Origin of the sequence: Streptomyces sp. NPDC048504, from assembly GCF_043200035.1 — a bacterium.
GTDB lineage: Bacteria > Actinomycetota > Actinomycetes > Streptomycetales > Streptomycetaceae > Streptomyces.
In genome coordinates, this window is the sequence record NZ_JBICXA010000016.1 from 228530 (window position 1) to 285585 (window position 57056).

The following is a 57056-nucleotide window of genomic DNA, read 5'->3' on the forward strand; positions in this document are numbered from 1 at the left end:
GGGGTGCCGGCGTCGAGGCGGTGGGAGTAGAAGATGTCCACGTAGTCGAGGCCCGTGCGCTTCAGCGACTGGTCGAGCGAGGCCAGGACGTACTTGCGGGAGCCGCCGCCCTGACCGTAGGGGCCCGGCCACATGTCCCAGCCGGCCTTCGTGGAGACGACCAGCTCGTCCCGGTACGGCGCGAGGTCCTGCTTCAGCAGCCGGCCGAAGTTGATCTCGGCGGCGCCGTAGGGCGGGCCGTAGTTGTTCGCCAGGTCGTGGTGGGTGATGCCGAGGTCGAAGGCGCGCAGCGCGATCTCGCGCTGCGTCTCGAACGGCCGGTCGTCACCGAAGTTGTGCCAGTAGCCCAGCGACAGCAGGGGCAGGTCGAGCCCCGAGCGGCCGGTGCGGCGGTAGCGCATGGTGCCGTTGTAGCGCTCAGGATCTGCGACGTGGGTCATCGGGGGGTCTCCGCGAGGTGCATGAGGGGCTGGTGTGGTCGGGCTGATCGACACGTCTACTGTGCCCCCGCGCGATTCCCGCGTCCAACCGTTCCTCGCCATGGGATTCAGCGATGCCGTCGTTGAATCCGGAGTACGGGACCAGGGGAGTGCGGCACGTGTGAGGAACGTCGGAGTGTGACGGAGGGATCACTTCCGGATTGCATTCCGGAAGGTGACCTTGGGCAGTGATGCGGGCGTTTGTGGTTGCCCGTCCATGAGGAGATCAGTTGAGCGCCCCCGCCACCTCATCCGCCGACGCCCCCGCTCCCACCCCCGCCCCGACCGCTCCCGGCGACCGGCCGCTGATCGGACACGGTCACCGGCTGGCCCGTGACCCGCTGCGGTTCATCACCTCGCTGCGCGAGCACGGCGGCGTCGTCCGCATACGCATCGGCCCCACCCCCGCCTACGTGGTCACCGACCCCGCCCTGACCCGTCGGGTCCTGGTGACCGACGCCGCGGACTTCACCAAGGGCGGGAAGATCATCGACGCGCTGCGGGTCTTCTTCGGCGACGGGCTGGCCACCGTCGCCGACGGGGACACGCATCTGCGCAACCGGCGCCTGATGCAGCCGATGTTCAACAAGGCGCACATCGCCGAACGCGGCGACGCCATGATCGACCGGGTGCGGGGGCTCGTCGCCGCCTGGCCCGCGGGACAGCCCCGCGATGTGTACGCGGACATGAACGCGATCACCCTGGCCGCGTTCCTGGTGGCCCTGTTCGGCACCGATGTGCCGGGGCAACTGGCGGGCGAGTTCACAGCACTGATGCCGGCCATCATGGAAGGAACGATTCGGCAGACCATCCTCCCGGCTTGGGTGACCCGCCTGCCGCTGCCCATGAACCGCGCCCACGCCGAGCGGGTCGCCCGGCTGCGCACGCTGATCGACCAGGCCATCGACCACCACGGCACCGGAGACGCGGCGCCCGCCGAGGCGACGGGCTGCCCGCACGCGGGTATCGCCCGGGACGAGGAGAGGTCCGGCCTCTTCGACACCCTGCTCGCGGCGGAGGACTCGCTGGGCCGCCAGCAACTCCAGGACGAGGCCATCACCCTGCTGACCGGGGCGATCGAGACCACCGGCACCACGCTGGCCTGGACGCTGTACGAAATTACCCGGAACCCCGGTATCGAGCGACGGCTCCGCGAGGAACTGGAGGCGGTGTGCGGCGACCGGCCCCTGCGCCACGAAGACCTCGACCAACTCCCGTACTCCCGAAGGGTTTTGCAGGAGGCCATCCGAAAATACGGGCCGGCCTGGATGGTCACCAGAACCGCCGCCCGTGACGTCGACCTGGGCGGCCACCGCATCCCCCGAGGCGCCGACGTGATCTGGAGCCCCTACCTGCACCAGCACGACCCGGACCACTTCCCCGACCCCGACACCTTCGACCCGGACCGCTGGACACCCGAGCGCGCCCCGGCCACGCGCGGTTCCTTCCTCGCCTTCGGCGACGGCCGTCGCAAGTGCATCGGCGAGAACTTCGCCTGGGCCGAGCTCCAGATCATCCTCGCGACCGTCCTGCGGACCTGGCCCCGCCTCGAACTCACCTCACGCCCGCCCCGCGCCCAGGCCGTCGTCACCGTCAAGCCCGACACGATGACCATGGCGTTCCTGCCGGCGACCGCCCGGTCGTAGTCACGCCCGGGACCGGGGCGCCCGCGGCATTCCGGGGCACGGGCACCCGCGCCGGCTTCCGGCCGTACGGCGCGGGCGGATCGCTCAGCGGACCGCGGACGTTCGGCGGCCCCTCACCCGTCCTTAGGGTCGTCGCCATGAGCGTTCACCGCGACAGCGACACGGACGAGGGCCCGCTGCGGATCGGCGTGCGCGTCCCGCCCTGCGACCGGGCGGACCGGGTGGCCCGGACCGGGCGCCGGGCCGAGGAGCTCGGCTTCGACCAAGTGTGGTTCCCCGACTCGCAGTTGCTGTGGCGGGACGTGTTCACCACGCTCACCGCGGCCGCCTTCGCCACCGAGTACATCGGTCTCGGCACCGCCGTCACCAACCTCGCCACCCGCCACCCGTCCGTCGTCGCGTCGGCCGCGCGCAGTGTCGCAGAACTCGCGCCGGGCAGGTTCACCCTCGGGCTCGGCGTGGGCAACAGCTCCGTCGTAGGCGATCGTTCTCTGCGCGTCCGCGACGACGACGGCGTCGGTCACCGGGAGGGCGCCGGTACCGTCGATGAGGCGGGCGTTCGTGCTGCCGGTGAACCTGACGACGCGGGGCAAGGGCGTCGCGGCGGACGCGGAGGGGTTGTTGGCGGATCTGCGGGCGGGGCACTGACCCTGGAGATCGAGCGGCGCGGCATCGACGCGTTCGCCGAGGCGGTGGAGCGGCAGCGGAGCGGGGAAGCGATCGGCAAGGTGGTGCTGGACCTGGGCTGAAGGGCCTCAACTGTGCGAGGGACTCAACTTCCTTTGACGGCACGGCCTTTGGTGTGGCCTGCGGTGAACCAGACGGCGGCATCGGGCGTCTCTCCCTTCGCCCCTGCCCCACAGCAATCACCGAAGGTGCGGCTCGCGCCGCCGACAGGAGAGTTCGCCGTGATCGACCGTGACCACGAGCAGTCCGATGACCGGCCCCACCCCGCTGCCCCCTGGTGGTGGGGACTCGGGCCGATCGGAGCCGTCGGTCTCGTCGTCCTCGGGATCGCCGCGGTCGTCTGGTCCTTCCTCCGCCTGCCCGGTACCTCCGAGAATCAGGCAACTGACTACTACCAGGCGAGCAAGGTAGTCGCCATCGGCCTGGTCGTGGCGGGCACCGTGCTCCTGGGCCGCATCCGCGCCCGCGCCTCCGACAAGGAGACGACGCGGGAACACGAAGCCGCCTGACGACGAGCGGCCCGTTCGATCCTGGTTCCCACCCCAGGACGACCGCCGCACGCCCCCGGCAGCACACCACCGCACTGGAACCGCAGCGCTCGATCAGATCCAAGGTGATCTCACCGCCAACTGCGTCTACAGAGCGCACGGTTCCGGTCACCACCAGCCGGTCACCCACGCAGGCCGGCGCCCGATTCCGCCACCCCACCTCCCGAACCTGCCCACCCACGCCCACGAATTCCGCCGCCGCACGGTTAACAGGCAGCCGTGCAGCTGAGCCATGACGACCGGTCCCGCCAGCCCCTCCGACCGGGCGAACTCGGTGTCGTAGTGGATGAGATGGGTGTTGCGGGTGACGCCGTCATGGCCGACAACCGCATCGAGGTCGTCGACCTCATCCTCGGCTGCGCCTGGCTGGGAGCGGTGCTGATCCCGCTCAACACCGGTCTGCGGGGCGGCGGACTTCGTCAGGTGCTGCGGGCGGCGGAACCGCAATTCCTGCTGGTGGAGCAGGAGTTGGCGCAACGGGTCGTAGTGGCCGGATGCCAGGGGGAGTTGTGGATCGTCGGCGGGGACGGCGTACCGGCGCCGGGCATGGCCCCGGCTCTACCGTCGGCCCAAGTGCGCCCGGACGACACCGCCTTCGTGCTGTTCACCTCTGGCACCACGGGTGCGGCGCGCGGTGTGCGCTGCCCACACGCGCAGACCGTCTGGTGGGGCCGTAACGTCTCCGGCTCGCTCCGACTCACCGCCGACGACGTGCTCTACACTGTCTGCCGCTGTTCCACACCAACGCGCTGAACACCCTCGCCCACGCCATGGCCGTGGGCGCGAGCTGTGTGATCGGTGAGCGGTTCTCCGCGACGCGGTACTGGGAGCGGGTGGCGGAGGCCGGGGCGACCGTCGTCTATCTGCTGGGCGCGATGGTGCCGATGCTGCTGGCTCAGCCGCCGAGCACCGCCGACCGTGCGCATCGGGCCTGGCGCGGGCTTTCCCCCGCCACCCCCGGCTCGGCGTGGGAGCCGTTTGGGGAGCGGTTCGGGGTCACGTTGGTCGACGGGTTCGGGTCGACGGAGACGAACCTCGTCATCGGGGCCACGCCCGAGGACCAGCGGCCCGGTCATATCGGTACCGTGCGCGACGGGTTCTCCGCGCGTGTGGTCGACGACCTCCTCAGACCCGTGGCGGATGGTGTCCCCGGTGAGCTGGTGGTCCGTAGCGCACATGAATTCGCCTTCTGCACCGGCCACTTGGGGGAGCCGGTCCCCGGTCCCACCGCTTGGCGGCGCACCGGGGACCGGGTGGTCCGTGACGCCGACGGGTGGTTCCGGTTCGTCGACCGGATCAAGGACGTGATCCGGCGGCGCGGCGAGAACGTGTCCTCGCAGGAGGTGGAGTCCGTCGTCCGCTCGCACCGGGCGGTCGCCGACGCTGCCGCTTTCCCGGTGCCCTCGGAGCTGGCCGAGGACGAGGTCATGGTCGCGGTGGTCCCCGGGCCGGGGCAGGTGCTGGACCCGCTGGACCTCGTACGGCACTGTGCGGAGGAGCTGCCGCCGTTCGCGGTGCCCCGGTACATCGACAACGTGGGTGAGCTCCCGCTCACCGAGACCGGCAAGGTTCTCAAGGGCGTACTGCGCGAACGTGGGGTCACCGCCACCACGTGGGACCGGTCCACACCGTCCACCCCGGCACGACATCAAACTTGAACCGTTTGTTTTCTTGAATCACTCGTGTTTATGGCTGTAGGTTGAGCGGCATGACCGCATCCCAGCCACCGACCACCGCCGAGGAGCTGCGCGGTGCCGGCCTGCGGGTGACGGCAGCCCGCGTCGCGCTGCTGGAGACCGTCCGGCACGGCGACCACCTCGATGTCGAGGCGGTCGCGTCCGGGGTCCGTGACCGCGTAGGACACATATCGCTCCAGGCCGTGTACGACGCCCTCCACGCGCTGACCTCGGCCGGACTCATACGCCGTATCGAACCGGCAGGCAGTCCCGCCCGCTTCGAAGGACGCGTCGGCGACAACCACCACCACCTCATGTGCAGGTCGTGCGGTGTCGTCGCCGATGTCGACTGCGCGGTCGGCGAGGCCCCCTGCCTGACCGCCGCCGACGACCAAGGCTTCTCGATCGACGAGGCCGAGGTCATCTACTGGGGTCTGTGCCCCGCCTGTACCGCGGTCCCCAGTTCCTGAGCCACGTGTTCCACCCCGTTTTGGAAGGATTCCCATGTCTGAGAACCACGACGCAATCGTCACGGACGCGAAGTCGGAGGATGCCGGGGGCTGCCCCGTCGCGCACGGGCGCGCCGCGCACCCGACGCAGGGCGGTGGCAACCGTCAGTGGTGGCCGGAGCGGCTCAACCTGAAGATCCTCGCCAAGGACCCGGTCGTCGCGAACCCGCTCGGCGCGGACTTCGACTACGCCGAGGCGTTCGGTGCCCTGGACCTCGCGGCCGTCAAACAGGACATCGCCGAGGTACTGACCACCTCGCAGGACTGGTGGCCGGCGGACTTCGGCAACTACGGCCCGCTGATGATCCGCATGGCCTGGCACAGCGCCGGCACCTACCGCATCAGCGACGGCCGCGGCGGTGGCGGCCGCGGTCAGCAGCGCTTCGCCCCGCTGAACAGCTGGCCGGACAACGGCAACCTCGACAAGGCCCGCCGTCTGCTGTGGCCGGTCAAGAAGAAGTACGGCCAGTCCATCTCCTGGGCCGACCTCATGATCCTCACCGGCAACGTGGCGCTGGAGACCATGGGCTTTGAGACCTTCGGCTTCGGCGGCGGCCGCGCCGACGTCTGGGAGGCCGACGAGGACGTGTACTGGGGTCCCGAGACCACCTGGCTCGACGACCAGCGCTACACCGGCGACCGCGAGCTGGAGAACCCGCTCGGCGCCGTCCAGATGGGCCTCATCTACGTCAACCCCGAGGGCCCGAACGGCAACCCGGACCCGCTGGCCGCGGCCCGCGACATCCGTGAGACCTTCCGCCGGATGGCGATGAACGACGAGGAGACCGTCGCCCTCATCGCCGGCGGCCACACCTTCGGCAAGACCCACGGCGCGGGCCCGGCCGAGTCGGTCGGCAACGACCCCGAGGCCTCCCCGCTGGAGCAGCAGGGCCTGGGCTGGAAGTCCACCTACGGCACCGGCAAGGGCGGCGACGCCATCACCTCGGGCCTTGAGGTCACCTGGACCACCAAGCCCACCCAGTGGAGCAACGACTTCTTCGACATCCTCTTCGGCTACGAGTGGGAGCTGACGCAGAGCCCCGCCGGCGCCAACCAGTGGGTGGCCAAGGACGCCGAGGCGATCATCCCCGACGCGCACGACGCGTCGAAGAAGAAGCTCCCGACGATGCTCACCACCGACCTCTCGCTGCGCTTCGACCCGATCTACGGCGAGATCTCGAAGCGCTTCCACGAGAACCCGGCGCAGTTCGCGGACGCCTTCTCCCGCGCCTGGTTCAAGCTGACCCACCGTGACCTGGGCCCGAAGTCCCTGTACCTCGGCCCGGAGGTCCCCTCCGAGACCCTGCTGTGGCAGGACCCGCTGCCGCAGGCCGAGGGCGAGGCCATCGACGCCGCCGACGTCACCGCCCTCAAGGCGAAGATCCTCGCCTCGGGCCTGACCGTCTCGCAGCTCGTGTCCACCGCATGGGCGTCCGCCTCCACCTTCCGGGGCAGCGACAAGCGCGGCGGTGCCAACGGCGCCCGTATCCGCCTTGAGCCGCAGCGCGGCTGGGAGGCCAACGACCCCGACCAGCTCGCTCAGGTGCTGCGTGTCCTTGAGGGCATCCAGGCGGAGTTCAACTCCGGCGCCAAGAAGGTCTCCCTCGCCGACCTGATCGTCCTCGGCGGTGCCGCCGCGGTCGAGAAGGCCGCCAAGGACGGCGGCGTCGACGTGGAGGTCCCCTTCACGCCGGGCCGTGTCGACGCGACCGAGGAGCACACGGACGTCGAGTCGTTCGCCGCGCTGGAGCCGACCGTCGACGGCTTCCGCAACTACCTCGGCAAGGGCAACCGCCTTCCCGCCGAGTACCTGCTGCTCGACCGCGCGAACCTGCTCACGCTGACCGCCCCCGAGCTGACCGTCCTCGTCGGCGGCCTGCGGGTTCTGGGCGCCAACCAGGGCCAGTCCACGCACGGTGTCCTCACCGACAAGGTCGGCACGCTGACCAACGACTTCTTCGTGAACCTGCTCGACCTGGGCACCACGTGGTCGTCGACCTCCTCGGACCAGCAGACCTTCGAGGGCCGCGACGCCTCCGGCGCGGTCAAGTGGACCGGCACCCGTGCCGACCTGGTCTTCGGCTCGAACTCCGAGCTGCGCGCGCTCGCCGAGGTCTACGCGAGCGACGACGCGAAGGAGAAGTTCGTGAAGGACTTCGTCGACGCGTGGGTCAAGGTCTCCAACCTGGACCGCTTCGACCTGGTCTGAGCAGTCCGCACCACCTGACGTCCGGGTCGGCCCTCACGGGTCGGCCCGGACGTTTCTCACCTTCTGAACTCGCGGAACAGGCCTGCACGTTCGTCACATAAGCTCCTCCGCATGAACGAGGGGGAGCCCGGCAGACGGGTCGTGGACGGCCGCTTCGAGCTGGAGTCCCGGCTCGGCGGCGGTGGCATGGGCACGGTGTGGCGCGCCCAGGACCTGCTGCTGCACCGCTACGTCGCGGTCAAGGAGGTCCGGCCGCCGGACATCGATCTCGCCGAGTACGACCCCGCCGCGGCGGAGATGCTGCGCCAGCGGGTCCTGCGCGAGGCACGCGCCCTGGCCCGGGTCGAGCACCCGAACGTGGTGACGATCCATCACATCGTCGACGAAGGCGTGGGCACCTACCCGTGGCTCGTCATGGAACTCGTCCAAGGCGGCTCGCTCGCCGACCGGTTGGCCCGTGGACCCATGGCCCCCGCCGAGGCCGCCCACCTCGGCATCGGCGTGCTCGACGCCCTGAACGCGGCGCACGCGGCGGGCGTCCAGCACCGCGACGTGAAACCCGCCAACGTCCTGCTGCGCACCGACGGCCGCCCCGTCCTCACCGACTTCGGCATCGCCGCGATCCGCGACGCCACCGCCCTCACCGGCACCGGCTCGATCATCGGCACCCCCGACTACATGGCCCCGGAACGGGTCTCCGGCCAGAGCGGCGGCCCCGCCGCCGACCTGTGGTCGCTGGCGATGATGCTCTACGTCGCCGTCGAGGGCCACCATCCGCTCCAGCGCGGTACGACCCTGGCCACGCTGGCCGCCGTACTCCAGGAGGACGTGCCGCCACCGGTGCGGGCCGGATCGCTGACGCCGGTGCTGTCCTGCGTCCTGCTCCGCGATCCCGAGGCGCGGCCGGACGCCGGGACGGTCGGCCGGATGCTGGCCGCCGCCGCACAGCAGCCCGAGGACCGCCGCCCGGAGACGACCTCGTACCGGCTCGCACCTCCGGTGCCTCCGTCACTGCCGCCGACCGGCGGCATGCCGGCGGCGAAGCGGTCCCGAGGCGTCGCGGTCGCCTCCAGCGTCGTAGGCGTACTGCTCATCGGCACGCTCGCCTGGAAGGTGCTGCCGGGCGGGAACGACAAGGACGGCTCGACGGCTTCCCCGGGCGCCCGCGGTCAGACGCAGCAGCAGAGCACGCCCACCGTCTCGGCTACTCAGAGCAGCGCCGCCGTGAAGACCCAGGACATGCTCACGCCGGCCGGCATTCGCACCGCGATCAAGGCCTTCGAGGAGAAGACGGGCAGTGATCGTTTCGCAGACTTCTCCGTGTACCCGGGGTACGTCATCGCGGATGTGATGGTGAAGGGCAGCCAGACGAAGTTCGACAGGTACACCTACCGCTCCGGCACGGGCTTCGACGAGGGCATCACCAAGAGCACGGTGTCGGGCGGCAATGAGCCGACGAAGCTGGACGACTTCAACTGGGACGCCGTTCCAACCCTGTTGGCGCGCGCGAAAAAGGAACTGAAGGTTGAGAAGCCGACGTCTCGGTACCTGTTGCTCCGGTCGCCCAACACCATCTTCGACACACCTGTCGGCATGGCGATCTATTTGAGCGATGACTACGGCGCTGGCGGCTACGTGGACGCCAATACCAAGGGAAACGTGACCAGGGTGATGCGGTCCGACGAGTAAGTTCACCCCGTGCCCACCTTGCTGATCGTCCATCACACACCCTCGCCCAACTGCCAGGCGATGTTCGAGGCTGTCGTCGCCGGCGCCACGACACCGGAGATCGAGGGCGTGCGGGTCGTACGGCGGGCCGCCCTGGCCGCGACCGTGTCGGACGTGGTGGAAGCCGACGGATATCTCCTGGGGACGCCGGCGAACCTCGGCTACATGTCCGGCGCGCTCAAGCATTTCTTCGACCAGATCTACTACCCGTGCCTGGACGAGACCCGGGGCCGGCCCTTCGGCTACTACGTGCACGGCGGGAACGACGTGACGGGAGCCGTGCGCGGCATCGAGTCGATCACGACCGGGCTGGGCTGGCGGCGCGCGGTGGATCCGGTGACGCTGACCGGCGAGCCGGACAAGGCCGGTGTCGAGGCCTGCTGGGAACTCGGGGCGACGGTCGCCGCCGGTCTGACTGCCTGAACGGTCACTCTCACTGGGGCGCCGCCACCCGTTCGGCCGCCGAAGAGTGTCGTGACCCCCCGAAGCACCCTCAGCGTGGAGGGACATGCCCCTCCGAGTGACAGGAGTTCTTCATGAGGAAGCGTCTGACGGCCGCGGTGGGTCTGGCGGGTGCGGCGTTGCTGCTGTGCGCCGGTACGGCGAGCGCGGACCCGGAGCCTGTCGGTACCGCCAGCGACAGCCCGGGCGTGCTCTCCGGAAACGTCGTTCAGGTGCCGGTCGACCTGGACCTCAACCTGTGCGGCAACTCGATCGACGTCATCGGTCTGCTGAACCCCGCGCTGGGCAACCACTGCGAGTCCGCGGACTGACGAGCCGTATCGTGAACGAGCTGTGGGCCGTGTGCCCGCGGCTCGTTCCGCGTTTCGGGGGACGTGCCAGGAGGCGTGTCAGGGGACCTCGGGCAGCCGGTGCAGCGGAGTGCCGTGGGCCCAGCGCCGCAGGCGTGAGCCGTCGATGAGCTGGACGCCGCCCTGCCTGCGCGCCCACTGCACATCACGTCGGCTGAAGGTGCCCCGGTGCACGACGAGACGGAGATGCGGTCCGGAGCCGACCGAGCGTGCCGATCGCGTCGGGGTCTCCTCGCCGGGCAGCGGCTCGGCGACCGGTCGGAAGGCCACCTCCAGACGGCGGCCGAGCCGGTCGCGCGCACTGACACGCGGCTGCCCCTGCGCGTCGGGCCGGGCCAGCGCCCGCCAGCCGTCCCGGCGCAGTATCCGGGACACGGCCAGGGCGAGCCCCTCCACATCCAGGTCGGCGATCTCCTCGGGTGTGTAGTAGCCCAGCCGTCGACGGGCCAGCGGCCGGTTGTGCCGGACCACGGCCGCCGTGATCACGGCGAGCAGCGCCAGCCCGCCGGCGAGCGCGCCGGTGCCGAGGACGCGGTACGCCACGGCGAGCCCGGCCACGATCCCGCACACGACGACGGCGACCACGACGAGGGCGGGCAGCACCTCGCGCAGTCCGGGGCCGTAGCGTCCCTGGACGCGCAGCGCACGGATCGCCTCGCGCCTTCGGGAGCGCCACGACTCGCGCTTCTCGTGCCTCCGCAGCCTCTGCGGCAACAGAGCCAACTCCCCCCACCCCCAAGCGCGTTGACGCCTGCGGAAGGGCTACCCGCCGGACGTGGTCCACGTGCGCGGGGACGGTAACCGGCCACCAAACCGGCCGAACTGTTTCGGCGGGCGCCGTGACTCCTTGGGCAGCGAACTCGTCCCTCCAGACCTCTGGCCCCAGGTACCTACCGCCCGGTATACAAGGCCAGTTGAACGAGAGACGACCGCATCGGGTGTGTCCCGTCGCACCGTCTCGTACCTGGGGAGGAACCTCATGAAGCGTGAGACGCATCCGGTCACGACGGCGCACCAGCGCGGCAGGGCCGTGGCGGTCGCCGCGGCGGTCAGCGGCTGCGCCCTCGTCGTCGCGTCCGCGGCACCGGCGGCCGCGCACAACTCGGGCCACGGGCACGGCCGTTCCACTCAGTACGTGGCGCTCGGCGACTCCTACACCTCGGGCCCGTACATACCGACCCAGGTGGACGCCAACTGCGCCCGCTCCGACCACAATTACCCCTCCGTGGTCGCGGCGGACCAGAGAGGGACCGTCCTCAAGGACGTGAGCTGCAGCGGTGCGACGACCGCGGAGATGTGGAAGGCGCAGGGCACCAATCCGCCCCAACTGGACGCCGTACAGCGGAACACGGATCTGGTGACGGTCCAGATCGGCGGCAACGACATCGGGTTCAGCACCATCATCGGCACCTGCGCCAAGCTCAGCGCCACGGACCTGACCGGCAACCCGTGCCAGCGCTACTACAACTCCTCCGGCGCCGACCAGTTGGCGCTGGCCGTCCTCAACGCCGCGCCGAAGGTCACCAAGGTCCTGCGTGCGGTGCACAAGCAGGCACCGCACGCGCGCGTGCTCGTCGTCGGCTACCCGGACCTCCTGCCCGACGACGGCAGCGGCTGCTACCCCTCCGTGCCGTTCGCCGCCAAGGACTTCCCCTATCTGCGGGACACCGGCAAGCGCCTCAACCTGATGCTCCGTGTGGTGGCCGCGCTCAACGGCGCGGAGTACGTGGACACTTACGGCCCGACCGTCGGCCACGACATGTGCAAGGCGCCCGCGGACCGCTGGATCGAGCCGCTGCAGCCCGCGTCCCCGGCCGCTCCGGCGCACCCCAACGCGAAGGGCGAGGCGGCCATGGCGGGTGCGGTCCTGAAGCAGTTGGACCGGCGCCACCGGTACTGACGGACAGCGGCGGCCGGGGTTTTCCACAGGCGGAGGGGGTGTACTCGCTAAACGCGCCCCTGACGAGGAAAGATGGGGCCGTACGCGAAGTCGGTCGATACGGAGGAGCGGGCCACCATGCCACACGAGCGAGCGGGCGAACAGGCCCGCGCAGAGGATCTCGTAGACGTAGCCCGTCTGGTCACCGCGTACTACGCGCTGCACCCGGACCCCGCCGAGCCGGGGCAGCGCGTCGCGTTCGGCACCTCCGGGCACCGGGGTTCGTCCCTGGCGACCGCGTTCAACGAGGACCACATCGCGGCCACCAGCCAGGCCATCTGCGAGTACCGCGCCGACCAGGGCACCGACGGCCCCCTCTTCATCGGGGCCGACACCCACGCGCTGTCCGAGCCCGCCAAGGTCACCGCCCTGGAGGTGTTCGCCGCCAACGAGGTCACGGTCCTCATCGACAGCGCCGACGGCTACACACCCACCCCGGCGGTGTCCCACGCGATCCTCGCCCACAACCGCGGCCGCACCTCGGGCCTCGCGGACGGCGTCGTGGTCACCCCGTCCCACAACCCGCCCGCCGACGGCGGCTTCAAGTACAACCCGCCGAACGGCGGCCCGGCCGGCTCCGAGGCCACCTCCTGGATCCAGGACCGTGCCAACGACATCATCGCGGGCGGCCTCAAGGACGTCCGCCGCATCCCCTACACCCGCGCGCTCGCCGCCCCCGGCACGGGCCGCTACGACTTCCTCGGCACGTACGTCGCCGACCTGCCGAACGTCCTCGACCTGGACGCGATCCGCACGGCCGGGGTACGGATCGGCGCCGACCCGCTTGGCGGGGCGTCCGTCGCCTACTGGGGCCGGATCGCCGAGGAGCACCGGCTCGACCTGACCGTCGTCAATCCGCTCACGGACCCGACCTGGCGGTTCATGACGCTGGACTGGGACGGCAAGATCCGCATGGACTGCTCGTCGCCGTACGCGATGGCCTCGCTGATCGCCCAGCGCGACCGGTTCGACATCGCCACCGGAAACGACGCCGACTCCGACCGGCACGGCATCGTCACCCCGGACGCGGGCCTGATGAACCCCAACCACTACCTGGCCGCCGCCATCGCCTATCTCTACGCCCACCGCGAGCGGTGGCCCGCCGACGCGGGCGTGGGCAAGACGCTGGTGTCCTCGTCGATGATCGACCGGGTCGCCGCCGACCTGGGGCGCCGGCTCGTCGAGGTGCCCGTCGGTTTCAAGTGGTTCGTGGACGGGCTGGTCGACGGGTCGCTCGGCTTCGGCGGTGAGGAGTCGGCCGGCGCGTCCTTCCTGCGCCGGGACGGCTCGGTGTGGACCACCGACAAGGACGGCATCATCCTGGCGCTGCTCGCCGGCGAGATCACGGCGGTCACCGGGAAGACCCCGTCCCAGCACTACACGGCGCTCACGGACCGGTTCGGCTCGCCCGCCTACGCCCGGATCGACGCCCCGGCCTCCCGCGAGGAGAAGGCACTGCTCGCCAAGCTCTCGCCGGCACAGGTCACCGCCGACACCCTGGCTGGCGAGCCCGTCACCGGCGTCCTCACCGAAGCACCCGGCAACGGCGCGGCCCTCGGCGGCATCAAGGTGACGACCGCCAACGCCTGGTTCGCGGCGCGGCCCTCCGGCACCGAGGATGTCTACAAGATCTACGCCGAGTCCTTCCTCGGCCCCGACCACCTCGGCCAGGTGCAGGAGGAGGCGAAGGCAGTGGTCGGGGCGGCACTGGGCGGCTGACCCGGAGGCCGTGGTACCGGCTGCCGTAGGAATGAATGGTGCGGCAGGCGGTGTTGGGGCGTCACGTGAGCCATGACGCACGACGGAAGTGAACCCCGTATGTCCTTCGAAACGACCGACTACATGGGGCAGACCACGTGCGGCGACGAAGCACGCACGCCGCTGCGTGACTTCCTGCGGACCGAGACCGGCAGCGCCGCCGTCCTGGTGGCGGCGGCGCTCGTCGCGCTCGTCTGGGCCAACGTCACGCCGTCGGCGTACGAGACGTTCTGGGAGACCCACCTCTCCGTCCGGCTCGGCTCGCACGGGATCTCCCTCGACCTGCGCGAGTGGGTCAACAGCGGGCTGATGACGTTGTTCTTCCTCGTCGTCGGCCTGGAGGCGCGCCGCGAGTTCGACATGGGCGAGCTGCGCGAACGCAGGCGGCTGGCGCTGCCGATGGTCGCGGGCGCGAGCGGGATGCTCGTGCCGATCGCGATCTACCTGGCGATCAACAGCGGGCACGGGACGGCGGACGGCTGGGGCGCGGTGATGTCCACCGACACGGCGTTCGCGCTGGGCATGCTCGCCGTCGTGGGCCGCCACATGCCGCCCGGGCTGCGCGTGTTCCTCCTCACGATCACCGTTGTCGACGACTTCCTGGCGCTCGTCGTGATCGCCGTCTTCTACAGCGACCACATCGCGGTACCGGCGCTCCTGGTCGCCGTGGGCACGTTCGCCGTCGTCATGCTGCTGCGCCGGTTCCGGGTGCGCCGGGGACCGCTGTACGCGCTGCTCGGGCTCGTCGCCTGGGTCGCCCTGCTCAAGTCGGGCGTGGACCCCGTCGTCATCGGACTCGCCATGGGACTGATCACGTACGCCTATCCGGCGGGGCGCGACGACCTGGAGCGCGCGACCGGCCTGTTCCGGCTCTTCCGCGAGCAGCCCACACCCGAGCTAGAACGCGACGTACGCGCCGGAATCGCGGCGTCGATCTCCCCGAACGACCGGCTCCAGCGCATCTACCACCCGTGGGCGAGCTACGCCGTGGTCCCGCTGTTCGCGCTGGCCAACGCCGGTCTCCAGCTCAGCGGGGAACAGCTCGCGCGGGCCTTCACCTCGCCCGTCGCACTGGGCATCCTCATCGGGTACGTCGTCGGCAAGCCGCTCGGCATCGTCTCCTCGACGGCGCTGACCAGCGTCCTGTCCCGGGGGCGGATCCGGCCGCCGGTCGGCTGGGGCGCGGTGACCGCGGGCGGCACGCTGGCCGGCGTCGGCTTCACGGTCTCCCTGCTGATCGCGACCCTCGCCTTCGACGGGACCACCCTGGAGGACGCGAAGACGGGCATCCTCAGCGCCGTCATCTGCTCGTTCCTGGTCGGCAGGCTGGTCACCGGGGTGATCGGAGTGCTGCCGCCGCAGATCCGGCCCAGGGTCCTGTTCGGCCGGGCGGAGACCATCGTCGACCTGTCCGTCCCCGTCGACCCCGACCGCGACCACCTGCGCGGACCGCGGCACGCTCCGGTGACCGTCGTGGAGTACGGCGACTACGAATGCCCGTTCTGCGGGCAGGCTGAGCCGGTCGTCCGCGAGCTGCTCGGCTCCTTCGGGGACGAGGTGCGGTACGTGTGGCGGCACCTCCCGCTCACCGACGTCCACGAGCACGCCCAGCTCGCCGCCGAGGCCGCGGAGGCCGCCGCATTGCAGGGCGGCTACTGGGAGATGCACGACCTGCTCCTCAGCCACCAGGGCGCCCTGCGCTTCAAGGACCTGAGGGCCTACGCCGGACAGATCGGCCTGGACACCGCCCGCTTCGAACGCGACATGCGGGCCCACGAGGGGTCGGGCCATGTAGCCGAGGACGTCGAGTCGGCCGACCTCAGCGGGGTCGCGGGAACCCCGACCTTCTTCGTGAACGGCCGTAGACACCACGGCGCGTACGACATCGAGGGCCTCTCGCAGGCGGTACGGGCGGCTCGTGAGCGGGCGGCGGTGGTGGCGGCGTAGGCCGTCCCGCCCGAGCGGGAATGGACCGACGGGCGCCGGTGTTGACACGCATGTAGCTGACATGCTCGGGACAAGATCCCGGGATGTGGGCGGAAGGAGGTCCTCATGGCACGCACCACGAACCGTCCCGTCGTCACCCTGAAGTCGACGGCCGGGACCGGCGTCACCTACGTGACGCGCAAGAGCCGGCGCAACGACCCCGACCGGCTGGTCCTGCGCAAGTACGACCCGGTGGCGGGGGAGCACGTCGACTTCCGCGAGGAGCGTTGAGCCGAGCTCGGCGGCAGTCCCACGAAGCGAGCCGCGCGGCAGTCCCACGAAGCGAGCCGCGCGGCAGTCCCACGAACACAGCAGTGCGGCCGTCCGGCAACGGACGGCCTGAGGAAGGAAGCACCATGAGGTCTGGCATCCACCCCGTGTCCCGTCCGGTCGTCTTCCGCGACCGCGCGGCGGACACCGCGTTCCTGACCACCTCGACCGCGCGGTCGGTGCGCACGATCGAGTGGTCGGACGGGAACACCTACCCGCTGATCGACGTCGAGATCTCGTCGGCCAGCCACCCGTTCTACACCGGCAACACGCGCGTCGTGGACACCGCGGGCCGTGTGGAGCGCTTCGAGCGCCGCTATGGGAGGCAGTCATGAAGGTCCGCAACTCGCTGCGCTCACTGAAGGCCAAGCCCGGCGCGCAGGTGGTACGCCGTCGTGGCGTGACGTTCGTGATCAACAAGAAGGACCCGCGCTTCAAGGCCCGCCAGGGCTGACGCGCCACGTATGACCGGTCGGCCCGGCCCCGCTTCGGCGGTGGCCGGGCCGTTGTCGTACCCCCGCACGTCCTGTTTGTGCGCATTTCCGAGGGAAGAAAATCCGTTCTTTATGCTTATAGCGGTATCAACCCCCTTGGAGTGGTCAATGTCCCGCAAGCACCCCATGGACGACGGCGACGAACTGCTGGCCAGACTCGGGACGCTGACCGCCCAGGCACGCGAGCGGGCCGAGCTCCAGCGCTCCCTGCTCGAACTGGCCGTCGCCCTGCAGCGCGGCATGCTGCCCGGCGACATGCCCGTCACCCCCCGGTTCCACCTCGCGGTCAAGTACTCGCCCGCCAACCACGGCCTCAACGTGGGCGGCGACTGGTACGACGCCTTCACGATGCCCGACGGGCGCATCGGCCTGTCCATCGGCGACGTCCAGGGCCACAACATCGAGGCGGCCGCGTTCATGGGCCAGGTGAGGGTCGGTCTGCGCGCCCTCGCCTCCGTCACCAGCGAGCCCGGCGAACTCCTCTCCCTGACGAACGACCTGCTCCTGTCCCTCGGCACCGATCTCTTCGCGACCTGCACCTTCATGCGCCTGGACCCGATCACCGGGGTGCTGGAGAGCGCGCGGGCCGGACACATACCCTCCGTCTGGGCCACCGCCGACGGCCGCTCCGGCATCACCGACGACGAGGGCGGCCCGCCCCTCGGTATCGTCGCCGCACAGCGGTACCCCGTGACCGAGCACCGCCTCACCACCGGCGGAGTCTTCGTCCTGGTGACCGACGGCGTCGTGGAGGGCCCCTCGATGAGCGTCGACGAAGGCCTCGACCAGGTGATGCGCCTCGCCGGAGTGGCCGCCGTGGCAGGCATGGAGGCGGGCTCGCTCGCGGCCGCCGTGATCAAGGGAGCTGAGCGTGTGGGGCACGAGGACGACGCGGCGGTCCTGGTCGTGGGACACGACGCACCCGACACCGGGGCGTAGGCCTGGCCCGGCGGGGTACGTCCCGGCCGCCGCTCCGCCGCTCCGCCGCTCCGCCGCTCCGCCGCTCCGCCGCTCCGCCGCTCCGCCGCTCCGCCGCTCCGCCGCTCCGCCGCTCCGCCGCTCCGCCGGGACGGCTTGATGGTCTTGCGGCCGCCTGCGCCGTGCCGCGCTCACACGCGCCGGTCACGTGGCGATTTTCTCCCGTGCGGCCCGGCGCCGTTCCGCTCGCCTCGCCGACACGGCCCGCTCAGTGTCTGATGGCAGCTGTGGTGGGTTTCGAGGATCTGCGGCGACCGGCCGGGTACGCCCTCCTGACGCTGGCCGTCGCCGGCGGCTACTTCGCGGCGGGACGGCTCGGCCTGCTGCGGGAGCTCGTCGTCGAGGGCGCCGTGTTCACCCCCGTCTGGCCACCCACCGGCGTCGCGGTGGCCTGTCTGCTGATCTTCGGGCTGCGGGTGCTGCCCGGCATCGCTCTCGGCGTGCTCCTCGTGATCATGTCCCTCACCTCGCTCCATCCGACCGCGCTCATCATCCTGGCGGGCAACACCGTGGCGCCCGCCTGCGCCTACCTCATGCTGCGCAGGGTGGGCTTCCGCACCGACCTCGGCAGGCTGCGGGACGGCCTCGCCCTGGTGTTCCTGGGAGCCCTGTCCGCGATGCTGATCAGCGCCACCTGCGGGGTCGGGCTGCTCGTCGTCACCGACAAACTGGCCGCGCACTCCTTCTGGCCGGTCTGGCTGGGCTGGTGGGTGGGCGACGCGATGGGCGTGCTCATCGTGACCCCGCTCCTGCTCATGCTGGCGGCCGCGCGCCTGCCCCTGGACCTGCACCGCTGGAAGGAGGCTCTGCTGCTCGCGGCCACCGTCGGCGTGATCGTCCCCCTTGTCACCCACAACCGCATCAGCCTGCTGTTCCTGGTCTATCCGCTGCTGATCTGGGCGGCGCTGCGCTTCCGGTTCGCCGGCAGCATGCTGTGCGCCCTCTTCGCCTCCGTCATGGCCACCGTCGCGGCGACCCGGGAGACGGGCCCGTTCGCCGAGCTGACCCACGTCGAGGTCATGATGAAGCTGCAGGCCTTCAACGGCACGATGGCCCTCACCGCCCTGCTGCTGTCCTCGGTCATCACCGAGCAGCGCAACACCAGACTCTCGGTGGAGAAGGCCTGCCAGGAACTGGCCGAGGTCCTCGAACACCTCACCGCCGGCGACCCCCGCCAGGGCGGCCGCCCCTGACCGGCCCACTCCGTCGGACGAGGCGGGGGTCGTCAGGAGAGGCCCGCGTCGCCCCGCCTGCGCAGCACCAGCAGCGCGGTGTCGTCCCGGGGCGTGCCCGCCGTGTGGTGGCGCAGATCGCCGTAGACAGTGGCCGGCACGTCCTTCGGGAGGACCTCGCCCCAGGTCGCCGCCCGTTCCTCCAGGGGATAGAACGCGCCGGACGGATCGCGCGCCTCGGTGACGCCGTCCGTGCAGAGCAGAAGGGTGCCGTCCGACGGGAAGGCGAACCATTCGACGGTACGCGGCTCAGGGGCCAGCGCGTCGAGGCCCAGCGGCACGCAGGGCTCCTGCCGGAGCACCGGCTCGGCCCGCTCCTTGTGCAGCAGCAGCGGCGCCACATGACCGCAGTTGATCGCCTGCACCTCCTGCTCTCCGTCGACGCCCAGGACGAGCGCCGTCACGAACCGCTCCCGCTCACCGGTCTGCGCCGCGAAGGAGTTGTGCCGTAGCACCGCCTCCTCCAGGGCGTCGACCACGGCGGTGAGCGTGGGCTCGGCCACGGCCGCCTCGCGGAAGGCGCTCAGCACGGCGAACGCTGCGCTGATCGCCTGCAGGCCCTTGCCCTGGACGTCGGCGATGAAGACGCGGCTGCCGTACGGCGAGGAGACGACCTCGTAGACGTCGCCGCCCACCCGGCTGTCCTCCTCCACCGGCCGGTACAGGCCGTGGACCAGGAGCTGGTCGGTCATCAGGGGGAACGGGCGCAGGATCTGGCGCTGCAGCGCGGCCGCCGCCGACCGCAGCCGGGCGATCTCGCCCTCCCAGCGGATCCGCTGCGCCGCCCGCGCCACGCTGAGGCCGTTGAACACCAGGGTGAAGGCGACCACGGCCGCGTCCGCGCCCGCCGTGCCCAGCGGGGTGTCGACGAGGGAGCCGACGATGACGAGCGTCACCCATACGGAGGCGACGGTGGTCTGCCGCACGGTTCCGCGCCCGGCGATCAGCGCGGGCAGCACCACCAGAAAGGGAGCCGGCCGGGTGTCCCGGCCCAGCGCGATACCGGTCACCGCCACCATCAGCGTGACGACGACGAGCCAGAACACGACCACGGCCCAGCTGAGCGGAGGCGTGGAGCGCTGCCCGGCGTCTACCACGGTGGAGCCGGCCGGATCTCTTGAGGTGCGCACCGGCCCTCCGCTTCCTTCAGTCGTCGAACAACCGTCGGGAAAGCTTCCCACTCTTCAATATCAGCCCCACCCGTACCGTCCGCGAACTGCGACAACAGCTCCGGCCGACCCGGGACGCACAGAAAGCGCACAGGGGGCTACATTTCGATCCGTATGTTCAGCCGATGGTGGGGGAGTTGGGGACCGTTGTTCATCTGGCGCACACTGCGGGGTGAATGGCAGGGCATCGTCGTCGATCCGGTACGACAACTGCTGCGGCGCGGACTGATGGGGGTGTCCCTGGCGTTCGTCGCCGCTTTCGGCGTCATCTTCTTCCACGCCCTCGCCCAGCACCCGACCGGTGCTACGGTCGTCCGGCACCTCGGCGGCGTCCAGGGCGACCTGCCCCTGTGGCTCGCCCTGCTGCGCACCCCCATATCGCTGTACGTCCCCGCCCTCGACCTGCCCGTCTGGGCCGGCATCACCCAGCTGTTCCTCGCCTTCGCGCTGGCCGAGCTGGCCCTCGGCCGGGCCCGCACACTGGTCGTCGCCTACGCGACCACGCTGGCCGGCACCCTCACGGTGCGCGTGATGCTCCTGATCGGTCCCGGCTGCGGCGGCGTCGGGCTGCGGCCCGAGATCGGGCACGTCCTCGACACCGGGCCGTCCGCAGCGGTCGTAGGACTGTTCACGTATCTCGCCGTCGTGCGGCGCGCGCCCGTCGTGTTCTTCCTCACCGGCGGGTCGATGGTGTGGGAGTCGATCGTGAGACCCAACCTGGCCGGGCGCGAGCACCTGGTCGCGGTGGCCACCGCCGTCGTCCTGGGCGTGGTCCACGAGGTGCGCCACAAGCGGCCGACCGTCACCGCGCTGCTTCCGGAGTTCAGGGCGGACCAGCCGGTCAGGGCCGAGACACGCTGCCCATCTCCGCGGTGAACCCCGCCGGTTCGCTGTCGAACCCGCGCACCATCGCGTGGAACTCCCAGGCTCCGGAGACGTCCTTGGTGAACTCCGCGACCGTCGCGGCGGTGGACCCGGCCACCCCCGCGAAGTCGTCCGACAGCAGCTCCTTGTATCCCTCCACGACCAGCGCCCTGGCGTGCGAGAGATCAGCGAACGTCCTGGTCCCGCCGTTCTGGTGGATCGCCACGCCCACGACCACCCGCGCGAAGGACGCGGCGAGACGGTCCAGTTCGAGGACCATCACCTCCATGTAGCCGTATCCCTGGCCGCTCTCGCTGTGCCGGCTCATGTTGATCGTGCCGTCCGGCGAGCGGCTCTCGGAGTTGACGGCGTACACCGGACGTCCGTGCGGGGCCTCGGCGGAGTAGGTCGCCGCGACGATGTCCAGATGGCGCGGCTGCTGCCCCCAGGGACTCGGATCCCAGCGGAGCCGTACTTCGACCTTCCCCGCAACTGTGCTGACACTGCTCACTGAATGCCGCTCCCGTATCGGGCCATCACGGGACGATCCCCCGCATGGTCAAGTATGGCTCTTCGACGGCCTGTTGATGCCGCCCGAACGGACCCGGCAAACCAGGGTCAGGCGCTCCGGATCGAGTCCACCAGCCCGGCGACGAGGTGCGCCCGCTCGGCCATCGACGCGACGAGCAGATACTCGTGGTCGGCGTGGGCCCCGCCCCCGACCGCGCCCAGCCCGTCGAGCGTCGGCACCCCCAGCGCGGCCGTGAAGTTCCCGTCGCTGCCGCCGCCGACCGCCCGGCCTTCGAGCCCGGGCAGCAACCGCCGCGCCACCGCGAACAGTTCGGCCGCGGCCGACTCGGGCATCGGCGGCCGACCGACACTTCCCGCTACGGTGATCACGGCCTCGTCGAGATGAGGGGCGAGGGCGGCGAACGCGGCCTCGACCCGTTCCTTCTCGTCGGCCGACTCGACCCGCACATCCACGACGACGGTCGCCTGCGCGGGGACGACGTTGTCCAGCGTCCCCGCGGACGCGACGGTCGGCGTGACCGTCGTGCCGACCTCGGGCCGCGCCAACGCCGCGATGTCCAGCACCTGGTGGGCCGCCTCGACCAGAGCGTTGACCCCGGCCGCAGGCTCCAGCCCCGCGTGCGAGGCCCGGCCCGCGACGGAGACCTCGAACGTGCCGCATCCCTTACGGCCGGTCTTGACGCCCCCGCCGTCGGCGGCCCCCTCGACCACGAGCACGGCACCGCAGGCGAGAGCACGTTCCTCGATGAGCGCCCGGGAGGAGCGGGAACCGACCTCTTCGTCGGCGGTCACCAGGATCTCGACGCCGGAACGGTCCTCCAGCGCCGCCAGCCCGTGGATCGCCTGCACCAGACCGCCGAGCATGTCGAAGACACCGGGTCCGGTCGCCCGCCCGTCCTCGATCAGGAAGGGGCGGCGCGCGAGAGTGCCGAGCGGGAACACCGTGTCGTGGTGACCGAGGACCAGTACGCGGGGAGTGCCACCGCCGGACCAGTGGACGTGCGGCCCTCCCTCACTCTCGACGAGCACCGCCCGCCCGCCGAGCCGCGCCTCGACGACAGCGGCGACGGTTTCGGCCGATGTCCGCAGGGCATCCAGGTCACGGGAGGGGGACTCGACCTCGACGAGGGTCCGGAGGTCGTCGAGCATCGCTTCGACGCTCACGGCGATGGAGTTGTGCGTGTTCACGGAGGAAGGCTACGCGGGGACCATGGGGGAGGGCGCGACCGGGCGGCGGTCCTGACCAGGATCTGAGGCTTTCCTGCCGCCGAGCGCCGAGCGCCGAGCGCCGAACCGCCTTCCGGGCCCGAATCTCGCGCCCCGCCCCGAACCGCCGAAGGGCCGGCCCGACGCCCAACGCGTCGAACCGGCCCAACGGCGATGCGGAACCCCGGAGTTGATCAGTCCGTGCCGGACTCCATCGCGGCGCGGTCCAGGAGCGCGTCGTCCTCGGAGACCTCGCCGCGGGAGGCGATGGCCTCGGCGCCGCCCTCGGGCATGCTGCCGATGAGCCCGGTCGCGGCGGCCTGGGCGGCGCCGATCGCGGTGTTGCCGGTGCCGATCAGGCCCAGGCCGGCGTACTGCTCCAGCTTGGCGCGGGAGTCGGCGATGTCGAGGTTGCGCATGGTGAGCTGACCGATGCGGTCGACCGGGCCGAAGGCCGAGTCCTCGGTGCGCTCCATGGAGAGCTTGTCCGGGTGGTAGCTGAACGCCGGGCCCGAGGTGTCGAGCAGCGAGTAGTCCTCGCCGCGCCGCAGCCGCAGGGTGACCTCACCGGTGATCGCCGAGCCGACCCAGCGCTGCAGGGACTCCCGGACCATCAGGGCCTGCGGGTCCAGCCAGCGGCCCTCGTACATCAGACGGCCCAGGCGCCGGCCTTCGTTGTGGTACTGGGCGACGGTGTCCTCGTTGTGGATCGCGTTCACCAGGCGCTCGTAGGCCGCGTGGAGCAGGGCCATGCCCGGGGCCTCGTAGATGCCGCGGCTCTTCGCCTCGATGATCCGGTTCTCGATCTGGTCGGACATGCCCAGGCCGTGCCGGCCACCGATCGCGTTGGCCTCCATGACGAGGTCGACGGGGGAGGAGAACTCCTTGCCGTTGATCGTCACCGGGCGGCCCTGGTCGAAGCCGATCGTCACGTCCTCGGTGACGATCTCGACCGACGGGTCCCAGAAGCGGACGCCCATGATCGGCTCGACGGTCTCCACGCCCGTGTCCAGGTGCTCAAGCGTCTTGGCCTCGTGGGTGGCGCCCCAGATGTTGGCGTCGGTGGAGTACGCCTTCTCCGTGCTGTCCCGGTACGGCAGCTCGTGCGCGAGCAGCCACTCCGACATCTCCTTGCGGCCGCCGAGCTCCGTCACGAAGTCCGCGTCCAGCCAGGGCTTGTAGATCCGCAGATGCGGGTTGGCCAGCAGTCCGTAGCGGTAGAACCGCTCGATGTCGTTGCCCTTGAAGGTCGAGCCGTCGCCCCAGATCTGGACGTCGTCCTCAAGCATCGCCCGCACCAGCAGCGTGCCGGTGACGGCGCGGCCCAGCGGGGTGGTGTTGAAATAGGCGCGCCCGCCGGAGCGGATGTGGAACGCCCCGCAGGTCAGCGCTGCCAGGCCCTCCTCGACCAGCGCCGCACGGCAGTCGACCAGACGCGCGATCTCGGCGCCGTAGGCCTGCGCGCGGCCGGGCACCGAGGCGATGTCGGGCTCGTCGTACTGGCCGATGTCGGCGGTGTAGGTGCAGGGGACGGCACCCTTGTCGCGCATCCAGGCGACCGCGACGGAGGTGTCGAGTCCGCCCGAGAAGGCGATGCCGACGCGCTCGCCGGTGGGGAGGGAGGTGAGGACCTTAGACATAGGAAGATTATGCACCCTCGCGCATGGTCATGCAAAGTCCCCTTCTTGAACCCCTTTCCCGACACGCCGCTGCCGGGCACCCGTGACGCAGGAGGGCACCCGGCAGCGGCGGTGGTGGGACCGCGCTCAACACCCCGCCTTGTAGAAGTACTTGCTGATCGCGGGCTCGTTCATGTTCGCCTTGGTGATGGCGACCATGTTGGTGCCGATCGACTTCTGGACCGTCTTGCCCTCGAAGGCCGCGGCGAGCTGGTCGACGGCCTCCTTGCCGATCGCCGCCGGGTCCTGCGCGACCAGGACCTGCAGGGTGCCCGCCTTCAGCGAGGCGATCTCGTCCGGCTCGGCGTCGAACGCGGCGACCTTCACCGCGCCCTCCTTGCCTGCCTGCTTGAGGCCGGTGGCTATGCCCTGGCCGGTGTTCGTGTTGCCGGCGAAGACACCGCCCAGGTCGGGGTGGGCCGCCAGCGTCGACTGGATCTGGGAGGCCGCGGTGGCCGGCAGGTCGTTGTCGTAGAGGGTGGGCAGCATCTTGATGTCCGGGTACTTCTTCATCTCCTCCGTGAAGCCCTTGATGCGGGCGTCGGTGGTGGAGACGCCGGGCTTGACGCTGATGACGATGGCCGAGCCCTTCTCGTTCATCAGCTTGGCGAGCGCGTCGGCCGCCACCCGGCCGCCCTTCTCGTTGTCGGACGAGATCCGCGTGATGCCGACGGAGTCGTCGGTGACCGTGGTGTCCACCAGCGCGACCTTCGTGCCGGCCGACTGGATCTGCTTCAGCGACGGGGTGAGCGCGCTCGTGTCGACCGGCGAGATCAGCAGCCCGTCCGGCCGCGACGCCGCCACCGAGTCGAGCAGGGGCCGCTGCACGGAGACGTCCCACTGCGCGGAACCGTCCGCGGAGAAGTCCATGCCCTTGGCCTTGGCCTCGGTCTGCGCCGCGCAGGTCATGGTGATGTAGAAGGGGTCGCTCTTCACGCCGGTGATCAGCCGGACCTTCTTGCCGGAGGCCCCTCCTTTCGACCCCGAACTGCCGCTGTCGCTCGACGAACTGCAGGCGGCGGCGCCGGTCAGGACCAGCACGGTGCCCGCGGCGACCAGTACTTTGCGTGAGATGCGGATGCTCGACATAAGGGTGTCCTCCTGGGTCATACGAGGGTCGGGGCGAAGGCCGGGGCGAGGGTCGGGATCATGCGCGTTCCCGGGTCTTCCTGCGCATCTGGTCGATGTAGACGGCGGCGACCAGGACGACACCGACGGCGACGTCCTGCCAGTACTGCTGAACGCCGATGACGATCAGCCCGGTGGTCAGCACCGCGGGGATGAAGACGCCGATCACGGTGCCCAGCACCGAACCGCGCCCGCCGAACAGGCTGGTGCCGCCCAGGACCACGGCGGTGATCACCTTCAGGTTGTCGGTGGAGTGCCCGGCGATCGACGTCGTGCCGTACGACGCCAGCCACATCACCGCGCCAAGACCGGCAAGGAGGCCCATCAGGCCGTAGACCTTGATCAGATGGCGGCCCACCGGGATGCCCGCGCGGCGGACCGCCGTCGGGTTGGAGCCGATCGCCAGGGTGTGGCTGCCGAACTTCGTGGCGCCGAGCACCGCGCCGAACAGGGCCGTGACCACCGCGGCGAGGATCACCATCCAGGGGATGCCGAGCAACTTGCCGAATCCCAGGCTGTTCTGGAGGTGCGCGGCGGACGCGCCGGACGGGTCCTGGCCACCGGTGGCGAGTTCGGCGATGCCGAGCGCCGCGCCCAGTCCGCCCAGGGTCACGATCAGCGGCGGCACCTTCCCGGTCGCCACCACCGCGCCCTGCAGCGCGCCCCAACCCGCCCCCACGGCAAGGGCGATGACGACACAGACCGCGACCGTGAACCAGCCGGCGGTGGGGCCGCCGTGGTGGATGTTGTACTCGCCCGCGGCCACCGCCGCGAGCACCAGCACCGAGCCGATCGACAGGTCGATGCCGGCGGTGATGATCACGAACGTCATGCCGACGCCCAGCACCAGATAGATGGCCGCGTTCACGGCGATCTGCGTGATGTCGTACGTGGTGAAGAACTTGCCCGGCGCCGCGATGGTGAAGAACGCGACCAGCGCGACCAGGATCACGAACGTCCACAACTCGCTGATTCCTGCGGCCCGTCGGAGCCACGGCGGTATCGCGAGACGCCCGCTTTCCGCCGGGGGCGGCTCCTGCGCCGGGGCGGCCGGCTTGATGTCCTGGCTGTTGGCGCTCATCGCCCGTCCTCCGCTTCCGTCACGCCGGCCGGGTCGTGGTTCCCGTTCGGCGCGGGCTCGTCCAGCGATCCGGTCATGGCGCCGACGAGTTTCTCGATCGTGGCGTCGGCCGCGGTGAACGAGGCGACCCGGCGCCCCAGCCGCAGTACTTCGATCCGGTCCGCGACAGACAGCACCTCGGGCATGTTGTGGCTGATGAGGACGACGCAGATACCCCGGTCGGCGACCCTGCGGACGGTCTCCAGGACCCGGGCGCGCTGGACGACGCCCAGGGCGGCGGTCGGTTCGTCCATGAAGATGACCTTGTTGGCGAAGGCCACCGCCCGCGCCACGGCCACGGACTGCCGTTGCCCTCCTGACAACGTTGTCACGGGAGCCGTCACATCTTTCAGCTCCACGCCCAGTTCACCGAACGCCGCGATCGCCTCCCGGCGCATGGTGGGCCGGTCGAGCACGCCCAGCCGGCCGAGCATGCCTCCGCGCACAAGTTCCCTGCCGAGATAGAGATTTGACGCCGCGTCAAGATCCGGCGCCAGCGAGAGATCCTGGTAGACGGTCTCGACGCCGTGCCGTTGCGCGTCCATCGGCCCCGTGAACCGGACCGGCACCCCGTCCAGGCGCACCTCGCCCTCGTCCGGGGTGAGGACGCCGGAAAGTACGTTCACCAACGTCGACTTGCCGGCGCCGTTGTCACCGATCAATGCGACGACCTCGCCGGCGTACGCCGTGAAGTCGGCGCCCGAGAGCGCCTGGACATGGCCGAAACGCTTGACCACGCCGTGTGCCGCGAGAAGGGGTTCTCTTGCAGAGGCCATGTTGTGCCTTCTGGTTGGTATCGTTAACAGCTCGTCGATTCTGGGAGGCCCGTGGGTGGGCGTCAAGGGTCGTGAACGAACGGGGAATCGGGCGGACACCGTCGGCCCGCCGGACAGGCTCTGGTCCGGTCGCGCTGGATGACCTCGGGAGGACGCGGCGTGACCGGTCGTCCCCGTCGTCCCCGGATGAAGGACGTGGCCGCGGAAGCGGGCGTGAGTGTGATGACGGTGTCCCGGGTGGTCAACGGCGAGTCGGGCGTGGCAGCTCTCACCGCCGCCCGCGTGGAGGCCGCCGTCCGCAAGCTGGGCTATCAACGCGACGACGTGGCACGGCAGTTACGCCGTACGGACCGGTTGAGCCAGACCATCGGACTGATGGTGGACAACGTTGCCGACCCCTTCATGGCCGCCGTCGCCTCGGCCACCGAGGACGTCGCCCATCGGCGCGGCAACATGGTCCTCATCGGCTCCAGCCGCACCGACCTGCGTCGCGAACGCGAAGTCATCGCGGCCTTCACCGCCCGCCGCGTCGACGGGCTGATCCTCACCCCGGTCGCGGGCGACCACCGCGTGCTGGGCTCGGCGCAGGCGCGGGGCACGAAGATCGTGTGCGTGGACCGGGTGGCGCCCGGAGTGGACGTGGACACCGTGGTGGTGGACAACTTCGGCGCGGTACGGCAGGCCGTACGCCATCTGATCGCGCACGGCCACCGCCGCATCTGCTACCTCGGCGACAAGCCGGAGATCTGGACCTTCGGCGAACGCCACCGCGGCTATCTGGCGGCCCTGAACGCCGCGGGCATCGACGCCGATCCGGCGCTCGTACGGCACGGCTTGAGGTCCGGCGCGGACGCCGCCCGGGCCGTCACCGCGATCCTCTCCGCACCGGAGCCGCCCACGGCCGTCCTCGCGGGCAACGAGGTCCTCGCGTTCGGCGTTCGGGCCGTGCTGCCCGCCGGCGTCGCGTTCATCGCCTTCGACGACTTCGCGCTGGCCGCGCAGTTGACGCCGCCGGTGACGGTCATCGCGCAGGACCCGGTCGCCCTCGCGACTAGCGCCGCGCATCTGCTGTTCGCCCGCATCCACGGGGACACGTCACCGCCCCGCAGGGTCGTGATGCCGACCGAGCTGATCCCGCGCGGGTCGGGGGAGATCCCGGGCCCCGGCACGCCGATCACGACTCCTCGGCGCTGACGAATCCGGGCCGCCCCCGTCCCGCGTACGGCACGGGTGTTACGCGCGAGGCCGCTCGAAGGTGAGGAGCAGGCCCTCGACCGCGCCGGGGCCTATGCGGCCCTTGACGTCGGCGGCGGTGATGGCCTTGAGGCCCCAGCCGTCCTCGGCGTGCTTGTTGAGGACCTTCTCCAGCTTGTCGCCGTCCAGCGCGTCGCCGATCAGCGACTCCCGGAAGCTGACGACCTTGTACTCGAACGTGTAGGCGTTGCTCATGGCTGCGGTGTCCTCCTGTGCGTGTGCACGGTGTGCGGTGGGCGGGGTCAGCCAATCATGGGGGGACGTTCCCGCGCAGGCCGGGGGTGGTTTCGTGGCACGCCCGTCAACTGGGCCTGGGCAGCGGTGTGTTGTCCGGACCGGGCGTCGGAGTCGTACTCCCGGGTATGTCATGACCGCGCGCCGCGGCCGTCGTGTCACCCCGGACGCGGTCGGGCGGAGACGTAGCGTGGCCGGTGACCGAGGCGTACGCGAACGGATCCCGTGGAGGTGCCATGTGCTGGAGTGCGAAGGCCGACCTCGTGGCGGGCGCGGCGGTCGCCGCCGTGGGAGTGGCCTCCGTGGTCCGGGCGCGCGGGCGGACCGATCTCCCCATGGCGGCACTGCCGTTGCTGCTCGGCGCCCATCAGATCGTGGAGTCGGCGGTGTGGGCCGCCGACGGGGGCTCGGGACCGGCCACCCTCGCCTGGGCCGTCATCGCCATGCCCCTGCTCGCGGTGTGGGTCCCGGCGGGCGTGTGGTGCGCCGCGCCACGGAGGGCCCGGCCCCGGATCGGCGTGCTGGTCGCGATCGGCGCGGCGACCGCGGCGGCCCTCGCCCACGCCCTCGCCGTACACCCCGTGACGGCCGAGATCCGCGGCCACACCCTCGGCTACGTCGTGGACCTTCCCTACGCCCAACTGGTCATCGCCGGCTACCTCGTGGCGACGATCGGCTCGCTGCTCCTGTCCGGTGAGCGCGGGCTGGTGGTGCTGGGGATCCTGGTCACGGCCGGCGCGATGGTCTGCTGGACGCTGTGGGAGCTGGAGTTCGTCTCGACGTGGTGCGCGGTCGCCGCGGTGTCCTCGGTGGTCCTGTTCTTCTGGGTGAACGGCCGCGACCGGGAGCCGGGGAGACGCCCCTACGTCAGTGCGGGTCGCGGCGGGTCCACAGGCTGAGGTCGCTGCTCGTGGCGACGGCGAGGGTCTGGCCGGAGGGCGAGAAGCCGGCGGCGCGCAGTTCCGAGTAGTTGGCGTCGAAGACGTGCCACCAGGTCTCTCCGGCCTGCCCCTTGTGGATGCCGTAGCCCGTCGAGAGGACGACCCGGTCGTGCGGCCACTCGGGGCTGACGACGTCCACGGTCCAGGCGCCGGGAGCACCGCGGTGCAGACCGCCGCCGAAGAGACCGGCGATCCGTACCGGAACGCCCGCGATCGGACCGAGGCCGGGGCAGACGAGATCCGGGTGGCAGTCGGGCGTGCTCGTCTCGGGATCGGGGTCCCGGTCGCGGGCGATCTTCTCACCAGTGAACGCGTCGAACAGGCCGTGACCGTCGGTCGAGACCACCATCACGAGATCGTGCCCGGTGCCGGGATGGGTGGCGAAACCGATGCCGAGCAGGCCCCCGACAGGGGTCGTGTTGTCGAGCACCGGCTGCCAGGGCTCGGGTGCGGGCATGACGGGGGCTGCGAGGCAGCGGTCGCGCAACTGCTGCTGGTACTCGGTGAGCAAGGGGTGTCTCCTCGGTGCGGTCGGCGACGAGGATCTCTCAGGGGGGCGGCGGGAGTCGAGCCGAATGCGGTGGAGGCCTTTCACGGGTGTCGCTCTTCGGTGCCCAAGTCCTGCCGCGCGCCAAGTCGTTGGTGTCGGCCGGTGATGTCGGGTTGGATGGCTCCATGGAGCGCATAGACGCAGAGCTGTTCACTGACGGCGGGAACGACGCCGTGGTCCGTCTGCCCGGCCGCCGGTTGCCCGGTGTGCTCATCCAGGGCGACTCGCTGCACATCCTCCGCGGCGATGTGGCCGAGGTGGTGGAGGCCTGCGAGCGGGGCGACCTGGCCGAGGCGGGGGAAGCGGCGGGGCTTCTGCTGGCGGGCTTCGACGCGCTGCTGAGCCGCTACTCCGTGGCGTTGGAGAGGCACCGGATCAAGTTGCCTTACTGACAGGGGTGTTCTCCAGGCGGGTGGAGCCCCCGCACAGGTGGGTGGAAAGTCCGCGATTACGCCTCCCGGTGCTCGATCCCCAACAGGCTTGCCGCCGCCCGGAAGTCCGCCGTGTGGTGGCCCAGCGCGAGGGACCAGTGGTGTCCTACGCCCGTCGCGCTCCAGGCGTCGACCCACTCGCCGGGGTCGCGGCCGAAGTCGACGCGGCTGGTGGTGTTGCCGATCGCGAGGTGCGGGCCGGGGACGACGGTGCCCTCGGACGTGACGAAGGACAGGGTGCCGTCGGCGTCCTGGCCGAGGCCGAGGAGGGTCACGGCGCCGTGTTGGACGTCGAACTCCACGCTGACGCCCCAGCCGCGCTTGCCGTGGTAGACGCCCAGGCCGCGCAGGAGCGGGTCGCGGGCGCTGACGGCGAGGTGGGCCGGCCCGTCGTGGCCCATCTCGACCACGCCGTCCTCGAAGTCGAGGGCCTGGATCTCCGTGAAGGAACCCCCGGCACCGATGCTCTGCGTCGCCAGCTGGGCGAGGCTGGTGCGGAGTTCGTACTCCCCGGCGGCCGGTACGCCCCGGGCGGTGAGCAGAGAGGCGCCCAGGATCATGCCGGCGCCGAGGCGTTCGTGCAGTTCGCCGTCGAGGCCCCGGTGGTAGTAGGCGAGGGTGTCGAGGCCGAAGTCCTCGACGAGCCGGTCGAGGGCGACAGACACGGTCGCCCCCCATGCGAAGTCCTCGTCGACCACGCTGTCGTCCACGGCGAAGATCCGCCGGGCGAGAGCCGTACGTTCATGGGTCTCGGCCTCGCTCACCTTCTCCACCCGATGCCGTAGGTCGTCGAACTCCAGCACCTCGACATGTGAGCCGAACGTCGCCGGGAGCAGTGTCAGATCGGTCGACACGTCGAGCATGCCGGGATACAGATGTCCCATCAGTCCGTGCCGGGCATGGCGGAGCGCGGCCCGCACATGGGCCGCCCGGATCCACTGCTCGATGCGCCGCCACGCCGACTCCTGGCGCAGCCACCCCGACACCGACCGGAAGGGGATCCCGGCCCGCCGGAACACGTTGCCGACCTCGGGCACCGGGCACTGCCCGCAGTACGCGAGCCAGGCGCCCGTGTCGAAGGAGGCGTGGTCCATCCGCTCGGACGGCTGGAGATCGATGACCAGGACAGGGGTGTGCGAACGCTGGGCGATCGGCAGCACCATCGACGAGGTCAGATACGTCGTCAGGAACAGCACGATCAAGTCGCAGTCCGCGCGCCGCAGTTGCTCCGCCGCGGCCGCTCCCTCCTGGGCGTCGGAGATGAAACCGACGTCGGTCACCTCCGCGTCCATCCGCTGGAGTCGCTCGGCGACGTACGCGGACGACTCCTTCAACTGCGGGAGCAGGTCCGGGAATTGGGGCCAGTAGGCGCCGAGGCCGCCGGCCACGAGTCCGATCCGGGTGCGGCGGCGGGGCACCGGGGGGAGCAACTCGCGCAGGGCGGCGGCGCGTTCCGCGGTCATGGTCGTGGGTTCGGTGGTCACGGTCGCGGGTTCGGTCGTTGCCATGGGCGGTGTTCCTTCGGGTGCGGTGTGTGCTTTTCCTTCCGGTGTCCGGTGTCCGGTGCGCGGTCAGGTCCGGGCCACGCCCAGACCCGGCGCCGGGGCGACGGCCGTGCCGGGGGAACGCCGGATGAGGACGTGGATGACGTACACACCCGCGACCCCGGACGCCGCCATGCAGAGCGTGATCAGCCACAGCAGGAGCGACGCGCTGTAGTCCATCAGCGCGGGCGTGACGAACGCGACGCCCGCGAAGACCCCGCGGGACAGGGCGTAGGTGAGGCCCTGAGTGGTGCCACGGGTGTCCGGAGGAAGCGTGAGCTGTGACCAGACCTTGTAACTGGCCTCCCCGGCAAAGGGGTTGGAGATCTGGTACAGCACGAAGAAGACGAGCATGCCGACCAGCGCGCCGGCGGTGAGGGAGGCGATGCAGAAGGCCACGACCTGCACGACGGTGAAGACGTAGAACAGCCGGTCGCGCCAGGGGGTGTCGGCGACCCGTACGAAGACGAACGTCAGGACCAGCGCGATTGGCAGGAAGGCCAGGTTGATCCCGGTGGCCAGGCTCTGTGAGGCGCCACTCACCGTGACCAGGAGGTAGGTGCCGAACTGGCCGAAGGTGTTGGCGCCGATGCCCCAGGTGACGTAGTAGAAGAAGGTCGCGACCATCGGCAGCAGCGCGGCTCGGTTCCACACGTTCTTGAGCTCGATGCCCCGCGGGGCGGCCAGCGCGGCAGCCTCCTCCCGCTGTGCCGCCTCGGACGGCTCGGCCAGCTCCAGCCGGGCGCGGAGCAGGAAGGTGACCAGCGCGGCGACGATCAGATGGCCGGTGATGAACCGCGCCCCGACCATGCCCGTGTCCGACAGGACGTAGCCGAGGAAGATGACGACGACGATGCCCAGCACCCACATGACCTGGGTGAACGACACGAGACGCGCCCGGCCGTCCGGGGGCGCCGCGTCCGAGACGACAGCCAGGGACGTCGGCAGGTCGGCGCCGGCGGCCAGTCCCGCGACGAGCACGCCGACGAAGAGGACGATGTCGTTCGGGGCGAAGGTGATGACGATCGCGCCGATCGCGTAGCAGAGGATGTCCAGGTTGTAGACCCGGCGGCGCCCGAACATGTCGGCGAGCCGGCCGCCGACGAGGGAGCCGACGGCGATGCAGCCGGTGACGATCGCGCTGATCGCCCCGGCCATCCACACGCCCATGTCGTAGTGGTCGCGGTAGATCGCCAGGTTGACGGCGATGCTGACGATGAGCGCGGCGTCGAGATAGGAGGCCATGCCCGAGAGGGCCGCGACCTTCCACAGGTGCTTCGGGATGGGCGGTTGTTCCGCGTGTTCCGGTGCAGACGAGAATCGGATCATGATGCGGCTCCTCGCGGCTCTGGGCCGGGGTCGCAGTGAATATAGGGTTCAAAAAACGTTCCAACAACCCCTCTCGCGTTTATCCGAAGCAATCTGCGCCAAGCGGGGCCTGCCTCCTTCCCGAGCCTCGGATCCGGTGCCAACATCGCAGGTGGCGGACAACTGAGCCGACGTAAAACGTTTTTTGATCCGTGAGGGTGACCGAGCCGCACCCGGAAGGACCAACATCGTGATCTCACCCGCGCTGCAGCAGCTTTTCGACGCCCCGCCCCGGGACTTCGGCCCCACCCCGCTGTGGTGGTGGTCCGGTGCCAAGGTCACCCGCGAGCAACTCGCCTGGCAGCTGCGCCGGTTCGCGGACGGCGGCGTCCACAACCTCGTCGTCATCAACCTGGCCCCGGCCGGCCCGGCCTTCGGCGCCCGGACCGACGACCCGCCGTGGTTCGGCGAGGAGTGGTGGGACCGCTTCACCGACACCTGCCGGATCGCCCGGGACATCGGCACACGCCTGTGGTTCTACGACCAGATCGGCTTCTCCGGCGCCAACGTCCAGGGTGCCGTCACCCGCCGCCACCCTAAGGCCGCCGGCCGCGCCCTGCGCTCCCGGAGGGCAACCGTCACCGGCGGCACGATCGCACTGCGCGGAGCCGAAACCCTCGTCGCCGCCTACGACTTGGAGGGCCGCCGCCTGCCCGTGGCTCCCGGCGTCCCGGCCGCCGAGGGGACAGAGGTACGGCTCGTCGTCGCCGTCCCCACCGCCTTCGACTACTTGGACCCGCACGCCGTGGGCCTGCTGCTGGACGCCGTCCACCACGAGTACGACCGGCGCGTGCCCGAGTACCTGGGCAACGTCATCGCGGGCAGCTTCCAGGACGAGCTGCCCGGTACGAATTCCTGGAGCCATCGCTTCCCCGACGAGTTCCGTGCCCGTCGCGGCTATGACCTCCTCGACCATCTCCCCGCCCTGTTCGGCCCGGTGACCGCCCGCGCGGCGAAGATCCGCACCGACTACTACGCGGTGCGCGCCGAACTCACCGAAGAGGCGCTCTTCAAGCCCCTCGCCGCCTGGCACGACGAGCGCGGCATGCTCGTCGGCGCCGACCAGAGCCACCCCGCGCGGGCGGGCTTCCCGGCCCAGTCGACGCAGATCTACACCGACTACTTCCGCACCCACCGCTGGTACGGCGCCGCCGGCAGCGACCACCACGGTGACTCCAAGGTCCACTCCTCCATGGCCCACCTCTACGGCCACGAGCGCGTCTGGATCGAGGCGTTCCACTCCTCCGGGTGGGGCGGCACCCTGGCGGACACCTACGACTGGCTCCTGCCGTTCCTGCGCAGCGGCGCCAACCTGTACAACCCGCACGCCAGTTACTTCGGAACCGCGGGCGGCTGGTTCGAATGGGCGCCGCCCTCCACGGACTGGCGTCAGCCCTACTGGCAGCAGTACCCGGCGTTCTCCCGAGCCGTCGCCCGGATCTGCTCGATCATGTCCTGGGGCACCTACAGCGCCGACGTCGCGGTCCTGCACCCCACCGCCACCATGCAGTCCCTCATCCCGCTGGACGCCCCCGTCCAGCACTTCGGCGACGGCCGCCTCGGCGACGACCACACCGACGTCGACGAGACCCAGCGCGACTACCTGGACCTGTGCGGAACTAACAACTGGCTTGCCCCGCACGTCGGTTCACTGGACCGCCACCGCATCTCGTTCGACATCATCGACGACGCCTCCGTACAGCGCGCCACGACCGCCGAAGGAGCTCTGCACGTCACGGACTTGGCGTACCGCGCGGTGCTGCTGCCCTCGGCGAGCGTCCTGGAGGAGGAGACGGCACGCCGACTCATCCAACTCCTCGACGCGGGCGGCCGGGTGGTCGTTGTAGGCCGTGCCCCTGCGACGGCGGCCGGTCGGGCCGGTGACGACAATGTCGTCGCGGCACTGCTGAAGCATCCGCGACTGGAGCGGGCGAGCGATGCGGAGGCCGGAGCGGCGGCGGTGGCCGACCTCGCCGGTCACGCGACCGGCGAGGTGCCACTGCTCGTCAGGAGAAAGGGAGTTGAGGCGGTCGCCCTGGTGACGGGCGCCTTTCCCGACGCCCGCACGCTGCCCGGAGACGCCAACCATGAAGCGGACCCCGCGCGTTACGCCCGCCACTCGACCGTCACTGTGCACGCCGAGGTCACCGAGGCCGAGATCTGGAACCCGGCGACCGGCACCCGCCGCCCGGCCCAAGTCACCGTCTCGGAAGGCCGCTCGGCCATCGAGGTGCCACTGGAGGGCGCCCCTGCCGCCCTCGTCGTATGGCGCGAGGGCACCCCGCGGACACACCGGACGGCCGCACCAACACCCGCGCCAGAGCGGACGATTGACCTCTCGACCGGCTGGGAGGGACGCCTGGTCACCACCATGGACAACACCTGGGGCGACCTGGCCCTGCCCGCCGGTTCATCCATCGCCGAACCTCAGATCTGGACCATGCGGTGGACCGAGACCGTAGGCCCCGACGCCAACTGGCGGCAGACACGGGTGACTTACGGCAACCGGGTCCGCGTCCTCCCTCCGGTGCCGTCCGCCAAGGCCCCCGATCCACTCGACGCATCCTCCGTCGAACAGGTCCTCTCCGGAGATCTGCCCCTCACCCCCGCCGACTGGAGCGTCTCGCTGTACTCGTCGAGCCGCGGCATCCCGGACCCGGACGGCCTGCTCGGCAACAAAGGCCTCGTGGCAGAGGAGTTCGTACGTGTCCCTGTACCCGGGCCCGGTACGGTCGCCCGGGTCCGCGCGATCGTGGAGACGGACCACCGTGGCCCCGCCGAGCTGCACATCGGCGCCGCGGCCACGAAACGTGTGTGGTGGAACGGCGAGTGCCTGGACACCGGCACCGGGTATCTCGCCACCGCCCGCGTGGAGATCGGCCGAACCCGCAACGTCCTCGAATACGAGCTGGGGGACGCCCAGGACAGGCCGTTGCTGATCTCCGGCACCACGGACACTCCGTTGGGCAGCTACTTCTGTCTGACCCGCCCGGCCGGGTTCGGGCCGCGCCCGCAGTTCATGTGCCTGCCCGAGGACGTACGACCGTCCGGCGGCGTGACTTATCGGGGGCGTCTGCATGGCCCTGGACAGGCGGTACTTGTCGTGGGTGCGGCAGTCGGCGTCACCGTGCTGCTCGACGGAGCGGCCGTCGCGCGCCAGGAGAAGGTGGAGTACTACGAGTCCGACTGGGGCGCGGTGCCGATGTTCTTCCGGCATCAACTCGCCCTCGGGGACGGCGAACACATGCTGGAGGTGGTGGCCGACGCCGTCCATCCACGCGAGGCCGTGTTCGTCGACTGCGTGGCCCGCGCGGAGTCCGTCGTGAACTCCCTGGTGAGCGGCGCCGGTTGGGAGGCGGAGACGGGGGAGCGGCGCGGCCGTACCATCGAACACGAGGGCAGGTGGGGGGAGTTGCAGCACTGCTACGCCGCCGTACGACCGCACCCGTTGCCGGACACCGAGTGGCTCACCGGCGCACCGGTGCTCGGCGTCGCCGTACTGCCGCTGCGGTCCACGGACACCGTCCGCGAACGCGCCCAGCGCTTCCGCTTCACCGTGCCTCCGGGCACCGAATCGCTGGAACTGCCACTGGAGTTGCCCGCGAGGGTGCGGGTCGGTGACGGCGTCGAGACGCAGCTCGACGGCCAGTGTCTGACACTGGATCGTCCACTCCCAGCACCAACAGAGGTCGAGGTCGTCACCGCACCCACGGCACTGCTACGGGGCGGCTCCGCCTGGCGCGGACCGGTTCGCGTCCGCAGCGTGGCAGCCCAACTATCGCTGGGCGACTGGCAGTTGCTCGGATTGGGCGGCTGGAGCGGTGGTGTGACGTATTCACGGGAGGTGGAGGTACCGGCCGGGGCGGACCCGGTGCTGGATCTGGGGCGGGTGCGCGGCAGTGTGTCGGTCGTGGTCGACGGGGAGTGCGTCGGCGAGGGGTTCTGTCCTCCGTACCGCTTCCAACTCCCGGGTACCGCCGGTCGGTTGGTGCGTCTGGACGTGACCGTGAACAACACCCTGGCCCCCTACCTGGCCGAAGCCACCCCCACCGCCTGGGCCTTCCCCTCCCAGCTCTCGTCGGGGCTGCTGGGACCGGTGACGCTACGGATTCGGGACTGACAGGGGCCGAGTGGAGTCCCGTAGGACGAGGTCGGGCGCGAACACCCGTGTCTCATGGGCGTGTTCGGCGCGCGCCTCCACCTCGTCGAGGAGCATTCCTACGGCCGCTCTGCCGAGTTCCTCGACGGGTTGCCGGACTGTCGTCAGGGTCGTACCGACGAAGCTCGCGATGTCGAGGTCGCCGTAGCCGACCACCTGAATCTCCTCGGGTATTCGTACGCCCCGTTCGCCGAGTCCTCGGCAGAGGCCGGCGGCGAGGAAGTCGTTGGTGCAGAAGACACCGTCGGGCAGCTCGTCGAGAGTGCGGGCGATCTGCAGGCCGTAGGCCACCGTCATCTCGTCGGCGACGACCTGGCGGACCCGTGCCTCGCGGCGGGTGCGTACGGCCTGGCGGGCGCCCTGGTAGCGCTCGGCGCACTGCACGATGTCGCGCTCGCCGTTCACGACGAGGATGTCGCGCGCTCCGCAGTCCAGGAGGTGCTGTACGGCGACCCGGCCGCCGGCGATGTCGTCGACGGAGACGGAACAGCCGTCCTGGGCCGACAGCGCGCGGTCCGCGAGGACCAGGGGGATGCCGCGTTCGCGCAGGCGGGTGAGGCGGGTGGGGTCGGCGCCGAGCGGGACCACCACCGCGCCCACCGCCCGCTGCTCGATCAGCATCGTGAAGTAGCCCTGCTCCCGCTCGGGGGCGTCGCCGCTGTCGCAGAGCACGAGGGAGTAGCCGTGGTCGTAGGCCGCGTCGGCGGCACCGCGCGCGATGCGCGAATAGAAGGAGTTCGCCACGTCGGGCAGGACGAGGCCGATCGAGGACGAGTGCCCGGTGCGCAGGCCTGCGGCTCCTGGGTGGGGCACGTAGTCGAGTGCGGCGACCGCGTCGCGGACCCGCTCGGCGGTGCGGGCGTTGACGCGCTCGGGCCGGTTCAGGACGTTCGACACCGTGGAGACCGAGACTCCCGCGGCGGCCGCGACATCCTGGATGCGGGCGGGGCGAACCTGAATGGCGTCCACCCCCTCGCTGTGACAGCCGTGCGACCAGGCACGACGCGGTTCTCATGGGCGGCGTCAGTGTACCCCGATGGTGGTTGCAACGTTTTCTGCCGGGCGCCTTGGAGAGAGGGGTGCGGTGGCCAAACAGGCCTGTGATCAAGAGGGCTAACATGGGATTATGGCTGAGGGTTCCGGGGTTGATGCTCCGATGGAGGGCGACCGCCCGCTGAGGCGCGACGCCGCCCTCAACCGGGAGAAGATTCTGCTTGCCGCGCGGGAGGTCTTCGGCCGGCACGGGCTGCGGGTCACGCTCGACGACGTGGCCCGGCACGCGGGGGTCGGGGTCGGGACCGTGTATCGGCGATTCCCGGACAAAGAGACTCTTGTGCGGGCCCTGTTCGAGCAGGACCTCGGGATTCGGCAGGCGTCGGCGGAGCGGGCGCTCGCTCATCCCGATCCCTGGGAAGGGTTCGTGGACTTCCTGATGGAGATGGGGGCCGATCTCGCCGAGAACCGTGGCCTGCAAGAAGTGATCATGCTGGGGAGCCACAGTTCCGAGCCCATCGAGACGATGCGGGGCGGGATGCTCCCCTTCCTTGAGGCCCTGATCCAACGGGCGCAGGAGAGCGGGGACCTGCGGGCGGAGATCACTCCCTCGGACATCCCCGTCATCGTGCAAATGCTCAGCGCGGCAAGCCAGTTCACCCAGGGCAAGCGGCCCGATGTCTGGCGGCGCTACTTCGAGATCGTTCTCAATGGCATCAGACAGCGGCCCGACAACCCTCCACTGACGACACCGAGCTTGAGCAACGAGATGGTGGAGCAGGTGATGGGCCTGGTCAGGCCCGCCTCGACACACGAGTAGCAGGTCTGCCGTATGGGCAGACCTGCCACCGGTGTTTCAGGAGGACGGTCCCCAGTCGGTGTCGCTGGGCGTGGCCGAACTCGGCGTCGTCAGGGGCAGGTTGACGAAGGACGCCGCCTGCGGGGAGCGCTCGACGGTGTAGACGCCACCGGCCAGGTTCGCCAGTTCCTGCGGGGTCGGGGCGACGGGGAAGTGGAAGTCGGCCGGCGGTTGGCTGTTGATGCTGATCTGGATCCGGTAACCGGCCGGAATCCTGGTGAAGTTGGACAGCAGGGAGATGTCGTAGCGGGTGGTCTGGCCGGGTGTCACCGGGTGCTGTGAGGCCTGGGTGAAGGGGTGACTGGGTTTGATCAGGGTGCCGTTGTCGCCGTACCAGCTCTCCTGGGTGTCCAGCGCGCGTTGGCTGCCCAGGAGGATTCCGTCGGCCTGCTTGGTCGCCGTGCCGTCCGGTGCGACGATGCTCAGCTTGGCCGACAGTTCGGTCTCCGGCGTCGTCGACTTGGCGTAGAGGGTGACGTCCGTCGGGCCGTTGAGCAGGGCCGCCTGGCTGAGTGGGGCGGTGGTGTACGTCAGCGTGTTCGTCGCGGTCGCCGCACTCCAGGAGAGCGTGTCGCTGCCCTCGTCCGTCGGTTTGCCGGGGGTGAGGGAGCCGTTGCCGAGGTAGTAGGTGCGGGCGTCGGAGGACAGGGGCCAGGCGGCGCTGTCGACCCAGGTGTTCGCGCCGTTCTCGAACACGTGCAGGGGAGCCGATGTGTTCGCCATGCCCGTGGGGGCGTTCTTGAGCCAGGTGTCGAACCACTCCAGGCGGATGCCCTGCAGCGTTGCCTCGTTGACGTGCTCGCCGTGGGTCCAGGGTCCGACGATCGCCTGGTACCGGCCGGTGACGGGTTCGTCCGACGAGATCGGATCGGTCAACGGCCGGTGGTAGTAGGCGTTTTGGGCGGACACGTAGGCGCCGAGGTTGCCGCCGGGGAAGAGGTCGTTCCAGCCGGCCTCGGTCAGTGCCGGAATGCTGTTGCCCACGATCCGCGGAATGAGCTTCTTCTGGACGTTCAGGGACTGCCAGTAGGCGTCGTTGTACGAGCGTGAACCGCCCGAGGCCTGCTGGGCGATGGTCACCGACTGGGGGTCGGTGGCGGGGTCGTCCTCCGGGCCGCGCGGCTCGGCCTGCGCGATGCCGGCCACGAAGGGGGTGGGGACACCGCCGTTGCCGGTGAGGTCGTTGTAGAAGTCCGAGTCGGTGCAGAACGGGGTGATGGCCTTCAGCGCGGAGTTCTTGCCCACGGCCGCCGCCGTGAACCACTGGTCGACCCCGAGATAGGAGCAACCGTCCAGCCCCACCTTGCCGTTGGAGCCGGACAGCGTGTGCGCCGCCCAGTCGACGAGGTCGGCTCCGTCCTTGCCCTGCCGGTCCCCGAACCAGTCGAGCTGGCCGCCGGAGTCACCGGTGCCGCGCACCGCGGAGGCCACGTAGATGTAGCCCCGCTGCACGAAGTAGGTGCCGCTGTCAGTGGGGTCGGAGCGCTGGGCGCCGTAGGGATTCTGGGTCAGCAGCACGGGGAACGGGCCCGACGCGCGGGCGCCGGTGGTCGGGTCGGTCGGATAGACGACCTCGACGGCGATCTTCACGCCGTCGTCCATGGTGACGGTGGTGTGGACGGGCGCGCTCGCCGTGTAACTGGCTGTGGGCGGCGTCCAGTTGGCCGCGTGCGCGGGGAGTGCGGTGGCTGTCGTCCGGCCTGCGGCCACGAGGAGGAGCACCGCGGAGGCACTGCTCAGTACGGTGATTCTGTGCGGCAGCTTGATCCGGTGGTCTGCTGCCTCGGGCGTTTTCATGCGGCTCCTTGAGACGGGTGGGGGGTTCCTCGTCATGCCGTCCGGGTCAGGCCGTCTGCGCGACGGCCTGACGGTCGCGGTTCAGGGCGAAGAGCGGGAACACGTCGCGTCCGCGGATGTCGTTGGTCAGCTCCGCCAGGACCAGGTAGAAGGCGACGGCGGCCAGCACGATCTCGACGTAGCCGGCGGTGTGCAGCACCGAATCGCTCGGCACACCCGCGCTCGAAGCGCCCAGGTAGGCGGTCACCAGCAGCACGATCGTCAGCGACAGCAGGGCGAACGCGCTCACGATCACCGCGTTCGTGCCCAGACTGGCGACGGCGAAGACCAGCGTGACGACCAGCCAGGCGATGAGGAACAGACCCAGCGACTGCATCACCGCGTGACCGCCCGCGGCCGCCGACGCCTCCGCCGACGCCCCGCCCGCCTTCGCCGCGGCCGCCGCCGCTCCCGCGATGTGGGGCGCCGCCCAGAACTCGATGACGGTGTAGCCGAGCCAGAACGCCCCGTACGCCGTCAGGAACGCGGCCGCGAACGTCGCGCCGGACGCCAACGCGAAGAATCCCGCGACGAGTTGGACGATGCCGCCGTAGAAGAAGGTCCCCGCCAGCACGATCGTGCCGTCGGCCGCGTCGATGATGCCGGCGGTGTGCAGGCCCAGGATGAGCGAGCACCACGCGAATCCGGCCGCCCCCACGGCTGTCGCGTGACCGATGTGTGAGGTGGTGACTGTCGGGACCGGCGGGCTCTGGGCATCGTGAAGCGACACTTCGGTCATGGTGATCAACCCTTCTGGAATGTCGACAGCGGGGGCGCTCGACCCGGGCCGTCAACCGAATGGTCGGTAGTTTGGGAACGGCCGGTTGAGGCTGTCAAGGGATCGAACCGAAGTGGAAAACGCCCTCGATGGCGTCTCGGCGGCGACTGCCGACGGGTCGAACGCGCCGCGGGGGCAGCTTCAGGGGTGCGTCTTCAGTACGCGGATCCCTGGCATCGCCCCTGGTGAGGATGGGTGTGTGGGATTCAGTCCGGAGTGGCCGGACGGGTGACGAGTGATCGTCCCGGAGAGTCGTGCCGCAGGGCTTCCCGGGCCGAAGAAAGTGGAGATATATTCTCCGAAACGAGGGTGAGCGTGCCCTCAGGAGAGATCGTTCCGGGGAAGCTGCCCACGCAGGCCGCCGAGAATCAGCCCGAGTCCGAACTCGAAACGGTCGTCGAAGTTGAGGATCTCCTCGACGGGGGTGGAGAACAGTTGCGGGTACGCCTGGCTCGCGCCGGGGAACGTGAGCCTGTCGCGGGCGTCGTCGGTCAGGCCCTGCTGCTCCGGGGCTTCGCCGAGGACGTAGCGGAAGACGGTGGACGTGGCCCAGAGCGCGGCGCCCCCCGTTGAATCCCGCGTGTTGCATGACGCCGACGAGGCGCTCCGCGAGCGTCAAGCTGTGCCCGCCAACCCCGACCCGGAACGGGTCCGTCAGACCATGACCGACGGGGCCCGCGCATTCATCCGGGCGTACGCCGTGCGGTAGGAAGGCGTGAGGGCGTGACCAACAGGCGTTCCTGGTTCAGCGGGAAAGCCCCGCGGGGCCTCAACTCCCCGAGTGCGCCTGGTCGTTGGCGTCGCCGGCGCTCGATGTGTCCGTGTCCGACGGTTCGGTGGGGCCCGCGATGTCGGGACCCTTGATGTGCGCGGTGCGCAGCTGCTCCGCCGCCCAATGAGCCCACTCCTGCTCCAGCACCCGCTGCCGGATGCCGTGTTCGAGGACTAGCCTGCCGCACACGGTGAGCATGTCCTTGTCCCACTCCTCCGTGTCCCGGAGGGCGACCAGGGTGTCGTGCTCCTTGGCCGAGGCCTCCGCGTGGTCGAGGAGTCGCTGGACCGCTTTCTCGCGCGGCAGGAGTCCCAGGAAGAAGGTCTGCAGGAGCATCGGGTTGCGCAGCGGCCTGCTCTCCCGGTTCTCGGTCAGCCAGCGCACCGTCTCCGCTTGCCCTTCGGGGGTGAGCGAGTACTGCTTGCGTCCCCGGGGGCCCTCCTCCGTGACCTTGATCAGACCTGTCGCGTCCAGCTTGGTCAGCTCGCCGTAGATCTGGCTCTGCTTGGCGGGCCAGACGTAACCGAGCGAGGTGTCGAACATCTTCAGCAGGTCGTAGCCGCTGCCGGGGCGGAAGACGAGGAGGCCCAGGAGGGCGTTGCGGAGGCTCATGCGGACAAGCCTAACGCCTGTCACTCCAATATTGACAGGTCGAAAACTACCCATGTGGATTCTGTGCGTCCGGGACGGGGGCCGCGTGGAGGCCGGGCGCGGGCGTAGGGGTTTGCGCAGGTAGGGCCTATGCGGGTCTGTGGGGGCCGTAGCGCGGCGGACTTTCGTTCAATATTCCATTCTTGACATGTTGATTGCGGAGCATCTAGCTTCCACCTGTCAAAGTTGGAGCATCGAGTTGTGAGGAAGTTCAACGTGGGCATCATGGGCTATTTGCGCGGTTTCTACCCATGGATCGCGGCAGGCTTCGTCTCCGCCGTCGACTGGCGCTGGGGCGCGGTGGCCGGCGTCGTCATCGGCGTTCTGCTGCTTCTCCAGGACCGGCGCAGGGGAGTGGCGATGGACGCGATGGTGCTGGAGATCAGCACCATCATCTACTTCGTCATCATCGGGGCGATCGCCTTCAGTTCGCCCGACTCGGCGATCCAGGACCACAGCGACGTCATCTCGTTCGTCTGGCTCGCCGGCACGGCCTGGGGCAGCATGGTCCTCCGCAGCCCCTTCACCCTCGGGATCGCCCGTCGGCAGACGCCCGAGGAGTACTGGGACACCCCGGGCTTCCTCGCCGTCAACAACGCCATCACGGCCGCCTGGGGATCCGGGTTCACGTTCATCGCCGGCGTCCTGGCCATCGGCAACGCGACCGACGCCCCCGCCTGGATCGGCATCACAGCCCACGTCGTCGGCCTGGTCGCCCCCGCCGTCTTCACCTCGGTCTACCCCAAGCGTGTCCAGGCGCGCCTCGAAGCCGTGCAAGCAGCGTCAGCCTGACCAGCCGAACCCAAGGACTTCCCCATGAGTACGGACAAGACCCCACCGCCTCCGCACCTGGCCGGCAACTTCGCCCCGGTCCCCGACGAGATCACCGTCACCGAACTCGCGGTCACCGGAGCCGTCCCGCCGGAGCTCACCGGCTGGTACCTGCGCAACGGCCCCAACCCGCACGAGGCGGCCTCGGCCCACTGGTTCACCGGCGACGGGATGGTGCACGGCGTCCGCCTCGACGGCGGCAAGGCCACCTCGTACCGCAACCGCTGGATCCGCACCCCCACGCTCGAAACGGGCGCCCAGGTCTACGGCCGTGACGGCGGGATGAACCTCGCCGCGGGCGTCGCCAACACCCACGTCATACGGCACGCGGGCCGCACCCTCGCCCTCGTGGAGACGTCGTTCCCGCAGGAGTTGAGCTGCGAGGCGGGCCGCGAACTCGACACGGTCGGGCCCTACGACTTCGACGGCCGGCTGCGCACCCCGATGACCGCCCACCCCAAGACCTGCCCGGTCACCGGCGAGTTGCACTTCTACGGGTACGGCGGGCCGTCGGCGCCCTACCTCACCTATCACCGTGCCGACGCCAGTGGCGAGTTGACCGTCAGCCGGCCGATCGACGTGCCGGCGCACACGATGATGCACGACTTCCACCTCACCAGGAACCATGTCGTCTTCATGGACCTGCCCGCCGTGTTCAGCATGGAACGGGCCATGGACCCGACCGGAGGCATGCCGTACGTCTGGTCCGACACCTACGGAGCCAGGCTGGGCGTCCTGCGCAGGGACGACCCGCACGGTGACATCCGCTGGTTCGACATCGACCCCTGTTACGTCTTCCACACCCTCAACTCCTATGAGGATAACGACGGTCGGAGCCTCGTCCTGCTCGGCATGCGGTACCCGTCCCTGCGGGACGGGGTGACCGTGGCGACGGCGGCGCACCTGTGGCGGTGGACCATCGACCTCGCCACCGGCGCGATCAGCGAGGAGCAACTGGACGACCACCCGGGGGAGTTCCCCCGCATCGACGACCGACTCGCGGGCCTGCCCGCCGACTTCGGCCACGCCACCGCGGCACCCGTTCCGGAGCTCCCGCAGTACGACCCGAACGAGTCGCGTGCCGCGATCCACCGGTACGACCTCCGGAAGTCGAGCGTCGCCAGCCACTACTTCGCTCCCGGACGCCTCCCGGGCGAGGCGGCCTTCGCCCCCGCCGACGACCGGCCCGGCGGCCCCGGCTGGCTCATGACGTACGTCTACGACGCCTCGACCGACCGCAGCGATCTGGTCATCCTCGACGCGGACAACCTCACCCAGGAGCCGGTGGCCACCATCCACCTGCCCCGGCGGGTACCCGCCGGATTCCACGGCAGTTGGCTGGCGGACGCCTGACACACCGCACCCTGCCGAAGCCGTGAACGGTGAGCCGTCCTCCGGGCCCGAACGCCCGGGTTCGGAGGACGGCTCTCGGCAGGGTGCCCCGAACAGTCGTGATCAGGTGCCGAAAGGGACTCATGATGGGGGATGCCGTGTCAGCTGCACGCACGGAGGACGCGCAGCTGACGCGTGCGGCCCAGTCGGGTGAAGTGGCCGCGCTGGGGCTGCTGTTGGAACGGCACCGGGCCGGGATGCGCGCCGTGGCGGTGAGCATTCTGGGGCCGGGCGCGGACGCCGACGACGTGATGCAGGACGCGGCGCTGACGGCGCTGCTGCGGATCGGGGACGTACGTGATCCGGAGGCGGTGGGTGCGTGGCTGCGGGCGATCGTGCGCAATGCCGGTCGAGTGGTGGTGCGGGAGGCGGTCGTCGTCCGGCCGGTGGGTGAACTGGCCCTGCAGTCACCGCACATGGGCCCGGAGCAGTGGCTGGAGCGGAACGCGCTGCGCGACTGGGTCTGGAAGGCGCTGGAGGAACTCTCCCCGGTGTTGCGCATGCCGTTGGTACTGCGTTACTTCGCCACCGGGGTCACCTCGTACGAACGGATCGCGGAGGTCTGCGGGGTGCCGGTCGGCACGGTGCGCAGCAGGCTGAGCCAGGGCCGGACCAGACTGGCGGCAGCCCTCGCCGCCACGGCGGACGCTCCGCACGGAGATGCCGAACAACGTATCCGCACCAGCCGAGTTGAGGCCCACGAGCTGCTGGCCGCCGTAGGACGAAAGGGACTTGGACCGAGCCCTGACCCCGCCTCGGACCGGATCGGTGTTCTGCGCTGAACTCCCTGAAGTAGTGGCCCGGTTCGATTCTTCAACCGACGGCCGATGGCCCGCGCGATGTCCCCGAACGCCACCCCTTCCTCGGCGACCGCATGCAGGGGCGTACCGGTTGGGGCCGATACCAGGGCAGCGTCCGCGCGGGTGTCCAAGTCCCGTGTCGCACAGGGCGATGCGCGGCAGGCATGACATCAGGTGGGTGCGCGGCGGTGGGGACTTCGCAGGGAAACGGCAGCGGCGCCAGGACCCGTACGCTCAGGTCCTGGCGCCGCGCTGTCCGCCAAGTCGCCTCCCAACCAGGCGGCAGGAAAGGTCAGTTGATGGTGTAGCTGTCCCCGTAGACCTTCCAGTTCAGCGGTGTGTTGAGGTCGAAGTGGCCGTTGCGGAGGAGGACGCGCTGCTCGGTGTCGACGCGGGTGGTGTCGCTGTGGGCCTCCTCCTGCTTCATGGCCCACACGCGGGCGTCGAGGAAGGCGTTGAGGTATGTCGTCTCGTTGCCGCCCTGGGCCGGCGGCTTGGCCGAACGCAGGGCGCGGGCGCGGATGTTGCGGAAGCTGGTGGGGTCGTCGCCGTCGCCGTGCATGACGATGGCGTCGTAGTACGTGAACTGGCCCAGCACACGCAGCCCGTCGGTCTTGCCCTGGCTGACGGCGGGGTTGAAGTACACGCGGTCGCGTTCGTCGTTCTGCGCCTGCTGGAACACCGTGTCCTGAGCCGCCGTGCGCCAGTCCTTGGGGAAGTTCGGGTCGAGTCCGGAGTGCGAGTCGGTGCCGTTGACGTTGCGGAGCGCGGGGAGGTACTTGGCGAGGACGTTGCCGGGCTTGCGGGTCGCGTAGAGCTGCACGAGGTCGAGCATGTCGCCGGTGCCGGAGCAGAAGCCGATGATGCCGGCGGTGTAGCCGCGGCCGTCGCCTATGTCCTCGATGTACTTGTACTGCGCCTTCCAGTCGAGGGAGGAGTTCTCCGCGCTCGACACCAGCTTCATGGCGATCTCCTTCTTCGCCGGGTCGTCGAGGCCGATCGCCGCGGCTGCCGTGGAGGCTGCCGAGGCCTGCGGAGCGCGCAGCAGAGGTGCTGTCGCGAGCGACACGCCGATGAGCGCGAGGAGCGTCCGACGCGAGGGGCTCGTCGGCTCGGAGATCGCAGGGTCGCGGAACGGGTGGACCACGGGGACTCCAAAGGGTGGTGGGGGGTGGGGAGTTGGTCGTACCGCCGAACTGATAGGAAAGTTAACTATCAGAGGTTCGGCGCCGAAGGCACCCACCTGGAGCCAAGTTCGTAGCTATGAACGAGAGTCGCGTGTCTGTGCGAGGGTGATGCTTGACGGTTTGCCCGTGCTTGTCGCACCGGCCACCTCAGCGACGCTCCGCGGCCTCCGCGCGCTCCGAAGCCGCCACGGTCGCCTGAGCCAGAAGGTGCAGCGCCGCCTCCGACGCCGTACCGGAGTCGGCGGTCGCGACGACGATGCGCCGGTCCTCCTCCTGCGGGACGTTCAGGGTCTGGAGGTTGAGCCGCATCCGGCCGACGAGCGGATGGCGCATGCGGTATGTCGCGAGGTCCCACTTCCGGACCCGGTGCTCGGACCACATCGACGCGAACTCCGGGCTCTTCATGGCCAGTTCACCGATCAGCGCGGCCAGTCGGGGATCGTCCGGGTGCTGCCCGGCGGCGAGCCGCAGCTTGCCCACCACATCCCTGGCCTTGTCCGGCCAGTCCTCGTACAGGTCCCGGGTATGCGCGTCCAGGAACACCAGCCGCGCCGTGTTGGGACGTTGGTCGGGCCGGTCGGGGATGCGCGGGTCGAGGTGCCCGGCGAACAGGGCGTGTCCGGTGCGGTTCCAGGCGAGGACGTCGCTACGGCGGCCGAGGACGATCGCGGGTGCGTCACCGAACGCGGCGAGCAGCTGCCGGGTCGTCTCGCCCATGCGCTCCGGCGCCGGCCCGCGCCGGGCACCGGTCCGGCGTGACGCACGGGCCAGGTCGTGCAGATGGGCCCGCTCCACCTCGTCGAGGCCGAGGGCGCGGGCGAGTGCGTCCAGTACCTCCGGGGACGCGTTGAGCGACTGTCCCTGTTCGAGTCGCGTGTAGTAGGACAGCCCCACCCCGGCGAGCCGTGCCAACTCGTCCCGGCGCAGCCCCGGCACGCGACGGCGCTCGCCGAAATCCTGGAGCCCCACATCCGCCGGCCGCAACTGTGAGCGGCGCCTGGTGAGGAACTCTCCCAATGCGGGCTTCTTGTCCATGAGTCGAGTATCGATCACCGGTGCACCCGGAAGCCTGCCCCTGGCAGGGGCAGGCTGCGCGCGGTCGGCGGCTCCAGACTCGGAGCCACTCCACCACTCGCAGCAACGACGAAGAGGGAACCGCCATGCCCACGCTGTACACCACCGAGGCCCTGTCGACCGGCGACGGCCGCAACGGCGAAGTCCGTTCCGTCGACGGCGTGTTGGACGAACTCCTCGCCGTCCCGAAGGAGATGGGCGGCCCCGGTGGCGACAGGACCAATCCCGAGCAGCTCTTCGCCGCCGGATACGCCGCCTGTTTCCACAACGGACTCCGCCTCATCGCGGGTGAGCAGGGTGTCCGCGTGGGCGCCTCCACCGTCCGGTCGAAGGTCGGTCTGCTCGCCCTGGACACCGGCGGCTTCACCCTCGCCGTGTCGCTCACCGCGCATCTGCCCGGTCTGGAGCAGTCCACCGCCGAGCAGCTGGTGAAGGCCACGCACGAGGTGTGCCCGTACTCCAACGCCACCCGCGGCAACATCGAGGTGACTCTCAACACCACGGTGTAGTACAGGACTTCAGGCCCCGCGCTCTCTGGGAGCGCGGGGCCTTCGGGCTGTCCGCCGCGCCCGGACGGGACCGGCTCCGCCCCTTGTCTGGTGCTCCCGTATTTCGCGGATGTTGCGCGAGGTCTTGACGCGTCCCGCCCCGTTGCGTAGATATGACTGCGCAGTCATGACAGCGCAGTCATAGGCCGGAGTCGGGCTAGGATGCGGCTGCCGGAGATCGGGAGACACCATGACACCAGTGGCAGGACGTGGCGCGGGAGCCGCGCCGCGCAGTGTGGACGTGGCCCGCCTCGCGGGCGTGTCGCAGAAGACGGTGTCCCGGGTCATGAACGACGAGCCGTACGTCTCCGAGGACGTACGCCGTCGTGTCCTCGCGGCGGCCGGGGAACTCGGCTACCGCTCCAACAACGCCGCCCGCGCCCTGGCCTCCGGACGCACCCGGTCCATCGGCGTCGTGACGCTCGGCACCGCCCTGTACGGCCCCGCCTCGCTGCTCATGGGCGTCGAACGGGCCGTACGGGACACCGGGTACGCGCTCCGTGTGGTCAACACGATGGAGGGTGAGGCGGCTGGTATCGCCGGTGCCGTGGACTCGCTCCTGGACCAGGGCGTGGACGGCATCGTCATCTCCGAGCCGATCGACGAGGAGGGCGGCGCGGAGTTGTCCGCGCGGGTCGATGTGCCGGTCCTCGTCCTGGGCGCACCCCCGCCCTTCGCCGCCCCGCATGTCGTGACGGGTGGGATCGTCTCCGGGCAGATGGCGCGGGCGGCCACCGAGCATCTGCTGGAACTGGGCCACACCACGGTCCACCATCTGGCGGGGCCCCAGCGCTGGTACTCGGCGCGGGACCGGCTCGACGGCTGGCGTGCGGCGCTCTCGGCGTACGGGCGGGTGGAGCCTCCCGTTGTCGAGGGGGACTGGTCGGCCGCGTCCGGCTACGCGGCCGGGCGTGAACTTGGCGCCGACTCCACCGTCACCGCGGTGTTCGCCGCCAATGACGACATGGCGATCGGGCTGATCCGGGCGCTGACGGAGGCGGGGCGGCGGGTTCCGGAGGACGTCAGCGTGGTCGGGTTCGACGACACGCCGGTCGCCGCGTATGTGACTCCGCCGTTGACGACCGTGCGGCAGCCGTTCGATGCGATGGCGCAGGACGGTCTGAAGTTGCTGGTGCATGCCATTGAGAACCCTGGGTCGGATCCGTTGCCGATGACCGACCCGCCGGTTGAGCTTGTTGTTCGGGCGTCGACGGCGGCGCCGCTCCGTTAGTTGCCCTGCTGGGTCTGCGGTTTTTTGCCCGCGGGCCGGTGGGGGCTGGTCGCGCAGTTCCCCGCGCCCCTTAAAGGGGCGCTTGCGGCACCGGGAAGGCTCGGTCCCGCCCCCCATCCACACCACCCCAAACACACCTTCAGCACGCCGTCGCTCGGTGTGCCGGTCTCTCATACCCTCTCGCGGGAGTTCATCATGTCCGGACCCTTCTTCAACTCGCCCTCGTCCCTTAGCCGTCGGGGCTTTCTCGTCGCCGCCGGTGCACTGTCGCTGGCCGCCTGTGGCGGGGGTGGTGGCGGTACGAGTGGCTCGGCCGGCAAGCCGGTCGGGCAGGCCGACATCGACAAGGCGATGAAGACGCCGACCCAACTGACGTTCTGGACCTGGGTTCCGAACATCGACAAGGAGGTCGCGCTCTTCGAGAAGAAGTACCCGGCCGTCAAGGTCAAGGTCGTCAACGCCGGTCAGGGGACACCCCAGTACACCAAGCTGCGCACCGCGCTGAAGGCGAACAGCGGTGCCCCGGACATGGTGCAGATCGAGTTCCAGGCGATCCCGACATTCACCATCACCGACAGCCTGCTGGATCTCCGCCCCTACGGCGCCTCCGCGCTCAAGTCGACGTTCGTGGACTGGACTTGGGGCCAGGTCAGCGGCAGCGGCGGGGAGATCTGGGCGATCCCGCAGGACACCGGCCCGATGGGCATGCTGTACCGCAAGGACATCTTCGACCAGCACGGCATCGAAGTCCCCACCACCTGGGACGAGTTCGCGGCCGCAGCCCGCAAGCTGCACAAGGCCGACCCGGACGTCTACCTCACCAACCTCGCCGCCAACCAAGTCGCCGCCTGGCACGGCCTGTTGTGGCAGGCGGGCGCCAAGCCGTACGTCACCTCCGGCAAGAGCGACATCACCGTCAGCGTCGACGACGCGGTCTCCAAGAAGCTCGGCGAGTACTGGGGCACCCTCGCCAAGGACGGCGTGATCGGCGTGGAGCCGGACTTCACCGACGCCTGGTACGCGGCCCTCAACAAGGGCAAGTACGCGACCTGGCTGACGGGCGCCTGGGGGCCGGCCTTCCTCTCCGGCTCGGCGAAGGCCACCTCCGGGAAGTGGCGTGCGGCCCCGCTGCCGCAGTGGGACGCGGCCAAGCCCAGCTCGGGCAACTGGGGCGGCTCGACCACCGCGGTCATCCGTTCCACCAAGAACCCCATCCAGGCAGCGGTGTTCGCCCAGTTCCTCAACAGCGACCCCAGCAGCGCCAAGATGTTCGCCACCGAGCAGTTCTTCTTCCCTGCGACCAAGACCCTGCTCTCCGAGCCGAGTTTCCTCGCCGACGCCCCCGCCTTCTACGGTGGCCAGAAGGTCAACCAGGTCTTCGCGGACATCAGCGCCCAGGTCGATCCCGCCTTCCAGTGGCCGCCGTTCCTCGACCGGGTGGCCACGGACTGGACCGAGACCGTCGGCAAGTCCCTCGCCGACAAGACCGACACCGTCCGCGCGCTCGGCTCCTGGCAGTCGCGCATCACGACCTTCGCCAAGAGCCAGGGCTTCACGGTCAAGGGAGGCTGACGATGGTCATCACAGCCCCCTCTCGCAGGAACTCCCCACCCCGCCGACGCCAACTCGGCACCACAGGCGCCCTGTTCATCGCCCCGTTCATGGTGCTGTTCCTGCTGCTCTTCCTCGCCCCGCTCGGCTACGCCGCCTACCTGAGCCTCTTCCAGGAGAAGCTCATCGGTGGCTCGACGTTCGTCGGCCTCGACAACTACGTGACCGCCCTCAAAGACCCCCAACTCCTCAAGGGGCTGGGCCGAGTTGCGCTGTTCTTCGTCATCCAGGTTCCCGTGATGCTGGTGCTCGCCCTGTGCTTCGCACTCGCGCTGGACAGCGGCCTGCTGCGGCTCGCCCGGGTGATCCGCCTCGGCATCTTCGTCCCGTACGCCGTCCCGAGCGTGATCGCCACCCTGATGTGGGGCTATCTCTACGGCCCCGACTTCGGCCCCTTCGCCCAGATCAGCCACGACCTCCACCTGCCGGCCCCGCACTTCCTCACCGACGGCTGGATGCTCGGCAGCCTCGCGAACATCGTCACCTGGGAGTTCGTCGGCTACAACATGATCATCCTGTACGCCGCGCTGCGCACCATCCCCGCCGAGCTGTACGAGGCGGCGGCCATGGACGGCGCCGGCGCCTGGCGGATCGCCTGGTCCATCAAACTCCCGGCGCTGCGCCCGGCGTTGACCCTCACCGTCCTGTTCTCGGTGATCGGCAGCTTCCAGCTCTTCAACGAACCGAAGCTGCTCATGAGCGTCGCCCCGGACGTCATCGACAGCTCCTACACCGCCAACCTCTACGCCTACTCCGTCGCCTTCATCAGCCAGCAGACCAACTACGCGGCCACGGTGTCCTTCATCCTCGGACTCGTCATCGTGATCGTGTCGTACGCCTTCCTGCTCACCGCGAACCGCAGGAGGACCGCATGACCACCGTGACGCCCACCGCCTCAACCACCCCGGCAGTAAAGCGAGTTGACGCCGATCCCCGTCCGTCGCGCCGGTCGTCTACCCGCCGTCGCAGCACCCCGCTCACGATCGCGATGCTGGCCGTCCTGGCGTACTTCCTGCTGCCCCTGTTCTGGCTGCTGATCGCCTCGACCAAGAGCACCCAGGACCTCTTCAACAGCTTCGGTCTGTGGTTCTCGCACGCCCCGCAACTGCTGTCGAACATCAGGGCCACCTTCACCCAGGACGACGGCGTGTTCGGACGCTGGCTGCTCAACACGGTCCTCTACGCCGGGGCGAGCGCGCTCGGTGCCGCGCTGCTCGCGGCGGCGGCCGGCTACGGCTTCGCGAAGTACCGCTTCCGCGGTCACGGCGCGGCCTTCAACCTCGTCCTCGGCGCCATCATGATCCCGACCACCGCGCTGGCGATCCCCACCTACCTGCTCTTCGCCAAGGCGGGCCTGGTGAACACCCCTTGGGCCGTCATCCTGCCCTCCCTCATCAGCCCGTTCGGCCTCTACCTCATGAGGATCTACGCCGAGGACGCCGTCCCCGACAGCCTCATCGAGGCCGCCCGCATGGACGGCGCCGGAGAGTTCCGGATCTTCTGCACCATCGGGCTGCGGCTGCTCGCACCCGGCCTGGTGACGGTCATCCTCTTCACGCTCGTCGCTACCTGGAACAACTACTTCCTGCCGCTGATCATGCTCAACGACCCGAATCTGTACCCCATCACGGTCGGGCTCTCCTCCTGGGCCGCGCAGGCGCAGAACGGCGGCGCCGGAGCCAGCAGCGACATGCTCGCCCTCGTCGTGACCGGCTCCCTGATCTCGATCATCCCGCTCGTCCTGGCCTTCCTGCTGCTCCAGCGGTACTGGCAGAGCGGCCTGGCCACCGGCGGCGTCAAGCAGTAACCCCCACACCCCCCAACACCCCCTGCACTCCGGAGGTTTGTCCATGGCGGATCTGCCCGCCCGCGTTCTGTTCGGTGCCGCCTACTACCACGAGTACCAGCCCGCCTACGGCCCGGACGTACGGCCCGACGAGCAGCTCAAGACCGACCTCGACCTCATGGCCCAAGCGCACTTCACCGTCATCCGGATCGGCGAGTCGGTCTGGTCGACCTGGGAACCCGAGAACGGCCGCTTCGAACTCGACTGGCTGCGACCGGTGTTGGACGGCGCCCACGAACGCGGTATCTCCGTCATCCTCGGCACCCCCACCTACGCCGTACCGCCGTGGCTGGCCCGCCAGTACCCGGAGATCACCGGCGAGCGGCGCACCGGCGAACGCATCGGCTGGGGCGCCCGGCAGGAAGTCGACTTCACCCACCCCGCGTTCCGCTTCCACGCCGAGCGGATCATCCGGAAGGTCGTCGCCCGCTACGCCGACCACCCGGCGGTCATCGGCTTTCAGGTCGACAACGAACCGGGCCTGGAGCTGTTCCACAACCACGGCGTCTTCCAGCGCTTCACCGACCACCTGCGTGAGAAGTACGGCGACGTCGAGACCCTCAACCGCGAGTGGGGCCTGGTCTATTGGTCCCACCGCCTGTCCACCTGGGCCGACCTGTGGACCCCCGACGGCAACGTACAGCCCCAGTACGACGTCGCCTGGCGGGAGTTCCAGGCCCGCCAGTGCACCGAGTTCATCGGCTGGCAGGCCGACATCGTCCGCGAGTACGCCCACGCCGAGCAGTTCGTCACGACCTGTATCTCCTACACCCGCCCGGCAGTCGAGGACGACGAGCTGACCGACCGCCTCGACATCGCCACGGGCAACCCGTACTACGACATGCAGGACGGTTTGCTCCTGCCCGACCCGACCCCGGACACCCACGAGCAGAAGTGGAAGACCACCGGCGTCTGGTCGCTCTACCAGACCGCCGACTGGATGTTCTCCTCCCGCCAGGAGCCGTTCCTGGTCACCGAGACCAACGCCAACTCCATCGGCATGGCCTGGGACAACCGACCCGCCTACGACGGCCAGTGGCGCCAGGCAGCCTGGGCCCTCGTCGGCCGCGGCGCCCGCATGATCGAGTACTGGCAGTGGCAGACCCTGCGCTTCGGCGCCGAGACCTACTGGGGCGGAGTCCTCCCGCACAGCGGCCGACCGGGCCGTACCTACGCCGAACTCGCCCGGCTGGGCGAGGAGTTCGAGGCCGTAGGAGCCCTCGTCGCCGGTCTCGAACCGGACGCCGACATCACGATCGTCTACTCCACCCCCAGCAAGTGGCTGATGCAGAAGCACCCGCCCCTCGCGACCCCGGACGGCGAACCGGACCCCACCGCCTACCACCGCATCCTCGACCCCTTCTACCGCGGCGCCTTCGACGCCGGACGCCAGGTGCGCGTCGTCCACGCCCGCCAACTCCACGACCCACGCGGCGAACGCGAAGGCATGGCCCCCGAGGAGGCCGCCCGCCGCCACCCCGTGCTCGTCGTCCCCGCCCTGTACCTGGCCGACGACACCACGCTCGACTGGTTCGCCGCCTACGCGCAGGCGGGCGGCCACCTGGTCCTCGGCCCCCGCACCGGCTACGCCGACCACGAGGCACGCGCCCGGCACGAACCGGCCCCCGCCCGGCTCACCGGCGCGGCGGGAGTGTCGTACGACGAATTCAGCAACCTCGCGCAGGCCGTGCCCGTGCGCACCGCGCCCGGCAGTCCGCTCGCGCTGCCGGAGGGCGCGACGGCGACGCACTGGGCGGACGGTCTGACCGTCACCGACGCCGAGGTCCTCGCGGCGTACGAGCACCCGCACTTCGGGCGTTGGCCCGCCGTGACCACGCGCCGTCACGGGGAAGGGCGGGTCACATACGTCGGCACCGTGCCCGGCCGTGATCTCGCCCGTGCGCTGGCCGAGTGGCTGGCCCCGGCCGCCCGGAGCGGGTGGGCCGAGCTGCCGGTGTCCGTCACGGCGACGACCGGTACCTCGCCCGACGGCCGGCGGGTGCACATCGTCCACAACTGGAGCTGGGAGCCCGCCCGTTCGGCGGTTCCGGTCGATCTCACCGACGTCCTGGACGGCACGTTCCTCCCTGCGGGGGCGATGTTGGACCTGGGCCCGTGGGACGTACGTGTACTCGTTTCCCCGATCGACGCGAAGGAGTAGTTGTGCGAAGAAGCAGAGCGGTGAAGGCGCTGGGTACGTTCGTCGGGGCCGCGGCGATGCTGGCGGTGCCCATGGCCACCGGTGCGCAGGCGTACAACCCGACGGGCGGAATCCTCTACCAGCTCGGCAGCGAACCGTGTCTGAAGGGTCGGGGCAACTGCGCCGTCTACCCGAAGTCGGCCCAACTGCCCGGCGGGCGGCTGGTCGCGTCGTTCGAGAAGTCCACCGTCGTGCCGGCCACGGGCAGTGCCGACGGGCAGACGCTCCCGGTCTACAAGAGCGACGACGACGGGACGAGCTGGCAGCCGCTGTCGGAGGTCAAGGCTCCCGCGTATCTCTCCAAGGACCCCAAGTACGCGAAGTACACCAGCAATTGGACCAACCCCTACCTCTACACGCTTCCGCAGAGCGTCGGAGAACTGAAGCGGGGGACCCTGCTCCTCGCGAGTATCGTGTCGGGCGACGACGAGTACTACAAGGAGCACAAGGCGGCCGACCCCAACTGGACGCCCTCCAACGACGGGGACCGCGGCGACCTCGCCATCGCGCTGTACTCCAGCACCGACGACGGCGCGTCCTGG

52 protein-coding genes and 2 pseudogenes (2 of these 54 running past the window's edge) are annotated in these 57056 nt (G+C 70.1%); 34 read left to right on the forward strand and 20 right to left on the reverse strand.

Annotated features, from left to right (window positions below; all coding sequences use genetic code 11):
* A protein-coding gene (gene mgrA / locus ACGFY9_RS34780) for an L-glyceraldehyde 3-phosphate reductase (protein ID WP_393760855.1) crosses the window boundary here: on the reverse strand, positions 1–440 show its beginning. It extends 604 nt beyond the left edge of the window; only the first 440 of its 1044 coding nucleotides appear in the window; it begins with the start codon at positions 438–440; its stop codon lies off the left edge, out of view.
* A gap of 269 nt (positions 441–709) precedes the next feature.
* Between mgrA and ACGFY9_RS34785 the strand changes: the two genes are divergently transcribed.
* The 10 genes and pseudogenes from ACGFY9_RS34785 to ACGFY9_RS34830 all read left to right on the forward strand — a co-directional run bounded on the left by ACGFY9_RS34785 (position 710) and on the right by ACGFY9_RS34830 (position 10255).
* Positions 710–2125: a cytochrome P450 gene (locus tag ACGFY9_RS34785; protein ID WP_393760857.1), complete on the forward strand. Its 1416-nt coding sequence runs from the start codon at positions 710–712 to the stop codon at positions 2123–2125.
* Between the two features lie 137 nt (positions 2126–2262).
* Entirely contained in the window at positions 2263–2874 is a 612-nt protein-coding gene (locus tag ACGFY9_RS34790) for an LLM class flavin-dependent oxidoreductase (RefSeq protein WP_393760859.1), read from the forward strand.
* A gap of 159 nt (positions 2875–3033) precedes the next feature.
* Positions 3034–3321, forward strand: coding sequence for a hypothetical protein (locus ACGFY9_RS34795; RefSeq protein WP_393760861.1), 288 nt, complete (start codon positions 3034–3036; stop codon positions 3319–3321).
* A gap of 354 nt (positions 3322–3675) precedes the next feature.
* Positions 3676–4478: pseudogene (locus ACGFY9_RS34800) on the forward strand (AMP-binding protein); the annotation flags it as partial.
* Between the two features lie 279 nt (positions 4479–4757).
* Entirely contained in the window at positions 4758–5018 is a 261-nt protein-coding gene (locus ACGFY9_RS34805) for a hypothetical protein (RefSeq protein WP_393760984.1), read from the forward strand.
* A gap of 50 nt (positions 5019–5068) precedes the next feature.
* Positions 5069–5506, forward strand: a complete 438-nt coding sequence (locus ACGFY9_RS34810; protein WP_033280496.1) for a Fur family transcriptional regulator — start codon at positions 5069–5071, stop codon at positions 5504–5506.
* Positions 5507–5540: 34 nt separating this feature from the next.
* Complete coding sequence (gene katG / locus ACGFY9_RS34815) at positions 5541–7754, forward strand: catalase/peroxidase HPI (RefSeq protein WP_393760863.1); 2214 nt, start codon at positions 5541–5543, stop codon at positions 7752–7754.
* Positions 7755–7865: 111 nt separating this feature from the next.
* Positions 7866–9443 carry a serine/threonine-protein kinase gene (locus ACGFY9_RS34820; RefSeq protein WP_393760864.1) on the forward strand — a complete coding sequence of 526 codons (1578 nt, stop codon included), beginning with the start codon at positions 7866–7868 and terminating at the stop codon, positions 9441–9443.
* A gap of 9 nt (positions 9444–9452) precedes the next feature.
* Complete coding sequence (locus ACGFY9_RS34825; RefSeq protein WP_393760866.1) at positions 9453–9905, forward strand: flavodoxin family protein; 453 nt, start codon at positions 9453–9455, stop codon at positions 9903–9905.
* Between the two features lie 113 nt (positions 9906–10018).
* Entirely contained in the window at positions 10019–10255 is a 237-nt protein-coding gene (locus ACGFY9_RS34830; protein ID WP_393760868.1) for a chaplin, read from the forward strand.
* Positions 10256–10333: 78 nt separating this feature from the next.
* Here the strand turns inward: ACGFY9_RS34830 and ACGFY9_RS34835 are convergent, their stop codons facing one another.
* A complete protein-coding gene (locus ACGFY9_RS34835; RefSeq protein WP_393760870.1) occupies positions 10334–11008 on the reverse strand; it encodes a hypothetical protein in 675 nt (224 codons plus the stop codon).
* A gap of 265 nt (positions 11009–11273) precedes the next feature.
* Between ACGFY9_RS34835 and ACGFY9_RS34840 the strand changes: the two genes are divergently transcribed.
* The 8 genes from ACGFY9_RS34840 to ACGFY9_RS34875 all read left to right on the forward strand — a co-directional run bounded on the left by ACGFY9_RS34840 (position 11274) and on the right by ACGFY9_RS34875 (position 18912).
* Positions 11274–12194, forward strand: a complete 921-nt coding sequence (locus ACGFY9_RS34840) for an SGNH/GDSL hydrolase family protein (RefSeq protein WP_393760871.1) — start codon at positions 11274–11276, stop codon at positions 12192–12194.
* A gap of 117 nt (positions 12195–12311) precedes the next feature.
* A complete protein-coding gene (pgm, locus tag ACGFY9_RS34845; RefSeq protein WP_393760873.1) occupies positions 12312–13952 on the forward strand; it encodes a phosphoglucomutase (alpha-D-glucose-1,6-bisphosphate-dependent) in 1641 nt (546 codons plus the stop codon).
* 99 nt (positions 13953–14051) lie between these two features.
* Entirely contained in the window at positions 14052–15938 is a 1887-nt protein-coding gene (nhaA, locus tag ACGFY9_RS34850; RefSeq protein ID WP_393760874.1) for a Na+/H+ antiporter NhaA, read from the forward strand.
* Positions 15939–16043: 105 nt separating this feature from the next.
* On the forward strand, positions 16044–16208 hold the full coding sequence (gene rpmG, locus ACGFY9_RS34855) for a 50S ribosomal protein L33 (protein WP_200690819.1): 165 nt from the start codon (positions 16044–16046) through the stop codon (positions 16206–16208).
* A 125-nt stretch (positions 16209–16333) separates the two neighbouring features.
* Positions 16334–16582 carry a type B 50S ribosomal protein L31 gene (locus tag ACGFY9_RS34860; RefSeq protein WP_393760876.1) on the forward strand — a complete coding sequence of 83 codons (249 nt, stop codon included), beginning with the start codon at positions 16334–16336 and terminating at the stop codon, positions 16580–16582.
* The gene (ykgO, locus tag ACGFY9_RS34865; RefSeq protein WP_014669332.1) at positions 16579–16701 is read left to right on the forward strand and encodes a type B 50S ribosomal protein L36; all 123 of its coding nucleotides are present in this window, start codon (positions 16579–16581) and stop codon (positions 16699–16701) included. Before ACGFY9_RS34860 ends, ykgO begins: the two co-directional genes overlap by 4 nt.
* 148 nt (positions 16702–16849) lie before the next feature.
* Positions 16850–17680 carry a PP2C family protein-serine/threonine phosphatase gene (locus tag ACGFY9_RS34870; protein WP_393760878.1) on the forward strand — a complete coding sequence of 277 codons (831 nt, stop codon included), beginning with the start codon at positions 16850–16852 and terminating at the stop codon, positions 17678–17680.
* Between the two features lie 257 nt (positions 17681–17937).
* Entirely contained in the window at positions 17938–18912 is a 975-nt protein-coding gene (locus ACGFY9_RS34875; RefSeq protein WP_393760880.1) for an MASE1 domain-containing protein, read from the forward strand.
* A gap of 32 nt (positions 18913–18944) precedes the next feature.
* Here ACGFY9_RS34875 and ACGFY9_RS34880 read toward each other — a convergent pair whose 3' ends face one another.
* Positions 18945–20081 (reverse strand): PP2C family protein-serine/threonine phosphatase, encoded by a 1137-nt coding sequence (locus tag ACGFY9_RS34880; RefSeq protein ID WP_393760881.1) that lies wholly within the window; start codon positions 20079–20081, stop codon positions 18945–18947.
* A 153-nt stretch (positions 20082–20234) separates the two neighbouring features.
* Here ACGFY9_RS34880 and ACGFY9_RS34885 point away from each other — a divergent pair, with 153 nt between their 5' ends.
* Positions 20235–20996: a hypothetical protein gene (locus tag ACGFY9_RS34885; protein ID WP_393760883.1), complete on the forward strand. Its 762-nt coding sequence runs from the start codon at positions 20235–20237 to the stop codon at positions 20994–20996.
* Here the strand turns inward: ACGFY9_RS34885 and ACGFY9_RS34890 are convergent.
* The 6 genes from ACGFY9_RS34890 to ACGFY9_RS34915 form a co-directional block, all read right to left on the reverse strand.
* Entirely contained in the window at positions 20962–21495 is a 534-nt protein-coding gene (locus ACGFY9_RS34890; protein WP_393760885.1) for a TerD family protein, read from the reverse strand. The two genes, ACGFY9_RS34885 and ACGFY9_RS34890, sit on opposite strands and share 35 nt — an antisense overlap.
* A gap of 107 nt (positions 21496–21602) precedes the next feature.
* Positions 21603–22664 (reverse strand): M20 family metallopeptidase, encoded by a 1062-nt coding sequence (locus ACGFY9_RS34895; protein WP_393760986.1) that lies wholly within the window; start codon positions 22662–22664, stop codon positions 21603–21605.
* A 251-nt stretch (positions 22665–22915) separates the two neighbouring features.
* Positions 22916–24361 (reverse strand): argininosuccinate synthase, encoded by a 1446-nt coding sequence (argG, locus tag ACGFY9_RS34900; protein ID WP_033280510.1) that lies wholly within the window; start codon positions 24359–24361, stop codon positions 22916–22918.
* 126 nt (positions 24362–24487) lie between these two features.
* Positions 24488–25489, reverse strand: a complete 1002-nt coding sequence (locus ACGFY9_RS34905; protein ID WP_393760886.1) for an ABC transporter substrate-binding protein — start codon at positions 25487–25489, stop codon at positions 24488–24490.
* A 58-nt stretch (positions 25490–25547) separates the two neighbouring features.
* Positions 25548–26609 (reverse strand): ABC transporter permease, encoded by a 1062-nt coding sequence (locus ACGFY9_RS34910; protein ID WP_393760888.1) that lies wholly within the window; start codon positions 26607–26609, stop codon positions 25548–25550.
* Entirely contained in the window at positions 26606–27424 is an 819-nt protein-coding gene (locus ACGFY9_RS34915) for an ATP-binding cassette domain-containing protein (RefSeq protein ID WP_393760890.1), read from the reverse strand. The genes ACGFY9_RS34910 and ACGFY9_RS34915 overlap by 4 nt, the downstream gene beginning before the upstream one ends.
* A 159-nt stretch (positions 27425–27583) precedes the next feature.
* Between ACGFY9_RS34915 and ACGFY9_RS34920 the strand changes: the two genes are divergently transcribed.
* Positions 27584–28618, forward strand: a complete 1035-nt coding sequence (locus tag ACGFY9_RS34920; RefSeq protein WP_393760892.1) for a LacI family DNA-binding transcriptional regulator — start codon at positions 27584–27586, stop codon at positions 28616–28618.
* A gap of 39 nt (positions 28619–28657) precedes the next feature.
* On the opposite strand, the gene ACGFY9_RS34925 is transcribed toward ACGFY9_RS34920, so the two are convergent.
* Entirely contained in the window at positions 28658–28873 is a 216-nt protein-coding gene (locus ACGFY9_RS34925; RefSeq protein ID WP_329264014.1) for a DUF4177 domain-containing protein, read from the reverse strand.
* Positions 28874–29148: 275 nt separating this feature from the next.
* Between ACGFY9_RS34925 and ACGFY9_RS34930 the strand changes: the two genes are divergently transcribed.
* The gene (locus tag ACGFY9_RS34930) at positions 29149–29811 is read left to right on the forward strand and encodes a DUF6629 family protein (protein ID WP_393760894.1); all 663 of its coding nucleotides are present in this window, start codon (positions 29149–29151) and stop codon (positions 29809–29811) included.
* On the opposite strand, the gene ACGFY9_RS34935 is transcribed toward ACGFY9_RS34930, so the two are convergent.
* Complete coding sequence (locus tag ACGFY9_RS34935; RefSeq protein WP_393760896.1) at positions 29780–30364, reverse strand: hypothetical protein; 585 nt, start codon at positions 30362–30364, stop codon at positions 29780–29782. The genes ACGFY9_RS34930 and ACGFY9_RS34935 overlap by 32 nt on opposite strands.
* Before the next feature lie 86 nt (positions 30365–30450).
* On the opposite strand from ACGFY9_RS34935, the gene ACGFY9_RS34940 reads away from it, so the two are divergent.
* Positions 30451–30795, forward strand: coding sequence for a DUF6959 family protein (locus tag ACGFY9_RS34940; protein ID WP_393760898.1), 345 nt, complete (start codon positions 30451–30453; stop codon positions 30793–30795).
* A gap of 56 nt (positions 30796–30851) precedes the next feature.
* Here ACGFY9_RS34940 and ACGFY9_RS34945 read toward each other — a convergent pair whose 3' ends face one another.
* Both ACGFY9_RS34945 and ACGFY9_RS34950 read right to left on the reverse strand, forming a co-directional pair.
* A complete protein-coding gene (locus tag ACGFY9_RS34945; protein ID WP_393760900.1) occupies positions 30852–32342 on the reverse strand; it encodes an arabinose isomerase in 1491 nt (496 codons plus the stop codon).
* 63 nt (positions 32343–32405) lie between these two features.
* On the reverse strand, positions 32406–33707 hold the full coding sequence (locus ACGFY9_RS34950; protein WP_393760902.1) for an MFS transporter: 1302 nt from the start codon (positions 33705–33707) through the stop codon (positions 32406–32408).
* Positions 33708–33936: 229 nt separating this feature from the next.
* Between ACGFY9_RS34950 and ACGFY9_RS34955 the strand changes: the two genes are divergently transcribed.
* On the forward strand, positions 33937–37866 hold the full coding sequence (locus ACGFY9_RS34955; RefSeq protein ID WP_393760904.1) for a glycosyl hydrolase: 3930 nt from the start codon (positions 33937–33939) through the stop codon (positions 37864–37866).
* On the opposite strand, the gene ACGFY9_RS34960 is transcribed toward ACGFY9_RS34955, so the two are convergent.
* Complete coding sequence (locus tag ACGFY9_RS34960) at positions 37849–38874, reverse strand: LacI family DNA-binding transcriptional regulator (protein WP_393760905.1); 1026 nt, start codon at positions 38872–38874, stop codon at positions 37849–37851. The two genes, ACGFY9_RS34955 and ACGFY9_RS34960, sit on opposite strands and share 18 nt — an antisense overlap.
* 157 nt (positions 38875–39031) lie before the next feature.
* On the opposite strand from ACGFY9_RS34960, the gene ACGFY9_RS34965 reads away from it, so the two are divergent.
* Complete coding sequence (locus ACGFY9_RS34965; RefSeq protein ID WP_393760907.1) at positions 39032–39718, forward strand: TetR/AcrR family transcriptional regulator; 687 nt, start codon at positions 39032–39034, stop codon at positions 39716–39718.
* 36 nt (positions 39719–39754) lie between these two features.
* On the opposite strand, the gene ACGFY9_RS34970 is transcribed toward ACGFY9_RS34965, so the two are convergent.
* The 4 genes from ACGFY9_RS34970 to ACGFY9_RS34985 form a co-directional block, all read right to left on the reverse strand.
* Entirely contained in the window at positions 39755–41554 is a 1800-nt protein-coding gene (locus ACGFY9_RS34970; RefSeq protein WP_393760909.1) for a CocE/NonD family hydrolase, read from the reverse strand.
* 46 nt (positions 41555–41600) lie between these two features.
* Complete coding sequence (locus ACGFY9_RS34975) at positions 41601–42332, reverse strand: acetate uptake transporter (RefSeq protein ID WP_393760911.1); 732 nt, start codon at positions 42330–42332, stop codon at positions 41601–41603.
* Between the two features lie 360 nt (positions 42333–42692).
* A complete protein-coding gene (locus tag ACGFY9_RS34980) occupies positions 42693–42866 on the reverse strand; it encodes a TetR/AcrR family transcriptional regulator C-terminal domain-containing protein (RefSeq protein ID WP_393760988.1) in 174 nt (57 codons plus the stop codon).
* Positions 42867–43140: 274 nt separating this feature from the next.
* Complete coding sequence (locus ACGFY9_RS34985) at positions 43141–43755, reverse strand: PadR family transcriptional regulator (protein ID WP_393760913.1); 615 nt, start codon at positions 43753–43755, stop codon at positions 43141–43143.
* Between the two features lie 240 nt (positions 43756–43995).
* Here ACGFY9_RS34985 and ACGFY9_RS34990 point away from each other — a divergent pair, with 240 nt between their 5' ends.
* From ACGFY9_RS34990 to ACGFY9_RS35000, 3 genes and pseudogenes are all read left to right on the forward strand, one after another.
* Entirely contained in the window at positions 43996–44586 is a 591-nt protein-coding gene (locus ACGFY9_RS34990; protein WP_393760915.1) for a hypothetical protein, read from the forward strand.
* A gap of 24 nt (positions 44587–44610) precedes the next feature.
* Positions 44611–45978, forward strand: a complete 1368-nt coding sequence (locus tag ACGFY9_RS34995; RefSeq protein ID WP_393760917.1) for a carotenoid oxygenase family protein — start codon at positions 44611–44613, stop codon at positions 45976–45978.
* A 122-nt stretch (positions 45979–46100) separates the two neighbouring features.
* A pseudogene (locus tag ACGFY9_RS35000) lies at positions 46101–46742 on the forward strand (RNA polymerase sigma factor); the annotation flags it as partial.
* Positions 46743–47109: 367 nt separating this feature from the next.
* Here the strand turns inward: ACGFY9_RS35000 and ACGFY9_RS35005 are convergent.
* Positions 47110–47964: a chitosanase gene (locus ACGFY9_RS35005; protein ID WP_393760919.1), complete on the reverse strand. Its 855-nt coding sequence runs from the start codon at positions 47962–47964 to the stop codon at positions 47110–47112.
* Positions 47965–48151: 187 nt separating this feature from the next.
* Positions 48152–49039, reverse strand: a complete 888-nt coding sequence (locus ACGFY9_RS35010) for a helix-turn-helix transcriptional regulator (RefSeq protein WP_393760921.1) — start codon at positions 49037–49039, stop codon at positions 48152–48154.
* A gap of 125 nt (positions 49040–49164) precedes the next feature.
* On the opposite strand from ACGFY9_RS35010, the gene ACGFY9_RS35015 reads away from it, so the two are divergent.
* The 7 genes from ACGFY9_RS35015 to ACGFY9_RS35045 form a co-directional block, all read left to right on the forward strand.
* Positions 49165–49587 (forward strand): organic hydroperoxide resistance protein, encoded by a 423-nt coding sequence (locus tag ACGFY9_RS35015; RefSeq protein WP_393760922.1) that lies wholly within the window; start codon positions 49165–49167, stop codon positions 49585–49587.
* Between the two features lie 229 nt (positions 49588–49816).
* Entirely contained in the window at positions 49817–50857 is a 1041-nt protein-coding gene (locus ACGFY9_RS35020) for a LacI family DNA-binding transcriptional regulator (protein ID WP_393760924.1), read from the forward strand.
* A gap of 195 nt (positions 50858–51052) precedes the next feature.
* Positions 51053–52429: an ABC transporter substrate-binding protein gene (locus ACGFY9_RS35025; protein ID WP_393760926.1), complete on the forward strand. Its 1377-nt coding sequence runs from the start codon at positions 51053–51055 to the stop codon at positions 52427–52429.
* A 2-nt stretch (positions 52430–52431) separates the two neighbouring features.
* Complete coding sequence (locus tag ACGFY9_RS35030; protein WP_393760928.1) at positions 52432–53343, forward strand: carbohydrate ABC transporter permease; 912 nt, start codon at positions 52432–52434, stop codon at positions 53341–53343.
* Complete coding sequence (locus tag ACGFY9_RS35035) at positions 53340–54275, forward strand: carbohydrate ABC transporter permease (RefSeq protein ID WP_393760930.1); 936 nt, start codon at positions 53340–53342, stop codon at positions 54273–54275. Before ACGFY9_RS35030 ends, ACGFY9_RS35035 begins: the two co-directional genes overlap by 4 nt.
* A 43-nt stretch (positions 54276–54318) precedes the next feature.
* Positions 54319–56475: a beta-galactosidase gene (locus ACGFY9_RS35040; protein ID WP_393760932.1), complete on the forward strand. Its 2157-nt coding sequence runs from the start codon at positions 54319–54321 to the stop codon at positions 56473–56475.
* A 56-nt stretch (positions 56476–56531) separates the two neighbouring features.
* On the forward strand, positions 56532–57056 hold the beginning of the coding sequence (locus ACGFY9_RS35045; RefSeq protein WP_393760990.1) for an RICIN domain-containing protein. It continues 1230 nt past the right edge of the window; the window shows 525 of its 1755 coding nt (coding positions 1–525); it begins with the start codon at positions 56532–56534; its stop codon lies off the right edge, out of view.

Bases quoted from the DNA above. Each gene is read 5' to 3' on its own strand.
- ACGFY9_RS34790 (WP_393760859.1), top strand. From the start codon at position 2,263: ATGAGCGTTCACCGCGACAGCGACACGGACGAGGGCCCGCTGCGGATC.
- ACGFY9_RS34810 (WP_033280496.1), top strand. From the start codon at position 5,069: ATGACCGCATCCCAGCCACCGACCACCGCCGAGGAGCTGCGCGGTGCC.
- katG (WP_393760863.1), top strand. From the start codon at position 5,541: ATGTCTGAGAACCACGACGCAATCGTCACGGACGCGAAGTCGGAGGAT.
- ACGFY9_RS34820 (WP_393760864.1), top strand. From the start codon at position 7,866: ATGAACGAGGGGGAGCCCGGCAGACGGGTCGTGGACGGCCGCTTCGAG.
- ACGFY9_RS34830 (WP_393760868.1), top strand. From the start codon at position 10,019: ATGAGGAAGCGTCTGACGGCCGCGGTGGGTCTGGCGGGTGCGGCGTTG.
- ACGFY9_RS34840 (WP_393760871.1), top strand. From the start codon at position 11,274: ATGAAGCGTGAGACGCATCCGGTCACGACGGCGCACCAGCGCGGCAGG.
- pgm (WP_393760873.1), top strand. From the start codon at position 12,312: ATGCCACACGAGCGAGCGGGCGAACAGGCCCGCGCAGAGGATCTCGTA.
- nhaA (WP_393760874.1), top strand. From the start codon at position 14,052: ATGTCCTTCGAAACGACCGACTACATGGGGCAGACCACGTGCGGCGAC.
- rpmG (WP_200690819.1), top strand. From the start codon at position 16,044: ATGGCACGCACCACGAACCGTCCCGTCGTCACCCTGAAGTCGACGGCC.
- ACGFY9_RS34860 (WP_393760876.1), top strand. From the start codon at position 16,334: ATGAGGTCTGGCATCCACCCCGTGTCCCGTCCGGTCGTCTTCCGCGAC.
- ykgO (WP_014669332.1), top strand. From the start codon at position 16,579: ATGAAGGTCCGCAACTCGCTGCGCTCACTGAAGGCCAAGCCCGGCGCG.
- ACGFY9_RS34870 (WP_393760878.1), top strand. From the start codon at position 16,850: ATGTCCCGCAAGCACCCCATGGACGACGGCGACGAACTGCTGGCCAGA.
- ACGFY9_RS34875 (WP_393760880.1), top strand. From the start codon at position 17,938: ATGGCAGCTGTGGTGGGTTTCGAGGATCTGCGGCGACCGGCCGGGTAC.
- ACGFY9_RS34885 (WP_393760883.1), top strand. From the start codon at position 20,235: ATGTTCAGCCGATGGTGGGGGAGTTGGGGACCGTTGTTCATCTGGCGC.
- ACGFY9_RS34895 (WP_393760986.1), bottom strand. From the start codon at position 22,664: ATGCTCGACGACCTCCGGACCCTCGTCGAGGTCGAGTCCCCCTCCCGT.
- argG (WP_033280510.1), bottom strand. From the start codon at position 24,361: ATGTCTAAGGTCCTCACCTCCCTCCCCACCGGCGAGCGCGTCGGCATC.
- ACGFY9_RS34905 (WP_393760886.1), bottom strand. From the start codon at position 25,489: ATGTCGAGCATCCGCATCTCACGCAAAGTACTGGTCGCCGCGGGCACC.
- ACGFY9_RS34910 (WP_393760888.1), bottom strand. From the start codon at position 26,609: ATGAGCGCCAACAGCCAGGACATCAAGCCGGCCGCCCCGGCGCAGGAG.
- ACGFY9_RS34915 (WP_393760890.1), bottom strand. From the start codon at position 27,424: ATGGCCTCTGCAAGAGAACCCCTTCTCGCGGCACACGGCGTGGTCAAG.
- ACGFY9_RS34925 (WP_329264014.1), bottom strand. From the start codon at position 28,873: ATGAGCAACGCCTACACGTTCGAGTACAAGGTCGTCAGCTTCCGGGAG.
- ACGFY9_RS34930 (WP_393760894.1), top strand. From the start codon at position 29,149: ATGTGCTGGAGTGCGAAGGCCGACCTCGTGGCGGGCGCGGCGGTCGCC.
- ACGFY9_RS34945 (WP_393760900.1), bottom strand. From the start codon at position 32,342: ATGGCAACGACCGAACCCGCGACCGTGACCACCGAACCCACGACCATG.
- ACGFY9_RS34950 (WP_393760902.1), bottom strand. From the start codon at position 33,707: ATGATCCGATTCTCGTCTGCACCGGAACACGCGGAACAACCGCCCATC.
- ACGFY9_RS34965 (WP_393760907.1), top strand. From the start codon at position 39,032: ATGGCTGAGGGTTCCGGGGTTGATGCTCCGATGGAGGGCGACCGCCCG.
- ACGFY9_RS34970 (WP_393760909.1), bottom strand. From the start codon at position 41,554: ATGAAAACGCCCGAGGCAGCAGACCACCGGATCAAGCTGCCGCACAGA.
- ACGFY9_RS34975 (WP_393760911.1), bottom strand. From the start codon at position 42,332: ATGACCGAAGTGTCGCTTCACGATGCCCAGAGCCCGCCGGTCCCGACA.
- ACGFY9_RS34985 (WP_393760913.1), bottom strand. From the start codon at position 43,755: ATGAGCCTCCGCAACGCCCTCCTGGGCCTCCTCGTCTTCCGCCCCGGC.
- ACGFY9_RS34995 (WP_393760917.1), top strand. From the start codon at position 44,611: ATGAGTACGGACAAGACCCCACCGCCTCCGCACCTGGCCGGCAACTTC.
- ACGFY9_RS35010 (WP_393760921.1), bottom strand. From the start codon at position 49,039: ATGGACAAGAAGCCCGCATTGGGAGAGTTCCTCACCAGGCGCCGCTCA.
- ACGFY9_RS35015 (WP_393760922.1), top strand. From the start codon at position 49,165: ATGCCCACGCTGTACACCACCGAGGCCCTGTCGACCGGCGACGGCCGC.
- ACGFY9_RS35020 (WP_393760924.1), top strand. From the start codon at position 49,817: ATGACACCAGTGGCAGGACGTGGCGCGGGAGCCGCGCCGCGCAGTGTG.
- ACGFY9_RS35025 (WP_393760926.1), top strand. From the start codon at position 51,053: ATGTCCGGACCCTTCTTCAACTCGCCCTCGTCCCTTAGCCGTCGGGGC.
- ACGFY9_RS35030 (WP_393760928.1), top strand. From the start codon at position 52,432: ATGGTCATCACAGCCCCCTCTCGCAGGAACTCCCCACCCCGCCGACGC.
- ACGFY9_RS35035 (WP_393760930.1), top strand. From the start codon at position 53,340: ATGACCACCGTGACGCCCACCGCCTCAACCACCCCGGCAGTAAAGCGA.
- ACGFY9_RS35040 (WP_393760932.1), top strand. From the start codon at position 54,319: ATGGCGGATCTGCCCGCCCGCGTTCTGTTCGGTGCCGCCTACTACCAC.